Consider the following 53,297-nt stretch of genomic DNA (forward strand, 5'->3'; position numbering starts at 1 on the left):
GGAGCCGCCGCCCACATGTCCCTTCATCTAACCGACAATGTCAAAGAACCACCGACAAGTTTTGGCGGACAACCATCCAACCCCTTCCTTGCGTCTGGGGGAACAGTGTCCGTCTATGTTGGCGACCGTCCAGTCCAGCGCCGCAGTGGCGTCGTCCCGTCCGGTGAAAAGCCCTCTAGATGGGTCCGATGAGTCGGTCAACGCCTTTTTTCAAAAAAATGTCATGAGAACGATCATTTCGACGCCAGAGGGCATAGGAGACGAAAATGCGCGCCCTGCGACGAAAGGAGAAGAGACAAGTCGGCGCGATAGGCTTCCAGCAAGGAGCGGGCTATCGCCAGACCGAGTCCCGTTCCGCCCTGTTCCCGCTTGCTGGTAAAAAAGGGGTCGAAGATCTTTCCCCTGTCTCCTTCCGGAATACCTGGTCCGTCATCGACGAGATCGAGGCAAGCAAAGCCATCCTGTATCGTCAGGCCGATCCTCATCCGGGTCGCACCAGCCTGCCGTGCGTTATCGGCCAGGGTCATCAGCACGGCCTCCAGCGCGTCTGGATCGATGGCCAATATTGGCGCCTGTTCTGGCAAAGCCAGGGCAATGGTGAATTCACGCCCGCCAAGCGCGTCCGCGACGGCCGCCAGAAGTGGGCCGGCCTCCACGCTTGCATCCTGCTCCCCCATCAAGACATCGGCGCGCGCCAACTCCATGAGGCGTCGCACAAGCCGGGACAGCCGTTCCGCATCCGCCGCCATATTGGCGAGAAAGCGTGTCCGGTCGGCAGAGGTCATGTCCATGCCATGGTCCTGCAGCAACTCGATCGCCCCGGAGATCGCGGCGAGCGGCGTCTTGAACTCGTGGCTGACCGACGAGGCGAAGTCCCGCAAATAGCGCGAGCGCTTTTCGATGCTGTCGGCCATCTGCTCGAAATCCTCGAACAGGGTCCGGATTTCCACCACTTGCAGCGAAGGATGGCGCGGTGCGATCCGGCGCCCGGAGGCAAGGCTGCGCGTGGCGCGACTCAACCCCTCGATCGGCCGCACGATCGCGCGCGACAATATGGCTGAAAGGACCAGCAGCAGCAGGAAGATCGACACCACCCCCAGCATGATCTTACCCCTGTCTTCGTAGAGGCCCAGGAACAAGGCGCGCGGCGAGCGGGACAGCAGCAGCGCCGCCACGACCTTGCCATCGACGCGGATCGGCCGCGCATGATGCAGCCTGATGTTGCCGGCGCGGCTCAGCCATGTCAGCGGATAAGGGGCAATATAGCCTTCATTCCGCCGCAACACCGTCACCGCCTTGCCGGCCAGTGCCGCCTTGATCTCCGGCAGATCCGCCAGGCTTCGTCCCCCTTCCCTGCCGTTCAGCACAAGCCCCTGCCGATCGAGTATCAGGATGGAGGACAGGGTCGTGAGTTTCGTTTCCTGAAATGCGGGCATCATCCGGCGCGCGATTCCGACCGCCAGTCCGTCCGGCCGATCACGCGTCTGCGACGCTGGCGGACGCGCTGGCAGGACCGGCGAAGCCCGCAAGTCCACCTCCGTCATCCGATCATGATAGCGGACGGCCTCGCTCGGTCCGGGTTCCGGCGCGACCGGGTCGCTCGCCACCACGGCCGCACTGGCTGCCAGCGCCGCGCCTTGCGCCACGAGTTCAGCTTCGGTCCGACGGACAAGTGCATTTTCATACACCCGCAAAAAAATCGCCCCAAATCCCGGCAAAGCCGCCACGAACAACAATGTGCCGAGCAGGATCGTACGCAGCCGGAGCACCGGCCAGTAGCGGGCAATCCATGCCTTGATCGCCGATGTCATGCGGGCGACGCCGTCCCGCAGCATCCGCCAAGCCGATAACCGATCCCGGCCCGCGTCTCGATCAGGTCGACGCCGCCCACATCGGCAAATTTGCGCCGCAGGTTGCGAACATGACTGTCGACGGTTCGGTCGGTCAGCGCAAAGCCCGGCCCCCGAAACCGGTCGATGATCTGGTCGCGGGAGAATATGCGCGCGGGCATCGCCAACAGGGTGCGCAATATGGTGAATTCCGTCACCGTCAGGCTGACCTCCACACGCTGCCAATGCGCCGACCAGCTCTCCGTATCGAGGCTGAGCAACCCGTGGCGCATGATGCCGACATTCTCGACCGCCGGAGGCTTGGCAGCGGTGCGGCGCAGGATGGCCATGGATCGGGCCACCACTTCCCGGGGCGAAAAGGGTTTCACCACATAATCGTCGCCGCCAAGTTCTATGCCCAGCACCCGGTCGATTTCATCGTCGCGCGAGGAAAGGAAGAAGATCGGGACATCGTCCTGCGCCCGCAGCCGACGGCAGACCTCAAGCCCGTCCATGCGCGGCATATTGATGTCGAGGATGACGAGATCGGGGCGCTGCCTCTCTACCTGCGTCAGGGCTTCCTCGCCATCGGCGGCTTCGATCGTTTCCAATCCCGCCTTGCCGAAGGCGAAGACGAGCAACTGGCGGATATGGGGATCGTCGTCCACGATCAGGATGGTGCTGGGCATGGGGTACATGATCATTTCACGGTCTCCCCTGTCAACGCACGAACCGTCTTGGGATCGACATGTTCGGATTGAACAGGCGATGCCGCGACGGGCGGAGGCGGGATCAGCGCTCCGTCGCACGCACGCGGCCTCAGCATCAGGCGCAGCGGCCCAGTTTGCGCCGCGATCAGGCGAGCTTGTGTCAGTCGCTTTTGCCCGAGCAGCGACCAGCCCCGCCGCTGATCCGCCGCCAGCTCATAGGCGCGACGTGCCCGAACAGCCTCCACCCGTTCACGAAAAGCCGGGGCGATGGTCGATTGCTGCTCCAGTTGCAACAAAGCAAGGAGCGCCGAATCGCCCAGATGATCGAGATAACAAAGATCGAGCGTGACACCCCGTCCACCGACCTCCCGGGCGTGACGCACATTCCATTGCGCGGCGATCGCACCCAGATCCACGAAGCTAACCACGGTAAGGACCAGCGCCACCGCAGCCAGATTGACATTGACGAGCCAGGACGCGCTGTGATCGCGCAGCAGCCGCCAGCAGATGGTAGCCATGCCGAAGCCGACCAGCGCCATCCAGATCAGCGCCGCGATACGCAACCGGGTCAGCGAATAGGCGTCGATATAGTCGGCCACGCGCAACATGGAGGAAGCGACGAGGATGATATTCTGCCCAATCCACAGCGACACCAGCTTGCGGATTGCAGGGATACGTGCGGTATCCGCACCGGGCCGCAGCGTTACCAGAACGAACAGCGCCGCCAGCATCGCGGTCGCGATCAACGGATAGGCACCGCGATGGGCATAATCGGCCATGGACATGTCGGCAGGCATCGGTGCCCACCCCCAAAGCCAGGCGGCGTCCATCAGATTCTGTGCCGCAAAGATCAGGTTGAAGACGATGAGGGACAGAGTAACCGAGGCGACCGACACGCCGGGCAGGCTCGCATCGGCTCGCCCGCCAAAGATCGGCAAAAGGCGGCGGGCCGCTCTGGGCCGCAGCAGGCTCCAGATGGCGATGAAGATCAAGGTCCAGAAAGCCACCCGCGCGAACAGCGAGATGGACAGATCTAGCAGCAGTAAAGACGACAGGAAACGCTCGATCAGGGGATTGGCCGCTGCGAACAGGCTGAGGATTATGGCACTGCCGATCAGCGGCAGGGCTAATGTGGCCATGGCTGCCTGCATGCTCCAGCGCCCCGATCGTCCCGCCGCGCGAACCTTGAGCAGGCGGCGTACATCGATCAGCGGCACGAACGGCGCGCGCAGCCCGTGCAGCAGCAGGCGTTGGAACCAACGCCAGCCATCGTCGAACCGCGCCGTCGCCGGCAACAATGCGGCCATGGCCGCCGCAATCCAGAACAGCATCCACGCCAGCAAGCTCGCATCGTAAAGCAGCGCGCCGCTGAACAGGCCGGCAGCCGCCAGCGCGACCCAAGCGCGCCGATCGCGGCCGATCATGGGCCGACCGATCAGCAACGCGCCCAACACCGCCAGCGTGAACAGGCCGACATAGCCCCCATAAAATTGACGCTGATAGAAAAGCCAGTCGCCCAGTCCGACGACCAGCAAAGCCGGCAACAATTTCCAGCGAAAGCGCGCGGTGAAGCGCAGGGCTGAAGCAGGCATGATCTTGTCTCCCTGAATGTCGGGGCAAGATGGGCCGCTCTCAAGCAGATCATCGGGGCAGTTGATGAATAGTTGGCGCAGCCGTGATGCAGGCGATGTGCAGGGAGAATCGCAAACCACGCAATTCTGCGAAAAAGCCGATCGGGCGCGGCTGATGGTGAGCAACAGGGGCATTCAGGCACTCTACTCGTCGCTTGCTAGCGCCGCTTTGTCGATCTTATTCTCTCTCTACTGCAATAGTGGAGAAACCAGCATGCACAGACGCTCGGTCATCGCTCTCACCCTTCTTCCCGGCCTGATCCTTGCCGGATGCAGCCAGCCGCCCAGCGGCTACGTCTATGAAGAAGCCAATAATGGTCCTGCCAGCGCCGTCAGCGCAGAACGCTATGACGGCCATTCGGTCAGCCCGGTCCTTCAGGTCGCCAACGCCCCCGTTTCGACTTTCGCGGTGGATGTCGACACCGGCGCCTATGCCAATGTCCGCCGCATGCTGCTGGGCGGCCAGGCCGTCCCGGCCGATGCGGTGCGGACCGAGGAAATGGTCAATTATTTTCGCTACGACTATCCCCTGCCCGCCGATCGCGACGCGCCGTTCAGTGTGACGACCGACATGGCGACCACGCCCTGGAATCCGGGCACGCGGCTGCTGCGCATCGGCCTGCGCGGCTATGATGTCACCCGATCCGAGCGGCCGTCGGCCAATCTGGTCTTCATGGTCGATGTGTCGGGATCGATGCAGGATGCCGACAAGCTGCCGCTGGTGAAGCAGGCGCTCTCCACCCTGGCCGATGGGCTGCGACCCGACGATAGCGTGTCGATCATCACCTATGCCGGGTGGGTCGAGACGTTGGTGGAGGGCAGTCATGATCCGGCCGAGATCAAGGCGGCGCTGGATGGGCTGGATGCGCAGGGGGCAACGGCAGGCGGTCCTGCGCTGGCCATGGCCTATGATCTGGCGCGCGCGCACCGCATAGCGGGCGGCATCAACCGTATCATCATGGCGACGGACGGCGACTTCAATGTCGGCCTGTCCGACCAGCAGGGGCTGGAGGATATGGTGAAGCGGAACCGGGAAGATGGCATTACCCTGACCACGCTGGGCTTTGGCCAGGGCAATTATAATGACGCGATGATGGAGGCTGTGGCGGATCTTGGCAATGGCAACCATGCCTATATCGACAGCGCCATGGAAGCGCGCAAAGTGCTTGGTGAAGAGCTGTCCTCCACGCTCTTCACCATCGCCAGGGATGTAAAGATACAAGTGGAGTTCAATCCGGCAGCGGTCAGCCAGTATCGGCTGATCGGCTATGAAAATCGTGCGCTGGCGGAGGAGGATTTCGCCGACGATCGCGTGGACGCCGGAGAGATCGGCGCCGGCCATCAGGTGACGGCGCTCTATGAGATCGTGCCGGTGGGGGAAGCGGGCTGGAGCGGGCTGCGCAAATATGCGGCCAACCGAGCACCGACCGGAACGGGCGACGCCCGCGAGTTGGCCACGGTCCGCCTGCGCTACAAATTACCCGAAAACGAGACGAGCCGCCTGATCGAACACCCCGTCCCCGCCGCCCTGATCGCCACGGCCAGCCGGCCGCAGGGTGATATGGCCTTTGCCGTCGCGGTCGCCGCCTTCGGTCAGAAACTGCGGGGCGATACGCGGCTAGGCACGTTCGACTATCCCGACATCGCCCGTCTGGCCGGCCCGCAGTCTAACTATTGGCGGCAGGAATTCATGCAACTGGCCAGGCTTGCGGCATCCGGGCGCCGCGCCGAACGGATCGGGGACGAGGGAGACTGAACCCGCGCCCCTGAACAGGTCAGGCCGGGAGCGGGATGAACTCGCTCTCGTCCGGCACCTTGGCGAAGCGTTGGGCCTGCCAGTCTGCCTTGGCTTGCTCGATCCGATCGGCGGAAGAGGAGACGAAATTCCAGTAGATGTTACGCTTTTCCGGCAGCGGCTCACCACCCAGCAACATCAGCCGCGCGCCACCTTTCGCCCGCAGCACAATCTCCGCACCGGGCTTGAACACCACCAGTTCGCCGGTTGCGAAACCGCCGGTCTGGCCGAGCACCTCGACCTCGCCCGCCACGACATAGATGGCACGTTCGACGTGCTCGGCCTTCAACTGATAGCGCGCGCCATCTTGCAGGACGATATCGGCATAGACCATGTCAGAGAAGGTCCTGACCGGCGAAACCAGCCCATCGGAACTGCCCGCGATCAGGGTCAGGCGCGTGCCCGCATCCTCGATCGTCGGAATCGCGTCCGCCTTATGGTGGGAAAAGCCCGGATCGACCTCTTCATATTGGGTCGGCAGCGCCACCCAGGTCTGGAGGCCAAACAGCTGGCCGCCGCTGGCGCGATTCTCCTCGGACGTGCGCTCGCTATGGACGATGCCGCTGCCTGCCGTCATCCAGTTGACTTCGCCCGGCCGGATCGACTGGACCGAACCCACGGAGTCGCGATGCAATATCTCGCCCTCCAGCAAATAGGTGACGGTGGCGAGGCCGATATGCGGGTGCGGACGCACGTCCAGCCCTTCGCCGCTGTTGAACACCGCCTCCCCCATCTGATCGAAGAAGATGAAGGGGCCGACCATGCGACGATGCGCCGAAGGCAGCGCCCGGCGGACGGAAAAGCCGTCTCCCAGGTCGCGCACCGGTGGCAGGATGATCGTGTCGACAGCGTCGATCTCGGAAGAGCGGATGGACATGAAATGGTTCCTTTCGGCGGAATGGAGGTCAGGCGCCGAGCAGCGCCAGCGCTTCGATCTGGGCGCGGGAAAAGCCTTGCGCGGCAAGAGACGGCACATGGCGTTCGGCCAATTGGCGGGTGCGGCCGGTTTCGCAGAGAAAGTCACGCACCGGATGGAGATGCGCGAGGAGCGGCGCGGGCGCTGCCCTCTTCGCGCCGATAAGGGCGTCGACCGCATGGCTGATCCGCGACCGCAGCGATCCGGCGGCTTCAGGTTCGCCACAGCCGCAATCGGCCACGGCGGTCAGCGTCGATCGGACATCCTGCCATTCTGCAGGGCTGAGGCGCGGTGTGGCGATGGTGAGCATGGCAAAAACTCCGTTGCGGCTATGCAGCCTTCATAGCGAGGCGAGGCTTTTGCGATCAGACCGATAAATTCATGCCTTCCATTCAATAAAGTTGAAAAGTGTCACGCTCAGCTAGACTGGAGCGCCGTCCACAACGTCGTCACGTCGCGGTTGAGCGCTGCCAGCTGCTCGATCGACATGCCCGATCGGGTCAGCAGCGCTTCGGCCAGGCAGCCGCATTGCTCGCGCATATCCTGACCTTTGGTCGTCAGCCGCACCTGCACCTGCCGCTCGTCTGCCGGATTGCGTGCGCGCATGACGAAGCCGGCCGCTTCCAGCCGCTTCACCAATGGCGTGACCGTGCTCGATTCGAGCGCCAGCCGTTCCGCGATGATGCCGACGGGCCGACCGTCCTCTTCCCACAGGGCATGTAGAACCAGATATTGGGGATAGGTGATCCCCAGTTGGTCCAGCATGGGTTTGTAGGCACGATTGATCGCCATGCTGGTCGCATAGAGCGAAAAGCAGAGCTGATGATCGAGCGGGGCGGCGGCAGGCATGTCTTCACTCCATCCGGGGCGTTCTACAGAATCCATATCGCGATAAACAATTCGCTGGACAAGCCCTCCTTCGACTCCTATTTAATATATATCGCGATATATATTATCGTCATATTAAAGGAGAATACTATGTCCGTTGATGTCAAATATCGCACCCGCGCCACTTCGACCGGCGGTCGCGACGGCGAAGCACGATCGGAAGATGGCCGCTTCGTCGCCGCGCTGTCGACGCCCAAGGAGTTGGGCGGTGTCGGCGGGGACGGCACCAACCCCGAACAATTGTTCGCAGCCGGCTATTCGGCTTGCTTCATCGGTGCGTTGAAGGTTGCGGGCCAACAGCTGAAGCTCAAGGTGCCTTCCGACACCAGCGTGACGGCGACCGTGGGTATCGGACCGCGCGCAGCGGGCGGTTTCGGCATCACCGCTGATCTGGAAATCAATCTGCCGGGTCTGGACCGGGCCGATGCGGAACGGCTGGTCGAGGCGGCCCATCAGATTTGCCCCTATTCCAACGCCACCCGCAACAATATCGAGGTCGGATTGACCATCGCCTGATCGAGAATGGACCGGCCCAGGATCGACACAGGGCACCTCATGACCAAACTGTAATGATGCGCTCATCCTGCCGACGCGTGGACTATCCTATCCAAGGTCGCGGTCATTTTCCTCGACCGTGAAGTGAGAGGCGGCGTTCCCCCTGTTACGCCGCCTCTCCAACCGCACGGATGGACGATGCACAGGCCGATCTTCTACGATGCCAGCGGGCGTCGCCGCCGCTTTACCTTGCCCGCTTTGTTCGTGACCTTGCTCGCGATCATGGTCGCTGCGGTCGCCTTTGCCGTGACCATCGTGGATGTCCCGACCCCTCCGGCTGTGCCGTTGCGCATGGAGCGTCCGCGCGCCGAAGGCATCGGCCAGAAGCTCGGCCATATCGGCGCCAAACTGCGCGCCGACTTTGCGCAATGGCTCCCTCATGGCGGCTCCGCCATTTCCGCACATCCGGTAACGGCCGCCTTCTATGTCCCGTGGGATGACGCCAGCCGCGCGGCCCTGCGCGAACATGTCGATCATATCGACTGGGTTGCCCCGGCCCTCCTGTCCGTCACGGGGTCCGCTCACCGGTTGCAGTTGACGAACGACAGCAATTTCACAGCGATCATCCACGCGGCCCACCGCCGCCCCAAGATATTGCCGGTCGTGCAGAATGTCGGCGATGGGGCATGGGATGGGAAAGGCACCGCCGCCTTGCTGCATGATCGCCACGCGCGCACCACCTTCCTGAACCAGCTCATCCCTACCCTGAAAACACTGCACGCCACCGGCGTCGTCTTCGATTTCGAAGCACTGCCGCCCGGATCGCAGCGCGACTATCTTGCCTTCCTGCATCAGGCTGCGCCGACGCTGCGCGATCGGCATCTGCTGCTGACGCTGACCGTGCCGGTGGATGACGCCAGCTGGGATCTCGCACGGTACGGTCAACTGGCCGACCGCCTGTTCCTGATGGACTATGACCAGCATTATATCGGCGACAAGGCCGGCCCTATCGCCGCCCAGCCCTGGTTCGTGCAGCGGCTGCGCGCCGCGCTCAAGGTCGTGCCGGCCGCCAAGACGATCGTCGCCATCGGCAATTATGCCTATGACTGGACCGATGGCGCGGCCAGCGCCGAAACGCTGTCGATCGAGGATGCATGGCTGTCCGCGCACGACAGCGGCGCCCCGATCCGCTTCGATCCGGCATCGGGCAATGCCAGCTTCGACTATCAACAGGACGGGCGGGTCCATCATGTCTGGATGCTGGACGCGGCCAGCGCCTGGAACCAGATTCGCGCCGCGCGACTGGCCGGCACCGGTGGCGTCGCGCTGTGGCGGTTGGGGTCGGAAGATCCCGGCTTCTGGTCCGCGCTCAAGCAGCGCGACACCGCACCGTCCGCAGCCATGGAGCGGCTGACCAGTTTCAACTCGGTCGATGTGGAGGGCAACGGCGAAATATTGCGGATCGACGACGTGCCCACGATCGGCCACCGCACGATCGCCATGGGTTCGGGCCGCACCGCCGGCCTCATCACCGACGAGCATTTCGCCAGCTTGCCGACCCCTTATGTCATCCGCCGCACCGGCTATCGCCCGCATGAGGTGGCGCTGACATTCGACGATGGTCCCGATCCGGTCTGGACCCCGCCGGTTCTGAACATCCTTCGCAAGGCGCATGTCCCGGCGACCTTCTTCGTCATCGGCGAAAATGCGATGATGCACCCTGGCCTGTTGCGGCAAATCATCGCGCAGGGCAGCGAGATCGGCAATCACAGCTATACCCACCCCAATCTGGCGCAGGTCTGGGACCGGGGCGTGTCGCTGGAGCTCAACAGCACGCAGCGACTGGTGGAGGCCTATACCGGCCACGCCATGCGCCTGTTCCGCGCGCCCTATTTTGGCGATGCGGAACCGACCACGGCAGACGAGATCGGGCCAGCGCTGCAAGCGCAACGGGCGGGCTATCTCAACGTCGGCCTGCATGTCGATCCGGGCGACTGGACCCGGCCGGGCGCCGACGCCATCGTCGCGCGGACCATCGCGCAGGTAGAGGCGGGCAGCGCGGATCGTTCGGCGCAGATCATCCTGCTGCATGACAGCGGCGGCGACCGGGCTCAGACCGTGGCGGCATTGCCCCGCATCATTCAGGCACTCAAGGCGCGCGGCTATCGTTTCGTGCCGGTATCGACGCTGGCCGGCCTGACGCCGGCGCAGGTGATGCCGCAGGTGCGCGGCGCGGACCTCGTCGCCGTGCGGGTCGACGTCGCCATCTTCCTGGTTCTCGCTGGTATCGCCATGACGCTCAAATGGCTTTTCTTCGCCGTCATCCTGTTCGGCATCGGCCGCGCGGTGATGCTGGCCGGGCTGGCGCTCGGCAGCCGCCTGCCGCGCAACCGCATCGCCCCACCCACGACTCAGCCCGACCTGTTCGTGTCCGTCATCATCCCTGCCTTCAACGAAGCCAAGGTCATCGAAACATCCGTGCGCCGCGTCCTGTCCAGCCAGCAAGTCGGGCTGGAGGTCATCGTGGTGGATGACGGATCGACTGACGGCACCAGCCGGATCGTCACCGACGCCTTCGCCGGCGACAGCCGCGTACAATTGTTGACCTTGGCCAATGGCGGCAAGGCGGTGGCGCTCAATCGCGCGCTGGAACTGGCGCGGGCACCGATCATCGTCGCTCTCGATGCCGATACCCAGTTCGAGCCGCTGACGATCGCTCGCCTGGCCCGCTGGTTTACCGATCAGCAGGTCGGGGCGGTCGCCGGCAATGCGATGGTCGGCAACCGCATCAATCTCGTCACCCGCTGGCAGGCGGTGGAATATGTGACGGCGCAAAATCTGGAACGGCGCGCCTTGGCCCGTTTCGGTGCGATCACCGTGGTGCCGGGCGCGGTCGGTGCGTGGCGGCGATCGGCGCTGGATGCTGTGGGCGGCTATCCGGTCGATACGCTGGCCGAGGATCAGGATCTGACCATCGCCGTGCAGCGCGCCGGCTGGCGCATCGCCTATGATACCGACGCAGTCGCCTGGACCGAAGCACCCGAAAGCTTCCGTGCCTTGTCCAAACAGCGTTTCCGCTGGGCCTATGGCACGCTGCAATGTCTGTGGAAGCATCGCGGCATCTGGCGGGAAGGCAAGCCGGCGGGCCTCGCCTGGGTCGGGCTGCCTCAGGCCTGGCTGTTCCAGATCGGCTTTGCGATGGTGTCGCCGATCATCGACCTGGCGCTGGTTGTCAGCGCGCTCGACACCGCCCTGCGCGTTCATCAGCATGGTTGGGCGCAGACGGAAAGCGACGTGCTGCGCATGGCACTTTACTGGATCGCCTTTACCGCCATAGACATCGCCTGCGGCGCGGTCGCCTATCGTCTGGAACCGCGCGAGAAACGCTATCCTGCCCTCCTGCTGGTGGCGCAGCGCTTCATCTACCGGCAGATCATGTACAGCGTCGTCATCCGCGCCGTGGGAACCGCCATCCTTGGCCCCTGGGTCGGCTGGGGCAAGCTGGAGCGCAGCGGTCGGGTACAATCGACAGACGCGCTGCGGGGTACAGGCCCGGCTTGGAGCAACCCGTCATGAGCCGGACGACGATCGGCCTGGCGGGCTTCACCGGCGCACTGCTCCTGGCGCTTTGCTATATCGGCTATATCGGCAATGGCGCGCTGTTCGACACGCTCCCCGCACAGGCGCCCCTACGCCAGCATCAACCGCGCGCGGTCGCGCTCTATTTGTCCGGCGATATGGGCTTCCATGCCGGACTGGGGCCGGACGTCGCCGAACGGCTGACCCGGCAGGGCATCCCGGTCGTGGCCGAAAACAGCCTGCACTTCTTCCGCACCCGTCGCACGCCCGAAGAAGCCGGCGCGATGATCGCCGATGGCCTGCGCCGCGCCATCGCGCTCGATCCAGATGCCCGGCTGCTGCTGCTCGGCCAGTCCTTCGGGGCGGACGTGATCGCACCCTCGCTGCCTTATGTACCGACGGAATTACGCCGCCGGATCGCCTTTATCGGCTTGATCGTGCCCGGCGCGACGCGCCAGTGGCGCGCGTCTCCGTCCGAAATCTTCTCCTTCAACGAACCCGAAGAGGATGCCGTCATCGCCGCCCAGAAGCTCAGCTGGACGCCCCTGCTCTGCATCCATGGCGCGGACGAGGACAGCAGCCTGTGCCCGGCGCTGCGTCAGTCCAACGTCACCCGGCTGGAACTGCCCGGCGGCCATCCACTGCACCATGACGCAGACGCCGTGAGCGCCGCCCTGTTGCAGGGGATCGGGCGCGCGGTCGGCGCGCGCGACGCTGCCCGATGACCAGCCTCACGCTTCCCCGCTCCATCGGCCCGCGTCGGCAACTGCTGGGCGTCGGCCTGCTCCTGCTGGTGGCTACTCTCGCCTTCGCCGCGCTCGACCATCTCTTCACCGAAATAGAATGGCATGATGTCCGGGCGGCCTTCCACGCCATCCCACCGCTCGCGATCGCCGCCTGCGTGCTGCTGACCGTCCTCAGCTATCTTGCCCTTACCCTTTACGATCATCTGGCGCTCCGCATCATCGGCAGCGGGATCGGCTGGCGCACGGCGGCGCTGGCGTCATTCTGCAGCTATACGCTCAGCCATAATCTGGGCCTGGCGATCGTTACCGGCGGGTCGGCACGGCTGCGCATCTATGGCGCGGCGGGTCTGGGGCCGGGGGATGTCGCACGCATCATCGCGTCGGCCAGCTTCGCATTTTGGGGCGGCGTCTTCACCCTTGCCGCACTGGCGATGACCCTGCATCCCGCCGCCATCGCGCTGGGTGGGTTCGCGCTCGATCCGGTCGTGCAGCGCGCCATCGGCATTGCCCTGCTAATCGGTGCGATGCTGCTCCTCGCCGCGCTCGGCCCAGCCGCCCGTTCGATCAACCTCTTCGGCTGGACCCTGACGCTGCCCAGCAGAACACAGGGACTGGCGCAGATCGGCATCGCCTGCATCGACCTGGCCTTTGCCAGCGCCGCGCTGTTCGTCCTCGTCCCCCATCTCTCCCCTGCCCTCTATCCCACTTTCTTCCTGGGTTATGCGCTCGCCATCATCGTAGCGCTGATCAGCCATGTGCCGGGCGGCATCGGCATATTCGAAGGCGTGATCGTCGCCACCCTGCCCAATGTCGACCAGCCGGTGTTGATCGCGGCGCTGATCGCCTATCGCATCCTCTATTATCTGGTCCCCCTGTTCGTGGCCGTCATCCTCATCACCGCGCATGAAAGCCATGCATGGCGACGGCCAGTACGCCAGGTGATGGGTGGCGCGCAGACGCTGGCCCGCGCGATCGCCCCCACCATGTTCGCCGCGCTGGTGGCGGTGGGCGGCACCATCCTGCTTATTTCCGGATCGCTCCCTGCCGTTCCGGGGCGGTTCCGCATCGTGGCGGGCATCATACCCATGCCCTTTGTCGAGGCGTCCCATCTGGCCGCCAGCATGACCGGCGCGATGCTGATCCTGCTGGCATCGGGACTCTATCGACGGCTTGATGGCGCCTTCTTGTTGACGCGGTTGCTGCTGGTCGCCGGCGCGCTCTTCTCGCTCAGCAAGGGCCTGGATTATGAGGAGGCGATCATCCTCCTGTCCATCGCCGCATTGCTGCAATGGAGCCATGCGGCCTTCTATCGCCGCACCAGCCTGACATCGGCCATATTGACGCCAGGATGGATCGCTACGCTGGGCGTCGCGGTCGGCCTGTCCATCTGGATCGGTTTCATCGCCTATCGCCATGTCGATTATCAAAGCGATCTGTGGTGGCAGTTCGGGCGGCATCAGGACGCCTCGCGCTTCCTGCGCGCTGCGCTGGCCACCGGCGTGGTGATGGTCGGCGCCGCAATGATGGGACTGCTGCGCCCGGCTACCGACCGTGGCGACGATGAGCCATGCGGCCCGCCCAGCGAAACCGCACTCGCCCTCGCCCGTCGGACGGACGCCTGCCTCGCGCTTACGGGCGACAAGCGTTTCCTGACATCCCCGTCCGGTCGCGCCTTTCTCATGTATCAGGTACAAGGGCATAGCTGGATCGTCATGGGCGATCCGGTCGGCGATCCGGCTGAATGGGGCGACCTGCTATGGCGCATGCGTGAGCGGGCCGACGCCGCGCAGGGGCGACTATTGCTCTATCAACTAAGCCTGGAATCCCTGCCGCTGGCCATCGACCTTGGCCTGTCCATCGTCAAATATGGGGAGGAGGCACGGATCGACCTGAGCACCTTCACGCTGGAAGGATCGCAGGCCCGCCCCCTGCGCCACGCCGTCCGCCGCACCGCCCGCGATGGCGCCGGCTTCGAAATCGTGGCGGCGGTCGACCTGCCGGCCCTGCTGCCCGAATTACGCGCCGTGTCCGACGACTGGCTGGCCGCCAAGGGCGCCACCGAGAAAAGCTTCAGCGTCGGTCGTTTTGGAGATATCTATATGGCAAGGTTCGACTGCGCGGTCGTGCGCTGCCACGGGCGGATCGTGGCCTTCGCCAATATCTGGTCGACGGCGGACGGTCAGGAATTGTCCGTCGATCTGATGCGTCACAGCGGCGATGCGCCACCCGGTGTCATGGACTTCATCTTCACTAGCCTGCTGCTTTGGGGCCAATCCCATGGCTATCGCTGGTTCACGCTCGGCATTGCGCCCTTGTCGGGGCTGGAGGCGCGGCGCCTGTCCCCGCTTTGGGTCAAGGCGGCGGCCTTCCTCTACCGCCATGGCGATGCCTTCTATGGCTTTGGCGGATTGCGTGCCTATAAGGCGAAGTTCGTGCCGATCTGGGAACCGCGTTTCATCGCGGGGCCGCAGGGGCTTTCGCTGGCACGGGCGATGGTGGACCTCCAGCGGCTGATCGGCGGCGGGAAAGGCAGCATGGCCGCCCGGATGCGGGAGGCCGGGAAATGAGGACGGTCATGAGCTACAAGGTGCTGTTGGTCGAGGATGATGCCACCACCGCAGACTATATCACCAAGGGGCTAGTGGAAGAAGGCTTCACCGTCGACCGGGCCGATAACGGCCGCGACGGGCTGTTCCTGGCGACCGAGGCCGCGCATGACGCAATCATTCTCGACCGAATGCTGCCGGGAATGGACGGCATGGCCGTGCTCGCCGCGCTGCGCGCCGCCGGTATTGAAACCCCGGTCATCATCCTATCCGCGCTGGCCACCGCCGACGAACGGGTCAAGGGCCTGACCGGCGGATCGGACGACTATCTGGCCAAGCCCTTCGCCTTTGCCGAATTGCTCGCCAGACTGCGCATCATCCTGCGGCGTGGCGGCGGACAAGCGGCCGAGACGCGTTTGTCCTGCGGCGGTCTGGAGGTCGACCTTCTCTCGCGCAAGGTCAAGCGCGGTAGCCGCACCATCGACCTGCAACCACGCGAGTTTCGCTTGCTCGATTATCTGCTGCGCCATCAGGGCGAGGTCGTCACCCGCACCATGTTGCTGGAGGGCGTATGGGATTATCATTTCGATCCCGGCACGAATGTCATCGACGTGCATATCAGCCGCCTGCGCCGCAAGGTAGATGAAGAGGGCGAAAGCCCGCTGATCCACACGATTCGCGGCGCCGGCTATCGGCTGAGCGAACAGGGTTGACGATGCGTTGGCGCCAAAGCGTCATCTGGCGGTTCGCTGCGCTCGTCTTCCTGATGCAGATCGCCTGCGTACTGCTTGCCTTATGGGCTGTGCATCAATTCACCAACAATTCGGTGGATGAAGCGAGCCGCGCCGTCGCGGTCAATCTGCGCGACGACATAGCCGCCACTTATGCGGCGGCCGGATTGCAGGCGGCCGGCGCCACGGTCCGCAGCCGCATGACCGCCGATCCGGACGGCAGTTCGGTCATGCTGCTGATCGCACCCAATGGTCAGCGGGTAGCGGGCAATATTCCCAATTGGCCATCAGCGATCGGCCCGGCGGAAAGCTGGCGGCAACTCGACCTGCTGCGCATCGGCCAGAAGGAGCGCGAGCCCCAGAGCATCGGGATCGTCAGCACGCAGTTTCCGGATGGCACGCGACTGCTGACCGGCCATGTCGTGGAAAATGACTTGCGTTTCGGCGGCTATCTGGAGGCCGCGCTGCTGGGCGCGGTAATACTTGCGATCCCGCTGGCGGCAGGCGCGGCCTTCTTTTCCGCTGCGATCATCCGGGGGCGGTTGCGGTCGGTCATCGACACGGCGGCGGCGGTCGGCACCGGCGACATGAAGCGTCGCATCATCCTGTCCGGCAGCGGCGACATGTTCGACGCGCTGGGTGAGGAAATCAACGCCATGCTGGAGCGGATCACCGGCCTGGTGGACGAGATGCGTTTGGTGACGGACGGATTGGCGCATGACCTGCGCTCCCCGCTGACAAGAATGCGCGCCGTACTGGACAATGCGCTGCGCCAGAGCCGGGACGAGGAATCTATTGCGGCGCTGGAAAAGGCGCTGGAGGAAGGCGACACGCTGCTGCGCATGCTGGACGCTGCGCTGCTGATCAGCCGGGCAGAGGCAGGCATCGGCCGCGACAGTTTTGTGGCGGTCGACGTCGCCGCGCTGCTGCTGGATTTTCAGGACATGTATGATGCCTTGGCCGAGGATAAGGGCGTGACGATCAGCGTCGATACGCCGCCGGACCTGCATATCCGATCGCACCGGGAGATATTCGGCCAAGTATTGTCCAACCTGATCGACAATGCGCTGAAATATGGAGGCGACCAAATCCTGCTGTCGGCACGGCGATCGGGCGACAGGATCGAGATTGCCGTGGCCGACAATGGCCCCGGCATTGCCGAAGAGCGGCGGATCGAAGCGCTACGCAGGTTCGCCCGGCTGGATGCCTCCCGCCATATCAGCGGCGCCGGGCTGGGCCTATCGCTGGCATCGGCCGTGGCCCATATGCATAGCGGTACGCTGACGCTGGGTGACGCGGAACCGGGCTTGCGGGTCATGCTGACCCTGCCGGCCATTGATACGGCGCAAGCGGACTCTTCCTTGGCCTGACAAGGCATGTGCCGCCCATCGGTAAAGTGCCGACCGTGACACTTTACCGATGGGCAAAGTGTCACGAGCGACAAAATGCGACTCGGCAGAAAAACGGGATTCACAAGCGGGTCAGACTATGCTTGATTCACGATATGTTTCATGCGCCCGTCTCGTCCCGCATACCCGGTGGCAGCGATTTGTCGCTGCTGCTGGATCAGCTGTCGCATTGCTGCTCGCGGCCGCGTTACGCCTTCATGCTGCTGACGCTGATCGCCGATGTAACCAAGGCGGATGGCAGCGCCGGGCCGGAGGTCCGCGTGGGCAAAGGCCTTATCCCCCTGCGTGACTGGCTTTGCGATGCGTTGACGCCGATGGGGCATCGCGATCCGCGCCGCATGGCACTGGTCGAGCGGGTGCGCGAGGAATTGCGCAAGGAGGAGCGGCTGTCCGGCGAAAGCGCTGCGGACGAAGCGCTGGTGCAGGAGGAAGTCCGGGGCCGCGTCCGCGCGTCGGGCAAGACCAATCTGAGCCGCGCCGTCACCGAATTGGTGAAGGCAGGGCTGCTTAAGCGCCATTATCAGGGCTATCGCGTCGATCATCTCAATCGCGGTGCCCAACGTCAGGCGGTCTATACGCTGATCGGCCGCGCGCGGGTGCTGATCGGTGCGCCAGCGACGCCACGCCGCACGGTCGCCCCGCCACGGCAGGGCGACCTGTTCGCGCATTAAGGGTCAGGCGCGTTCGCGCGCCGATCGCCGGGCCTTGGCATAATTGTCCCGGCGCATGGCCTCAAACCCTACACGCTGGTCGAACCCGGCATCCTGCGGATAATCGCGGAAGTCCGCCAATATCTCACCAAACACCGTCGCCAGCTCGTCACGAAATTCGGGATGGGGGAATATGTGGAAACGGTTCTCCTGAACCGCCTCCAATGTGCGGGCGGCAATGACGTCCGGCTCCATGCCGAACTGGTGCAATTGCTCCAGCCGGTCGACTGCCGCACTGTCCACCGGCTTCGCCCCACCGCTGAGCGCCGCCGGGCGGACCTCATCGCTGGCATAGATATGGCTCTTCACCAGACCGGGGCAAAGAACCGACACGCCGATACCGTGCGGCGCCAGGCTGTAGCGCAGGGATTCACTCATGCCACGCACCGCAAATTTGGTGGTGTTGTAGATGCCGGGCGCGCCGCCGCACAGGAAGCTCGCCATGGATGCTGTGTTGACGATATGCCCGCCCTGCCCCAGCGCCTTCATGCGCGGAGCGAAGGTCATCACACCATTGATGACGCCGTTCAGATTGACCCCCATCACCCAGTCCCAATCATCATAGCTGGACTCGTCGATGGTCTGGAACAGGTTGATGCCCGCATTGTTGAAAAGCAGGCTGACTGGCCCCAACGCCGCCTCCGCTCGGTCGGCCGCATCGGCAAAGCCGGCGCGCGATGCGACATCGAGTTGGACAGGTAAAACGCTCTGATTATCGAGCGTCTTGAGCGCGGCGGCCAGCGCATCCTCGCGAATGTCGGCGATCGCCACCTTGCACCCCTGCGCCAGAAGCGCGCGTACCAGCCCCAAGCCGATCCCGTTAGCGCCGCCGGTCACAAAGGCGGTGCGTCCCGCAAAGTCGAGCATCCCATTCTCCTACGATTATCTTTGCAACGCCAATCTTTATAACAGGCGTGCATTTTTCGCTCGCCATAATCGTATAGTTCACTTACAAATTCGCCAAGCCGAAATTTCATCCCTGTGAACAAAGGGAGAGATGGAGAGGAGAAGGTCAATGGCTTTAGCGCCCGCGCCGATTGCGACCGACACGATATGGGATGGAGATGACGCAGCGTCACCCGATGCTGCCGCGTCCGCCCGCCCGCCTTATTCCACCATGGCGGCCTATTGGGCGCTGTTCGTCATCATCCTGGCGACCTTCGTCACCTTTTTCGAACAGGTGGTGTTCGCGATGCTGGCAGAGCGGATCAAGGCCGATTTCGGTCTGTCCGATTCGCAGCTCGGTTTCCTGGCCGGGCCGGCGAGCATCATATGCTATCTGTTCGTCGGCATCCCGCTGGCGCGATTGGCCGACATATTTCCCCGCAAATATGTGCTGGCGGGCGGCTCCGCAGCGCTGGGTATCATCACGTCGATGGGCGGCCTCGCCCAGAATTTCGGCCAGTTCGTCGGCACCCGCGTTTTCCTCGCGGCAGGTGGATCGGCCCATGCGCCATCCTCCTATTCGCTGCTGGCCGACGCCTTTCCGCCGCGCATCCTGACCCGTGCCTTCGCGCTGCTGCAATTCGGCTTCATCGGCGGCACGACGCTCGGCCCGGCCGTCGGCGGGATGCTGATCGCCATGGCGGCCGGATGGGCGCCGACGCAGCATGGGGGCCTGACCATATTGGGCTGGCAATGGTTGATGATCTGGCTGGGCCTGCCCGCCTTATTCGTGGCCCTGCTGTTCCTGACCGTCAAGGAACCGCCGCGACAGGCTCCTCCGGCCGGCACCATCATGCCCCCCACCAACGCATCGCTGGGCCGCCGCATCCTCACCTTCACGGGCCTCGACGCAGCCAAGGCGATTCATGCCAAGCGCCGCGTCTATTATCCGCTCTTCGCGGGACTGGCATTGAGCGCGATCGAGGTGTTCGGCCTGCAATTTTGGCGCGTGCCTTTCATGATCCGCACCTATGGCTGGAACGAAGCGCAGATCGGCGCGGTGATGGGCACGATGACGTTAGCGGCGTCGCTGACCGGGCTGCTGCTGGGCGGCATCTTCGTCGAATGGCTGGCCAAGCGCCATGCCGACGCCAATGTCCGCGCCGCCGCCATCTTCTTCGGCTGTGTCACCATCTGTGCCATCCTCGCCCCGCTGATGCCCAATGGCTATGCGTCGCTGGGCGTCGCCAGCATCGGCGCGATGTTCGGCATCGCCGGCGCCGTGCCGCAAAATGCAGCGATCCAGCGCGTCGCGCCCAATGCCATGCGGGGGCAGGTGACGGCCATCTATCTGTTCATGTTCACCTTCTTCGGGGCGATGGGCAGTTTCCTGGTCGGGCTGGTGCAGGACTATATCGTCGGCGACCCCAGCCAATTGTGGAAGTCGCTGGTGATGACCGCCGGCGTGCTGTTGCCGATAGCGACGCTCTGCATGATCCGCGCAATCCGTCCCTATCGGGAGGAAGTGGAACGACTGGCTGCCGAAGCGGCAAATTCGTAAGTATTACATACAATGATAGGAGAGAGATTCATGTCCGACACCGATCGCATCGCGCATCTGGAAAAGACCGTCACCGACCTTTCGACCCGGTTGCAACGGCGGGAGGATGAACTGGACGTCCGCAAGCTCCAGCATCTTTACGGCTATCTGATCGACAAATGTCTCTATAACGAAACGGCGGACCTGTTCACCGACGATGGCGAAGTGCGTTTCTTCGGCGGCGTGTGGCGCGGTCAGGCGGGCGTCCGCCGCCTCTATGTCGAGCGGTTCCAGGCGCGCTTCACCCATGGCACCAACGGACCGATCGACGGCTTCCTGCTGGATCATCCGCAATTGCAGGATATCGTCGACGTCGCCCCCGACGGCGTCACCGCCCATGCCCGCGCCCGATCCATGATGCAGGCCGGCCGGCACAAGGATTATACCGACCCGTCCAACCCCATGCTGGGGGCGCGCCAATGGTGGGAAGGCGGCATCTACGAAAATACCTATAAGAAGGTCGACGGCATCTGGCGCATCCAGATCCTGAACTACATGCCGCAATGGCATGCCGATTTCGACAAGGGCTGGGCCAACACGCCGGCCGAATATGTGCCCTTCCCCAAGATCACCTATCCCGAAGACCCGACCGGCCCCGACGCGCTGATCGAGGATCACTGGCTGTGGCCGACCCATAAGCTCGTGCCGTTCCACATGCCACATCCGGTGACGGGCAGGGAAATCGTCGCCGAACGCTGGCAGGGCGATATCGACCGCGAGACGGCGGCGCGCGAAGCGGTGAGCGCCTGAGCGCCATGGCCTATCCCGATCTCTATCTGATGATCGACGGCCAGCGGCTGTCGGGCGGCGGGCGGCGGACTCATGTGGTCGTCAATCCCGCTACCGGCGCAGCGCTGGCCGATTTGCCGCTGGCCGATGCGACAGACCTGGACGCCGCGCTTGCGGCAGCGCAGCGGGGCTTCCACCGCTGGCGCGATAGCACCCCGCAGGAGCGGGCCGCCGTGCTGCAAGGCGCGGCGCGGCTGATGGTCGAACGGCAGGAGGAACTGGCCCGGATCGCCACGCTGGAGCAGGGCAAGACGCTGGCTGAGGCGCGCATCGAAGTAATGATGAACGTCAGCCTGTTCAACTTCTACGCCGGCGAAGTCTTCCGCCTCTATGGCCGGGCACTGGTGCGCCCGGTCGGCCAGCGATCGACGGTGACGAAGGAGCCGGTCGGCCCGGTCGCGGCCTTTGCGCCGTGGAACTTCCCACTCGGCAATCCCGGTCGCAAGCTGGGCGCGCCGATCGCGGCGGGATGTTCGGTCATATTGAAGGCGGCGGAGGAAACGCCGGCGTCCGCGCTCGCCATATTGCAATGCCTGCTCGACGCCGGCCTGCCAGGCGATGTCGCGCAGGCGGTGTTCGGCGTGCCCGATGAGGTGTCGCGTCATCTGCTCGGTTCCCCCATCATCCGCAAGATGAGCTTCACCGGCTCCACGCTCGTCGGCAAGCATCTGGCCAAACTCGCGGCGGAGGATTGCAAGCGCACCACGATGGAACTGGGCGGCCATGGCCCGGTGCTGATCTTTGCCGACGCCGATATCGACAAGGCGCTCGATACCGTGGTGGCCGGCAAATATCGCAATGCAGGACAGGTCTGCGTGTCGCCGACCCGCTTCATCGTCGAAGCCAGCGTACATGACCGCTTCCTTACCGGCTTCGTCGATCGCGCGAAGAAGGTCGTGGTCGGCGATGGCTCCTCCCCCGGTAGCATCATGGGGCCGATGGCCAATGCCCGGCGACTGGACGCGATGGGCCGGTTGATCGGTGATGCGGTGGCGAAAGGTGCCCGTCTGGAAACTGGTGGCGAACGGATCGGTAACGAGGGCTATTTCTACGCGCCCACGGTGCTGTCGGGCACGTCGATCGACGCCACGATCATGAACGAGGAGCCCTTCGGCCCCGTAGCCCTCATCAACGCCTATGCCGATGAATCCGCCATGATCGCGGAGGCCAATCGTCTGCCCTATGGGCTGGCCGCCTATGCCTGGACCAGCGACGCCGCGCGACAGCGCCGGGTCGCGCGAGCGGTGGAGGCTGGGATGGTCGGCATCAACACGGCGATGATCGGCGGATCGGACTCCCCCTTTGGCGGGGTTAAATGGTCGGGCCATGGCGCGGAGGACGGACCGGAAGGGATAGACGCCTGCCTCGTCACCAAAGCCGTGCATGAAGGATAAGCGATGACGCATGAACTCAAAACCGGCGGCGATCGCGGCTATTTGCGCATCGCCACCGAAGAGGCGTTCGCTACGCGCGAGCAGATCGACGCCTATCTGCGCATGGTGCGTGACGGAACGGCGGACCGGGGCATGGCGTCACTCTGGGGCTTTTACGCCCAGTCACCGTCGGAGCGCGCAACCCAGATCATCGACCGATTGCTGGACCTGGGCGACCAGCGGCTGGCGGATATGGATGCGACCGGTATAGACGTGGCGATCCTCTCGCTGACATCGCCAGGGGTGCAGCCCCTGCTGGATATCGCCGAAGCCAAGGCGATGGTGCGCCGCGCCAACGATCATCTGGCCGGTCGTTGCGCCGCCCATCCCAACCGCTTCGTCGGCATGACCTCCATCGCGCCGCTGGACCCGGACTGGTCCGCTGCCGAAATCCGGCGCGGCGCGCACGATCTGGGATTCAAAGGCGTGATGGTGAACAGCCATAGCCAGGGCGAGTATCTGGACGATCCCAAATTCGACCCGATCTTTCGCGCGCTCGCCGATACCGGCCAGCCGCTCTACATCCACCCCTCGACCCCGCCCGACGCGATGATCGGGCCTATGCTGGACGCGGGGCTGGACGGAGCGATCTTCGGCTTTGGCGTAGAGACGGGGATGCACCTGTTGCGGCTCATCACCATCGGCATTTTCGACCGTTATCCCGACTTGCAGATCGTCGTCGGCCATATGGGGGAAGCTTTACCTTACTGGCTCTATCGCTTGGACTATATGCACCAGGCCGGCGTGCGCTCGCAGCGCTATGAGCGGATGAAGCCACTCAATAAATCGATCCATGACTATATGCGATCCAACGTCTGCGTTACCACCAGCGGCATGGCATGGGCGCCCGCGATCACATTCGCGCAATCCGTACTGGGGGAGGATCGGGTCATGTATGCGATGGACTATCCCTATCAATATGTGGCGGACGAGGTCCGGACGCATGACCTGCTGGCCATGTCCGACGCCGCGAAGCGCAAGCTGATGCAAAGCAATGCCGAGCGTGTGTTCCGCCTGTGAACCAGACGATCCCACCCCGCAGCACTGCTTATTATGCGCTGGCTCTGGTCGCCGGCACCAATCTGGTCAGCCTGCTCGACCGCAACATCCTCGCCATATTGGCCCCGGCGATCAAGGCGGACCTGAAGATCGGCGACGCCGAGATGGGGCTGCTCTACGGCACCGTCTTCGCGCTCTTCTACGCGCTTTTTTCCCTGCCATTAGGACGGCTGGCGGACGGGTGGATACGCACGAAGCTGCTCGCCATCACCATCAGCTTCTGGTCGCTGGCGACCGGCGGCGCGGCCTTTGCCACCGGCTTCTTCACGCTGATGCTCTCTCGCCTGTGCGTAGGCATTGGCGAGGCCGCATCCCAGCCGGCCGGGACCAGCCTGACCTATGATTATTTCCCGCGTGAAAAGCGCGGCATGGTGATGGCGGTGATGGCCGCCGCGATCGCCATCGGCCTTGGCGGATCGCTGATCATCGGCGGCGTCGCGGCCCAATGGTGGGATGCGCGCTATGCAGCGGGCACGGCGCCTCTGGGCCTCAAAGGCTGGCAGTTCGCCTTTGCCGTGGCCGCAACACCCGGCTTCCTCATCGCCTTCCTGATGAGCCGCCTTGCCGAGCCGCCGCGCGGCGCGATGGATGGCATCCCGACGCCGCCCGATCCCCATCCCTTCCGCGCCAGCCTGTCCGTCTTGTGCGCGGTGACGCCGGGCTTTCATTGGCTCAGCCTTGCGCATGCCCGCGCCAGCGGGCGCGACTGGCTGCGCAACATCGCGTCGCTGGCGCTGATCGTCATCGTCATGCTTCTGGCGATCCGCTGGGCCGAGGCCTTCTCGCCGCGCCCGCCGCTGATGCTGGGCGGCGTCGCGATCAGCCCGCATGTCGTGCAATGGAGCGTCATCGGTTTCGGCGCCTTCGTCATCATCAACCTGATGCAGAATCTCAAAGGGCGCGATCCGGTCGCCTTCGCGCTCATCACCCGCAACCCCTCACTGCTGCTGTGCATCGCGGCGGGATCGTTGCAGGGCGTCATCAACTATGGCGTGATGGGTTTCACGCCATCCTTCCTCATGAAAAGCTACGGCCTCTCGCCCGCCGACACGGGCATGCAATTCGGCTTGTTGTCCGCCGCTTTGGGCGTGGCCGGGCCACTGCTGGCCGGGCCGCTGTCCGACCGGATCGGCGCGCATCGCCTGTCGCGCCGTGTCTGGGTGGCGCTGTTCGCCATGAGCCTGTCGCCGCTGATCGCGCTGTGGGTCTATCGCGCGGGGGATGCGAGCAGCTTCTACCTGCGCTTCACCCTCTACAGCCTTGTCCTTACCATGTGGATGCCGCCGCTTTACGCCGTGCTGTTCGAACAGGTGCTGCCGCGCATGCGAGGCCTGACAGTCAGCCTCTATATCGTCGTGTCGACCATCTTCGGTCTTGGTATCGGCCCCTATGCGGTGGGGATGATCAGCGATGCGCGCGGCGGCGATCTGGGCGGCGCGATCCTGTCGATCAACTGGGTGGCGCCGCCGCTGGTGCTGCTGTTGCTGATCCTGCTGTGGCGGGTGGAGCGCGACCATGCCGGCCTGATCCCGCGCGCGCGGGCGGCGGGGGAGAGGCTATGATCCGGCGCCGATCCCGGTCAGGCGGCACGGGCAAGATGTGGCGCCTTGTCTTAACCGGCGGGCGGTCCGATTTATTTGAAATCCGATCTAGAAACGCTTGAATATTCGCAGGCTGACGACCCGCCCCAGCGGATCGAGATAGGCCGGTTGCTGACCGATGGGCGTATCGCCCCGCCGGTCCCGAACCTGCGGCCGTGCATTGGCGACATTCCGGATGGTCGCGTCGATCATCAGCTTCTTGGCCCAGCCTGCCTTGGGCCACAACTGCTCCATATTGGCGTATAGGGTAAGCGCAGTCGTGCCCAAACTGGCAAAGCGCAGATCCGCCGTTTCGATCGGGCTTCGCGCACGGCTCCCCGAATGATAGACGGATTGCACGAACATGCCGATCCCATTGCGGTACAGCCCCAGATCGCCCTGCACATCCCAGCGGGGCCGACCGCCGCTCGCGACGATATTATCGCCGTCCAGCAGATCGAGCGGCGTCGCACCGGGGCTGAGCAAGAGCCGATCCTCCAGCCGCAACGCAGGCGTCAACGACGCATGGAGATAGGTCATTTTGGGTGGCTGGCCTTCCGGTGGCTTTGCCGGCTTGGGACCGATCGGCCCGGAAAAGGACAGGCTCGCCTTCACCGTCCTTTGCCGTTCGCGATGCAGATTGAGCGGGCGCAGATCCACGCTGGTCAACTGGCCGGCCGCGTCCCGCACGAAACGATCGGGAAAGGCCGCCGCAATCGCCGGCGTCAGGACCGACAGGGTCGCCGCCTGGTCATAAAGGCGTGCCTCTTCATAGAAGAGGCTGGCGCGAAAGGCGTCGGTTCGCAAAGGCTGGATATTGGCGGTCAGCGTCAACGTCCGTCGCTTTTCGGCAGACAGGCCGGGATTACCGCCGAACACCGATGTGACGAACAGGCTTTCGCCCGACACCAGGTCGACGAAGGGCGTATTGGGCGTGGCGATGCGGGGCGCGCCCAGTTGATCCAGCGTCGGCGCGGTTTCCGCATGTTTGAGCGTCGCGAGCAGTTGAACCCGCCGCACCGGCGTCCAGATCAGGCTGGCATGCGCAGTGTAGAGCGGGCCATAGCGGCTGACCGCGTTGACACCACCCGACACATCGGCCGACAGCCGGCCTAGGAAAGGCAGAATATTATCCGCCGCCGATGCGATGGGAATGGACAGAGCCAGGCTGCTGCCTCCCTGGCTGCGACCAAGCAGGCTATCCGCATCCGGGAAAGCGCGAGACTGGCTGTCGCTGCGGGATCGTTGTGCATTGAACGTCGTCGTCACCGCGACTGGGCCGGCCGGCAGGGTCAGGACTGTGCCGTTGAGAATCAGTTGCGCATCGTTCGTCGTGACGATCGAGCGGGAGCGATCGCGGATGGCCACGCCGATCTGATCGGCCGCAAAAGGCGCGAAGGCATCGCCGCCCTGCATGATCGCGTCCTGAACGCCGGCCATGTCGAACCCGAGTTCGCTATCGTTCTGATTATGTTTGCGATCATGATTGAGCCGGAGCGACCAATTCCATCCACCAAAGGCACCGACGAACCCCAAGCCTGCATGCAGCGTCCATATGCTGCCACTCTGGGTCAGCGGATCCGCCTCGTTGACATAGCGGTTGAGCCATATGTCGTTGGCGAAGGGGGAGGAGATGTTGCCCGCTGGAACCAGCAGCGACGCCGTCCCCAGCCCCTGAAGCGACCAGCTGCGTTGCCGTTCGGCCGACAGGCTGAGCGCGGCGGTGGTCCGCTCGCTGATGGGTTGGCTGAAAAAGCCGGCAATCTTCATCGTGCGCTGACGTGGCTGCAAGCTGCGATAGGCGCCCGGATCGGTGACATTGGGGCGATTGGCGCCGGGCAGATAGGCGTCCAGTTCCCGTCGCGCGGCAGGATCGCGCGGGACCGCGGCGATCGTCACCGGATTGTCCGCCAGCGCGCTTAGTTGCGGGTCAATCTCTCCGCCCCCCAGAGCGGTCACATTGCCGACGCTGTCGAAGGGGAGGCTGGGATCGGGACGGATCGACCGCCGGTCCTGTCGCAATTCGTTCTGCCGCAACCAGGTGGCGGTCAATGTGAAGCGTGTCTTGCCGCGGAGCCGGGTCGCGGCAAAGCGACCGTCCGCCGAGCCGCCACCGCCATCGGTGCTGGTCTGGCCATTGGCCATCGTTTCGAAACCCTGGAATTTCGCCTTGGTGGTGAAATTCAGGACCGGCTGATTGGGCGAATAGCCAAGTCCGGCCGCGGCCTCCTGCGGCAGCAGGTCGAAGGACTGGATCGCATCGAAAGGCAGGCTCTGCACTTCTTCATCGTCCAGCGGACGCCGCCCGTTGATGGCATAGACCGGATTAGCGCCATCCGCGCCCTTCAACTGCGCGCCCAGGCGCTCCATCATGTCCTTGATGCTGGTGATGCCCATGGCCCGCAATTCGTCCGCATCGAAATGACGGAGCGGCTGCGTCTCGCCTAGCTGCTTTCGCCCGTTGACGACGATGGGATCGGCCGACGCCGATTGCCTGTGCTGCGCCATCGCTCCCCCACCCGACAGCAACAGGATGGTGCAGCCGATCAGCCTGCCATGACGCTTTTGTCCAATCATGCCCGCCGCAAATAACCACCTGACTTTATGCGAAGATATGAATTCAAAAAATGTCAGGTACAGGCAAGACAAAAGTGCAAATGCGTCTCAATTGGGCGGATGCATTACCCTACCAGCCCGATCTGGTCCGCATTCGCCCAATTGCCATGCAGGCCGAAGCGCAGCCGGATGGGCACCTGGATTTCCGCGATCGGTCCCTTGGCGATATCCAGCGCATCAAACAGCAGCAGGTCGCTGCGATGTTCTTCCAGCCGGTTGCAGACCTGCACGATCCAGCCATCGCCCTCCGCCGAATCCGGCGTGCGCGGGATGAAGCAGGGTTCCTGCAACGAGGATACAGGCCCGCACCACCAGCGTTGCTTTTCCCCGGTCTGATGATCGATCAGGCCCAGCGTGTTCATGAGCATGCCGGACGGGCTGCCGCCCTTCAATTCCACCGGCTTGGTCGGGTCGATCACCAGCAGCCAGCCATAGCGATAGGGCAGCCCCGTCTGCCGATCGTCGATGCGCGGAAACTCCCCCATCATGTCGGTCAATCGCCGCACGCTCGCGAAATCCTCGCCATTGGAAGCCATGTCCACCGTCCAGCGCGTCAGAAAACTCGCCGATTCCGGCCCATTGAACGGCGCGCCATGAATGTCGGGGAAGAAGGCGAACATGTTATTCTTCGCCTCGGGCGTATCGAAATGGATCTTCGTCCCCTCCTGAAAGGCATTCATGACATGGCTGGCGAAGCAATTGTCGCGTTTGAACCAGCGAATGTCCGCCGCGCTCGCATCGGCCCGGCGCGGCAACACGCCCAGATAGACAGGCAGCGTCGTATCGAAACCGAAATGCGGCAGCCTCTGTTCCAGCCTTTCCCAGTTGGACGTGCTCGGCACGACGTGAAACAGCGCATAATCGGGCGTGATCGCAAAATCGTGCATCATGGCGTAATAGGGCAGTTCGAACCACAATTCCTGTTTCAGCATGCCGTCGGGCGACACGACATAATAGGTCATGTCCCGCGTCAGTACCCCCTTGGCCGCATAGCCAAAGGCGATCATGTCGCCGGTGGCCGGATCGATCTTGGGATGGGCGGTAAAAGTCTGCCCCGTCATCGCGCCGTCGAAGCGCGTATAGCCGTCCGTCTCCAGCGTCGCCGGATCCATCACCAGTGCCGGACTGTCTTCCTTCAGCGCATAGAGCCGCCCGCCATGAATGAAGGCAGTGGTGTTCGCGGTGCCTCGTGTCTTGCCCTTTACCGACTCGTCGTCGGTCAGCGGATTGCGATAGGCCCCGAACAGCGCCCGCCCCGCCTCATGCTCCAGCTTCCATTTGTCGGTCTTTGCCCAGCGCTGCCGCAGGCTCACCTGGCCGTCCTTGAACCGGAACATGGAGATCATGCCATCGCCGTTGAAGGCGATGTCGTCGCCCAGCAACGGCGGAAATTGCGGGTCCGGTTGCACCCGGTAAAAGGCTCCATCCAGTTCGGTCGGCACTGCCCCCTTCACGTCCAGATCGGCAATATCCGCCTCGATCCGTGAAGGCGTGTTGAAACCCGTGAAGGACGGTGTGTCCGGAAAATGCGCCACGGCTGATCCTCTCCCTGTTCTGGTTGAGGATATTGTATGTGACACTCACATTTTTTCAAGCCGCAGGATTGACGGACCAACACTTACTGCACACACTGTTACTATGAATACCATGAAAGACATCGAACCGCTCGACCTCTTCCCCGATCCTGGCCTCAGCGGCATCGATGGGCTGGTCGGTTTCCACATCCGGCTCGCCAGCGCAGCAGTCTACCAGCATTTTACCGAGACGTTCAGCGACCTTGGCCTGACCCAGAAGCAGGTCGCCGTCCTCTGGCTGATCGAGGATCAGCCCGGTATCGCCCAGGCCGATATCGGTCGCCGGTTGAAGATGGACCGGGCCAGCGTCATGGCCATCGTAAACCGCATGCAGGACCGGGGTTTCCTGACCCGCGGCGCCTCCGCACAGGACCGTCGCCGCCAGACATTGAGCCTGACCGACAGCGGCCGCGACTCGCTGGCCGATGCGCGCGCCTGCATCGCGGCGCATGAAAATTGGCTCAAGGCGCGGTTCAGCCCGGCCGAAACCGCCATGCTGGTGGAGCTGTTGCGCCGCGTCTACGTCTGACCCGGCAAAGGACATTATCCGGGATTTTCGTGGCCTTCCCGTCCCCGCCGCCATCATCCTGTTACTGCCGCTACTACCAATAGAGACAACAGCATTATTTGCCCTCTCGCAATATTGGCAAATATTGCGACAATGTTCGTCGTCGGGGCTACCAAGCCCTTGCAACGGGCAAAATTGTATGTCTTACTAACAATCGACACACAGCATGTCACAAGGCGGGTCACGTCCGGTCAGGGCGGATCTAACAAAGCCGGATTAGGAGAGGGGATTACCCATGCAACACGATCTTCGTGCAATGATGTCGCGCGCCCTGTTGGCGTCGGCCTCCATCCTCGCAATCACAACGCCAGCCTCGGCACAGGCCCAGCCGCCCGCCGCCGCGCCACAAGCGGCCGAGCAGGAAGCCGCCTCGCAATCGTCCGTCGCGGACATCGTCGTCACCGCCCAGTTCCGCGCTCAGCGGTTGCAGGATACGCCGATCTCCATCACTGCCGTCGGCGCCGCCGAACTGGAGGCCAAGAGCCAGACCAACCTGGCGCAAATGGCCGATTCCGCGCCGAACGTTTCCCTAAAGCCGCAGGGTGCCTCCTTCGGCCCCTCCATTACCGCCTCGATCCGCGGCGTGGGCCAGAACGACTTCAACCCCGCTTATGAACCGGGCGTCGGCATCTATATCGACGATGTCTATTATCCGCAGCTGACCGGCGCGGTGTTCGAACTGCTCGATCTCGACCGCGTCGAAATCCTGCGCGGCCCGCAAGGTACTCTGGCCGGCCGCAATGCCGAGGGCGGCGCGATCAAGCTCTACTCGAAGCGCCCCAGCGGCGATGGCGGCGGCTTCGTCGAGGTCAATTACGGCATCCGCAACCGCATCGGCATTCGTGCAGCCGCCGATTTCGGCATCACCGACACGCTGGCCGTTCGCATTTCCGGCGTCGCCAAGCAGCAGGACGGTTTCGTCGACCGGGTCGACTATGGCTGCGCCAATCCGGGCAGCGGCATCCCGTCGACCCAGCCGGCCGGCGACTGCACCATCAGCAAGCTGGGCGGCGTTGGTTATCAGGCAATTCGTGCCATCGCCTTCTGGGAGCCCAGCGACAAGCTGGATGTCACCGTCATCGGCGATTACACCCGCGACGAACATACGATCGCCGGCGAAGTGTTGCTGGCGACCAGCACGGTCGCGTCGCCCAACACCAATCCAGCGCCCGGCGTCGTCTATGATAATCGCTTCATCTGCGGCCGCTATTGCAACTATATCGGCACCGGCCAGCCTGCCGGCGTCTGGACCCCGCCCATCCCGGTCGATCCCTATGGCGCAGCCGGCACGCCGCTTGCCGCGACGCAGGGCACGGACCGCAGCCTCTACAAGGGCTGGGGCGTGTCGGGGCAGATCAACTATGCCCTGTCCGACGCCTTCAAACTGTCGTCCATCACCGGGTACCGCACCTTCAACACCCGGTTCGATTCCGATGATGATATCTCACCTGCCAACATCGGCTTCGGCCGCAATTATCTGGAAAATTGGAGCTTCAGCCAGGAAGTCCGGCTGAACGCGGAACTGGGCGACAATCTCAATGCCACGGTCGGCGGCTATTATTTCAAGCAGAGTTCCACTTACGACTCCCTTCAGGACATTCGCTACGTCCCGGTCTATCCTCTGCAATTCCGCCAGCCCGATCCCACCAAGGCAGAAGCGAAGGCGGCCTTCGCCCATATCTCCTGGAAGCCGGTCGATCGCCTGACGCTGAGCGGCGGTTTGCGCTACACGACGGAAACCAAGGACCAGACCTATTATCGCCTGAACTTCGACGGTACGGTCAACCGCTTCCTCGATCCGGTCGGGGCAGCCTATGGCATCGGCTATTCCGGCGCGGATACACTCGACTATAATGGCAATGGCAACAGAACCGAAACCGTCACGGCGCTGTCGGGCCTGACCGCCCATTACAGCGCCAAGCGTTGGGACTATCGCGTTGCGGCCGATTATCGCCTGACCGACAGTCTGATGGTCTATGGATCGGTATCGACCGGCTTCAAGGGCGGCGGCTCCAACCCACGCCCCTTCACCACGCAGCAGGTCATCGCCTTTCGTCCCGAAAAACTGACCGCCTATGAAGTCGGCTTCAAGAGCGACTTCTTCAATCGCCGCGTCCGCCTGAACGCTGCCGCCTTCATCAACGACTATGTCGATATCCAGATTCCGGTGCTGACCTGCCCGACCGCGCCCTGCGCCGCCCGCCTCAATGCCGGCGACGCGCGGGTCAAGGGGTTCGAGGCCGAACTGTCTGCCTATCCGATCGACGGCCTCGCGATCGATGCGTCGATCAGCTATCTCGACTTCAAATATAAGGCGAGCAGCCTCGATCCCGCAGCGGCCTATCCGACCAATCCTGGCGGTGTATCGGCCGACGATCCGCCAGTCTCGCCGCCTTGGAAGTTCAGCCTTGGGGCGCAGTATAAGATCGATCTGGACAAAGCCGGCAGCCTGACCCCGCGCTTCGACGTCACCTATGAAGACAAGAAGTTCGGCGGTTCGGCGGTCATCAACGGCACCCGCATCCTCAACTTCGTGCCGGCCTACACGCTGGCAAACGCACGCCTGACCTGGCAGAATGCGGACGAGGATCTCGACGTCTCGTTCGAAGTCACCAACCTCTTCGACAAATATTATTATCTCTCCGTCTTCGACCTGCGCGGCGCAGGCGCGGGCGTGCGCAAGGCACGCCCCGGCAACCCGCGCGAATGGGCGGTGACGGTGAAAAAGAAATTTTAGGCCTCCCCCCAAGTGGGAAAACTCGCGGTCGGGCTGCGCACGCCCGACCGGCTTCTTTCTGGAGACGCATGCGGCATGACCGACGTCACACTTTATCATTGGGAACCCAACGCCAATTCGGGCAAGCCCATGCTGGCACTGTTCGAAAAGGGCGTCGCGTTCGACAGCCATTATCTCGACCTGCTGAATTTCGATCAGCACAAGCCGGACTATCTGGCGGTCAATCCGCTCGGCACCATTCCCGCCATGACCCATGGCAAGCTGGTGCTGACCGAATCCACCGCCATCATGGAATATGTGGATGAAGCGTTCGACGGCCCGCGCCTGATGCCCGCCGACCCGGTCGATCAATGGCGCACCCGCTGGTGGATGAAATTCCTCGACCAGTGGCTCGCGCCCAGCTTCTCGATGATCGGCTGGAGCGTGTTCGTCGGCCCGTCGGTGCGGCAGAAAGACCCGGCCGAACTGGAAGCGGCGATCGACCGCATCCCCATGCCCGAACGGCGTGTCGCCTGGCGCAAAGCGATCAACGGCGCCTTCTCTGCGGAGGAAATGACGGAATCGCATCGCCGCGTCGGCCTCGGCATCGGTTATCTGGAGCAGGCGCTGGGTGAGCGGGAATGGCTGGCGTCGGACAGCTATGGTCTGGCCGACATTAACGGCTTCAACCTCGCCTATGCCATGCCGCTGTCGCAGCCGCATCTGTGCAACGACAAATTGACCCCCAACATCATGCGCTGGCTGCGCGCCATCTATGCGCGCCCTGCGACCCGCGCCTGCTGGGCCTTGGGCCGCACCGACCTCGCCCGTCGTATTTCCCTGCTCGAAAGCGAACCTGCATGACCGGCACCCTCTATCATGGCCAGCCCAATGGCCCGTCCTTCACCGTCCTGGCCGCCGCCGTCGAGAAAGGCGTCGTTCTGGACCGTCGCCCGATCGATCTTGTCGCTGGGGAGCGGCACTCGACCGCCCTGCCCCATCCCCTAGAAGTGGACCATTCGATCGAAGGCGAAGGGCCGGTGCTGGTGGTCGATGGCGTCGCCATGACCGACAGCGTCTTTATCGCCTGCTATCTGGATGATATCGGCACCGACCCTGCGATCCGCCCGGCCGATCCCTATGCCCGCTGGCAGATGATGGCCTGGTGTCGCTATGTGATCGAGCGCGTCGCCCCCGCCGCCGCCGCGCTGGGCAATGCCGCCACGCCGCCCCCCGCCGTCCCTGCCGGCATCGTCAGCGCGGACCTTGCCGCGCGCTGGACGCAGGCAGTCGAGGGCAAGGTGGACGAAGCCCAACTGGCCGACAGCCGCGCCAAGATCGTGCAGGCGGTCGAGAAGCTGGAAACGCAACTGGCCGATGGCCGCGACTGGCTGATGGGCGATTTCTCCATCGCGGACCTCGAAACCCATGCCTGGCTGGCGGGGATGCGCGCGATCGTGCCGGACGCCTTTACCGCCGCGCCGCTGACCGACGCCTGGGAAGCGCGGCTGCGTGCCCGCCCCGCCGTGGCGCAGGCGCTGGGCCTTGCCACCGTCCCCAAACCCGAAACCATCTGGGCACCCGGCCCGGAGATCAATCGCTGGGGCTGATATTATGCGCGCGATCGACTATTTCGACCGGGGCCATGATCTTGACCCCGAACGGTCCTGCCTGATCGACGTGGAGAGCGGCGAGACGCTGAGCTTCGCGGCGGTCAGGGCGCAGACGATCCGGATCGCCGCCGCGCTTCATGCGGCAGGCTTCCGCAATCAGCAGCCGATCGCTCTCTATGGCCCCAACAGTGCGACGATGATGGTCGCCCTGCTCGCCATCTGGCGCGCCAATGGCCAGTGGGTGCCGGTCAACACCCGCAACGCGATCGACGCCAATGCCGCCTATCTCGACTATGTCCGTTGCGGCTGGCTCTTCTATCACAGCAGCCAGGCAGAGGATGTGGCGGCACTCAAGGCACGCGTGCCCAGCCTCACCCGCTTCGTCTGTCTCGACCGCGCGCATGATGGCGATCCCTCGCTCGACCAGTTCATTGCGAACAGCGAGTTGGACAGCCTTCCCGACTTTTCCGACCCGTTCGGCAAGCCCGACGATGTGGTGGGCCTCTTCCCCACCGGCGGCACCACCGGTCCGTCCAAGGGGGTAGTGGTCACCAATCTGGGCTGGGGCACGATGATCGAAACGCTGGCCGCTTCGGTCGATGGCAGAACGCAATCACCTGTCTCACTCGTTGTCGCACCGATCACCCACGCCGCAGGGCCAGTGGCGCTCGCCACCCTGTCCTTGGGCGCGACGCAGGTGATCCTGCCCGGTTTTGACGCCGCCGTCGTGCTCGACACGATCGCGCGCCACCGCGTCACCCATGTCTATATGCCGCCGACCGCGCTCTACAGCCTTCTCGATGCGCCGGAGCTGGTGGGCAGCGACACGTCCTCGCTCAAAATCTTCCTGCTGGTTGGATCGCCCGTTTCGCCGGAAAAATTGCGGCAGGCGGTGGAGATATTCGGCCCCTGCCTCTGCCAGGCTTACGGCCAGGTGGAATCGCCGATGATCGTCACCTGGCTCGCGCCCGAGGATGTCGCAGAATCGGCAGCCGGCGATCGCCCAGAACGGCTCGCCAGTTGCGGGCGACCGACCCGCTCCGTGCGCGTCGCCATCATGGGCGAAGACGGCGCGCTCCTGCCCGATGGCGAGGCGGGCGAACTGGTGGTGCGCGGCGTGCTCGTCTCGCGAGAATATTATCAGATGCCCGATGCCACTGCCGAGGTGCGCACTCATGGCTGGCATCACACCGGCGACGTCGCCCGGCGCGATGCGGACGGCTATCTCTATATCGTCGACCGCAAGAAGGACATGGTCGTGTCCGGCGGCTTCAACGTCTTCTCCGCCGAGGTGGAGGCCGCCGTCACCGAACTGGCCGCCGTGCGCGAATGTGCGGTCATCGGCATCCCCCATGAAAAATGGGGCGAGGCCGTCCACGCCATTGTCGTCGCCGACAATATCGGGGAAACAGAGATCATCTCCCATGCCAAGGCCCGGCTGGGCGGAGTGAAGGCGCCCAAAAGCGTTGCCTTCGTCCGCGCCATTCCCCGGACTGCTGCGGGAAAGATGGACAAGAAAGCCCTGCGCGCCGCCTATTGGACCGGCGGGCGGATGGTGAACTGAGCGACGGATGCGAACATCCGCGCCACAAATGGAGAGGAAGAGGATGCGGGTCGCGATTGCGCTGCTGTTGGGAACGAGTCTGGCCCTGTCGGCCTGTGGCAAGGGGACGAGCCAGGACGCGGTCACGCCAACCTCCACCAGCGGGGTCGATGCCGCCCGGATCATCGCGGCCAAGCCCGCCGAATGGCTGTCGACCGGCCGCACCTATGATGAACAGCGCTTCAGCCCGCTGTCCGCGATCAATCAGAATACGGTCGGCAAACTCGGCCTCGCCTGGTCCGCCGACATGGATACCAATCGCGGGCAGGAGGCGACCCCGCTCTTCATCGACGGCACCCTCTATGTCTCCACCGCCTGGAGCATGGTGAAGGCCTATGACGCGCGCAGCGGCAAGCTGCTCTGGTCCTATGATCCGCAAGTGCCGCGCGAGACGTTGGTGAAAGCCTGCTGCGACGCGGTCAATCGCGGCGTGGCGGCATGGGGCGACAAGATTTTCGTCGGCACGCTGGACGGTCGCCTGATCGCCATCGACCGCAAGAGCGGCAAGCCGGTCTGGAGCAAGGTCACGCTCGACCAGACGAAGAATTACACCATCACGGGCGCCCCGCGCGTGGTGAACGGCATGGTCGTCATCGGCAATGGCGGCGCGGAATTTGGCGCGCGCGGTTATGTCGCCGCCTATGACGCCGACACCGGCACGGAAAAGTGGAAATTCTACACCGTCCCGGCCCAGCCAGGCACGGAGAAGGAAGCGGATTACCTCAAGAAGGCCGCCGCCACCTGGTATGGGGAGTGGTGGAAACAGGGCGGGGGCGGCACCGTGTGGGACGCCATGGCCTATGACCCGGAGCTGGACCTGCTCTATATCGGCGTCGGCAATGGCTCGCCCTGGAACCAGGCCTATCGGTCGGAGGGCAAGGGCGACAATCTCTATCTCTCTTCCATCGTCGCGGTGCATGCGAAGACGGGCGAATATGCCTGGCATTATCAGACCACGCCCGGCGACAGCTGGGACTTTACCGCCACCCAGCATATCATGCTCGCCGACATGGAGATTGGCGGACAGAAGAAAAAAGTGCTGATGCAGGCGCCCAAGAACGGCTTCTTTTACGTGCTGGACCGCACCAACGGCAAACTGCTGTCGGCGAAGAATTTCGTGCCGGTCAATTGGGCCAGCGGCATCGACATGACGACCGGCCGCCCGATCGAAAATCCGGAGGCGCGCTATTACAAGACCGGCAAGCCGTTCATCGGCTCCCCCGGTGCGACCGGGGCGCATAGCTGGCATCCGATGGCCTTCGATCCCAAAAGCCGGACCGTCTTCATCCCCGCCAATCTGGCCGCCTTCCCCTATATTCCGGAAAAGGGATGGAAGGCGAACAGACTGGGGTTCAATGTCGGCGTCGATATCGCGGCGGCCGCTATGCCGGCCGACAAGGCGGTGCGTGACGCGGCGATGAAGGCGACCACCGGCGCGCTGATCGCCTGGGATCCGGTCACGCAGAAGGAAAAATGGCGCGTCTCCTACAAGGGACCGTGGAATGGCGGTCTGCTCGCCACCGGCGGCGATCTGGTGTTTCAGGGGACGGCGACCGGCGACTTCAACGCTTATGCGACCAAGGACGGCCGCAAACTCTGGTCTTTCCCGGCACAGACCGGCATCGTCGCGGCGCCGATCAGCTATGAACTGGACGGGGCGCAATATGTGGCGGTGATGGCCGGCTGGGGCGGCGTCTGGGCGCTGGCGCCCGGCATCCTGTCCGACAAGAGCGGTCCCAGCCGCAACATCAGCCGCCTGCTCGTCTTCAAGCTGGATGGCAAGGGCACACTGCCCGCGCCCCCGCCCCATAACGCCATGCCGCTCGACCCGCCGCCCTCCACCGCCAGCGCGGCGGACATAGCGGCCGGTGCCAAGCATTTTGGCCGCTATTGCAGCACCTGCCACGGCGATTCCGCGATCGGCGGCAGCATCGTCCCAGATTTGCGCCGCAGCGCTGCCTTGAACGACAAGGGCACTTGGCAGATGATCGTGCATGACGGCGCGCTCAAGGATAATGGCATGGTCAGCTTCGCATCGATCTTCTCCCCCAAGGAGATCGAGGATATTCGCGCCTACGTCATCCACCGCGCCAATGAGGACAAGACACTGGAAAGCAAGCCCAATGCCCGTTGATCCGACGAAGGTTCTCGCCATCGACGTCCATGTCCATGCCGAAGTGTCGTGCCATGATCCCGAAGACCCGGTGATGGCCAAATATTTCGACGCGGCGTCGGCCTATTTTAAGGCGGACCGCAAGCGGCCGACCATCCCTGAAACCATCGCTTATTATCGGGCGCAGAATATCGCCTTCTGCCTGTTCACCGTCGATTGCGAGAGCGGCATCGGGGCCAAGCGGATCAGCAATTATGAAGTGGCGGAACTGGCCGCGAACGATAGCGACATCGTCATCCCCTTCGCCTCAATCGATCCGCGCAAGGGGAAGTTCGGTGCGCGCGAAGCGCGTGATCTTGTGGAGAATTACGGGGTCAAAGGCTTCAAATTCCACGGCATCATGCAGGATTGCCACCCGGCCGACCGGGTCGCCTATCCTATTTATGAAGTGATCGCGGAATATAAGCTGCCCGCCATCTTCCACACCGGCCATTCGGGCATGGGGACGGGGATGCGCGGCGGCGGCGGCGTCCGGCTGAAATATGGTCAGCCCATATTGGTGGACGATGTCGCGGTCGATTTTCCCGACATGAAGATCATCCTGGCCCATCCAAGCTGGCCCTGGACCGACGAGAGCCTGTCGATGGCGCTGCACAAGGATAATGTCTTCATGGACCTGTCCGGCTGGTCGCCCAAATATTTCCCGAAACAGGTGATCCAATACGCCAACACCCAGCTGAAGCATAAGATGCTCTTCGGCTCCGACTGGCCGCTCATCCGCCCGGAAAAATGGATCGACGCCGCCCGCGAAGCCGGCTTCCGCGAGGAAGTGCTGCCGCTGATCATGAAAGATAATGCGGTGAAATTGCTGGGGCTGGGTTAAGCAAACGAGCGATGAACTTTGCGTTCCCGGCGCAGCCCGGGCCCCAGTTCAGACCGTCGAACTGGACCCCGGCCTGCGCCGGGCAACGCTTCCTATGTGTCAACTTCTTGCTATTGCATCTGTCCTACAAGCGGCGATCCTGTCATGATATCGCCCTTGCGAGCGCAGGGAACTGGAGGGTGCGGTTTTGTCGTAAAATTTCCAACTCTTGTTCGGAAACAATAAATTTAGCGGGAAATGTGCGAAGCTAAGGCAGCGCCAGTAGAATAATCCGCTTCAAAAAAGCTGGCCGGGCAGACCCCTTTATCCGTCCCGGCCAGAGGAAACTGCCTGACTTAGCTATCGACCTTTTCCCGCTTCTCCCCGCCTGGCACGCCATGGGCGACCCGCTTTTCATAATCGGGATCATCCTCAGGCTTGGCGAGCGATGTCATGACCCGCTCATGGATGTCCTCCAGCGTCCCGCGAAATTCGGGATAGGGCAGGATATAGAGCTGGTCCGCCTCCACGCCCTTCAGCACATATTGGGCCAGCACTTCGGGTTCCATACCGACGGCGATCACCTGTTTCAGATGCGCCATGACATCGGGGTCCGCGCCATAATAGCCGGTACTCTGCAGATGCGCCGGGCGGGTCAGCACCGCTTCATGGATGTTGCTGTTGACTGCGCCGGGGCAGAGCATCGACACGCCGATGCCGTGGTCGGCCAGATCCAGCGCCAAACATTCGGAGAGGCCCCGGATCGCCATTTTCGACGTGCAGTAAATGCCTGTCCCCTTGAGCGCGACGAAGGCGGACATGGACGCGGTATTGACGATATGCCCGCCCTTGCCCCGCTCTATCATACGCGGCACGAAGGTCTGGATGCCGTTGATGACGCCCTTCAGATTGACGTCCAGCTGCCAATCCCAGTCATCATAAGTGGCGTTCTGGAGCGGGCCGAAGATCGACACGCCCGCCGTGTTGAACAGCAGCTCGACCGGCCCCAGCTTAGCCTCCACCGCGTCGGCGGCGCGCTCATAGGCATCCCGGTCGGTGATATCCAGTTTCACCGCCATCACATCATGGCCACGCCCCTCGAACCAGGCCATCGCCTCGTCCAGATGGTCCTGCCTGATGTCGACGATCGCGACCTTGCAGCCGGCCTGCGCAAACACCTTCGCCTGCCCCAGCGCCACGCCCGATCCGCCGCCGGTGATGAAGGCGGTACGCCCCGCTACCTTGGTCATGCCGCCAGTTCCTTCGCATTGCGGCGGGCCAGTTGGTCGTCGAACACCGAATTGCCGAGCAGGAAGCCGATCTCCTTCGCTCGGTCCTGATTGATCGCCTCATCCGGGACGGACGCCAGGATCGCGTCGAAGCGCGTCTTCATCCCGGCGCCAAATTCGGGATGGGTCAGGATGTAAAGGTCGTTGTTCCGGATGCCGGCCAGCACCCGCTCGCCCACCTCGTCCGCGCTCATCCACAGCGGGGAGACGGGGCGCTGCTCCAGCTCCTCCTCACGCTGGCGATAGCCGCTGTCTTCGCGATATTCGGCCGGGCGCAACTCGCCGCTATGGGCAATATGGCTCTGCACCGGCCCCGGCATGAAGGCCGATACGCCGATATTTTCCGCTGCCAACTCGCCCCGGATCGCTTCGGAGATGCCCAGTACGGCGGCCTTCGCCGCTGTATAAATGGCCGAATAGCTGATCGGGATCAGCGCCGATTGGGAAGAGGTGGTGACGATCTGTCCGCCCTCCCCATGCGCCTTGATCCGCGGCAGGATCGTGACGAGGCCGTTGATGACCCCGCCCAGATTGACGCCCATGCCCCAATCCCAATCGTCGAACCGCGCGTCCAGCACCGGCCCCATCACGCCGACGCCGGCATTGCCGACCAGCATGTGGATCTTGCCGAAGCGGGCCTCCGCCGCATCTGCGGCGCGGGCAAAAGCCGCGCGGTCGGTGACATCCAGCTGCACCGTTTCCACCTGTGCGTCGGCACCAAGGTCGGCCTTCGCCTGCGCCAGCGAATCTTCGCGAATGTCGGCTATCACCACATTGGCGCCCGCCCGCACCAAAGCGCGGGCTATGCCCAGGCCTATGCCGTTCGCGCCCCCGGTGATGAAGGCCGTCCTGCCATGCACGTCGCCCATCGGGCTGGTTGCTATCGTCATCTGATCCTCTCCCTTATTGTTTCAGGCCCAGCATGGCCCGTGTCTCTGCGGCGCTGGCGATATCGCCGCCGATCCGCTCAACCAGTTCCACGCCCCAGCGCACCAGTTCAGCATTGTCCGCCGCTTGCCTGCCGCGCCGCAAATAGATGGTATCTTCAAATCCCACGCGGACATTACCGCCCAGCAGCGCCGACTGCGCTGCCATGGGAAAACTGTGGCGGCTTACGCCAAAGCCGGTGAACCGCGCGCCGCGCGGGATCTGGTTCTTGGCATAGAGCATCGCCTCCGGCGTCGCGGGCAGGCCATATTTGGTGCCCAGGACGAAGGTGAAGGGCACGTTCTTCGGGATCGCCCCCTTGGCCATCAGATCGTCGGCGAAGACGAAATCGCCTGCCTCGAAACATTCGATCTCCGGCAGCACTCCGGCATCCTGAATCATATGCCCCATCTTCGTGATCATGGGGTCGAGGTTGATCGCCACCCCACCCCACAGCTGCATGGTGCAGATGTCGAGCGTACACATATCGGGCTTCAGGTCGAGAATATGCTCCAGCCGCCGCTCTGCAGTGAACATCAACGTGCCGGGCCCGCAGACGGCGGGGTCTTCGTCGCCCTGCATCCAGGTGCAACCCGGCCCGGTGGTGACGTTCAGGATGACCTCATCATTCTTGGCGCGGATCAGGCCGACGACCTCGCGATAATCCTCCAGCGATTGTGATGGAACGCCGGTTTCACGATCCCGCACATGCAGATGAATGATCGACGCACCCGCCGCCGCCGCCGCCAGCGCTTCGGCCGCGACATGGTCCGGGCGAAAGGGGAAATTGGGATGTGACGGCATCGGCGAACTTCCGGTCACCGCGCATGTCACAAATAGCTTGCCAGCCAATATCGCTCTCCTGTCTAGTCTCGGCTATGTTGCCGATCGCAGACCCAAGGGTCTTGCAGAGGAGAAGGCCCGCAAGAAGGCCGGTGGATGTCCCATTATTGCGAGTAACTGGATAAGGCATGGCACAAAGGGAAGAATTGTCGCGGTTCCTGAAAGCGGCGCGTGCCAAGCTGGCGCCGTCGGAAGTGGGGCTGCCGCCGGGCGAACGCCGGCGCACGCGCGGTTTGCGGCGCGAGGAAGTGGCGACGCTCGCGGGGATGAGCGTCACCTGGTACACATGGTTCGAACAGGGCCGCGAGGTGCAGCTGTCCGCGCCGATGCTGGAACGCCTCAGCCGTACCCTGCGCCTCAATCCCAATGAGCGCGAATTTCTCTTCGCTTTGGCCCAGCATCGCCCGCCCCCGCTGGCGCGCCGCCCGGACGAAACGATCCATGCCGGCACACAGCATCTGATGGATGCGCTATCGATTCCCGCATTGGTGATCGTGGAGGACTGGACCGTGATCGGGTGGAACCGGTTAGTTCCCCGCGCCTTTCGCGACTACAGCACATTGCCGCGAGAAGAGCGCAACCTGTTCCGCATCCTGATGCTGAACCCGCGCTATCGCGCCGATCCGGACAAGTTCCAAGATATGTGCCGCCGCCTGATCGCCCGCTTCAAATGGGATTATAGCCGCACCGCCCAGCCGGAGGTGTTCGAAGGCATCATCGCCGACATGATGGAACAGTCCGAATTTTTCCAACGCTACTGGCAGGATTCGGAGATCATGGCTCATTTCGAGGACACGAATATCGCCGACATGCCGGGCGTGGGCGAAATCATGTTCCGCCATACCAGCTATGCGATCGAGGAAGCGCCGGGCCAGCGCTTGCTGCTCTTCGCCCCGCTCGACGATGTCAGCGCAGCCCGCCTTGCCAAGCTGGTGGCGGAAACGGAAGCACCGGCGCTCGCCTGAGCGCCGGTGCCGGCCGATATCAGTTCGTTTCGCGCTTCAGCCGCTCGGCCAGAGCCGCGATCTCCTCCGGGTCCAACAGCCAGGTGCGCGTCTTTCGCCCTTCGCGATGGACCGGCTGAGTCAACAGGACACGCGCCTGCGCCTTGGCATGGTCCTTGTAGAGGCCAAAATGGACGGCGCAGTCGCGAATCGTGCCGATCAGCGGCGGCTTGCCGTCCAGGTCGATCATGGTCGCGGGCTGATCCCAGGGGATGCCGGCGACGCCGGGATATTTCTGTTCCATCACGCGGGGACACCATGGCCCGGCGACGAAATCAAGGTCTAAGAATCAAAAACTAGCGCAGCAGCGCCATCAGAATGGGATCGCGGGTCGCGCCCGGATCGCGGCGAATTTCCGCCTCCTCCCGACCGATCGCGCGGAAGATGGCATCGCCGATCTGGCCCGACACATTGTCGGCCAGCGCCGCATAATCCTTGCCCCCGCTGGCGGAGAGCGCCGCCGACAGCATTTCGAACATATCGGACCGCAGCGCCCGCGACGCGCCGGGCATCAGCGCCTCCACCACCGATCCTCGCGCTTGCCGGGCCAGCAGGTCGGTTGCCGCCGTCGGCCCGCCGCGCAGCACCGACACCGCATCGGCCAGCGTCATGCGCTGCACCGCATCCATGACGATCGGCGTGGCATTATCGGCCAGGTCCACCGCCACATCGTTGAGCGACCGCGCAACCTGATTGCGCACTGCATTGGTGCGCAGCAGGGCGGACAGAACCGCACCGCCCTTGCCGCCGTTCAAATCCGGCGGCACGATTCGGGTCAGTTGATCGTCATAAAATCCGCCCGGCTCCGTCAGCCGGGCAAAGGCGCGCTCGCTCGACAATTGCAGCAGCCGCCGCACCGCATCCTCGACCGTGTAACGGCCCATCGGCGTAGCACAGGCCGCCAGCGGCAGCAGCGCCAGCGTCGCGATCAGGCTGCGCCTGTCGGAAAAGCCGATTGATTGATCCATGACGCATCTCCCTTTTCGTGGAAATCGCTATGGCCGCGTCAGGCTTGCTTGCGCCTGAACATGAATCAGGATGCGAACAGCGTCCGCACCGAGTCCGGCACGCGCTCTGCCCGCAATCCGCCCGGTCGGCTGGCATCCGGCACGGTCCAGACCCGCTTTTCGATACATTCGACGCACAGCTTGCCGTCCAGCGACAGGCGGTGCGCAACGGTAAAACTGCTGTTGCCGAAGATTGGCGCATCGGCCTCCACCAGCACATCGTCGCCATAGGCAGTCGGCACGAAGAAGCGCGCCGAAACATCGACCATCGGGAAACCGGCAAAGGGCATGGTCGCCAGCATCTCCCGCTTCTTGGGCAGGCCCGCCTGTTCGAACAGCAGCATCGTGCTTTCGCCGAAAATGTCGAAATAGCGCGGGGCATGAACGATGCCGGCCGGGTCGCAATGCCCCCATTCGATGCGGACGATCCGCTGCAAGAAAGCGCTCACGCGAGAATGGTCTTTCCCTGCTTGGTGGTTTTTTCAGCCATTTCCTCATCAGACGGCGGAGTGGGAACAAGAAGCCCGCGCTGCACCGCGGGCCGCGCTGAAATCCTTTCGAACCAGCGCTGAAGGTGGGGGAAGCCGCTCATGTCGACGCCGGCCCAGTCATGGCCGCGCACCCAGGGGAAGCAGGCGATGTCGGCGATCGAATAGTCGCCGACCAGATAGTCGCGCGTCGCCAGTTGTGCATCCATGACGCCGAAAAGGCGCTGGCTTTCGCGCACATAACGGTCGATCACCGATGGCAATTTCTCCTCGAAATAGCGGTTGAAGACGGTCGCCTGCCCCATCATCGGGCCAAGGCCGGACATTTGCCACATCACCCACTGGATGACGCGACTGCGGTCCTGCGGGTCAACGGAAAGGAACCGCCCAAATTTTTCCGCCAGATAGAGCAGGATCGCGCCGGATTCGAAAATGGCGAAATCCCCCGCGTCATGATCCACCAAGGTCGGGATGCGGCCATTGGGATTGAGCGCGACATACCAGTCCTGCTTCTGCACCCGGTCGGTGAGCGAGATCGGCGTCACCTTGTACGGCACGCCCAGTTCCTCCAGCAGGATCGACACCTTCCACCCGTTGGGCGTCTCCGACGTCAGCAGTTCCAGCATCATTCTCTCCGGTTTTTATTGTCGCTATCCAAAGCAAAGCCTTGCCCCCGCCGCAAGACGAGTGGCGGCGCTATCATTGAAACTGACAGGTTGAGCGGCCCGCCCTGCCGGGTAGTTTGGCTGATAGTATCGACAGACGACTTGCGGGCCGCCCCAACGCCAGCCAGTTTCATCCCCGAAGGCGCACCAGACGCCATAACCATAAGGTGAGGATGAACAGCGCATGTTGACGCTCTACAGCTTCGGTCCGGCTGCCAACAGCCTGAAGCCCCTGCTGGCTTTATATGAAAAGGGGCTGGAATTCACGCCCCGTTTCGTCGATCCGACCCGGTTCGAACATCATGAAGACTGGTTCAAGGCGATCAATCCGCGCGGTCAGGTGCCTGCGCTCGATCATGACGGCCATATCATTACCGAATCGACCGTCATCTGCGAATATCTGGAGGATGCCTTTCCCGATGCGATACGGCTGCGCCCGGCCGATCCGGTGCAGATCGCCGAAATGCGCGTCTGGACCAAATGGGTGGACGAATACTTTTGCTGGTGCGTATCCACCATCGGCTGGGAACGGATGATCGGACCGCAAGCGCGTAGGCTGAGCGACGCAGAGTTCGAAGAGAAGCTGAAACACATCCCGATCCCCGAGCAGCAGGCCAAATGGCGTAGCGCCCGCGCCGGCTTCCCCCAGGCAGTGCTGGACGAGGAAATGCGCAAGATCCGCGTGTCTGTCGACCGGCTGGAACAACGCCTGTCGCAAGGCCCCTGGCTGGCCGGCGACGACTATACGTTGGCGGATGTCTGCAACTTCGCGATCGCGAACGGCATGCAATTCGGTCACGCCGATATCGTCAATAAGGAAGCGACTCCGCATCTCGTCGCCTGGATCGACCGGATCAATGCCCGGCCCGCCACACAGGCGATGTTCGCCAAATCGAAGAGCGAAATGCCCGCCCGTCCCACCGCTACGGCGGCCTGATCCATGAGCTGGCAAGACGAACCGCCCGCCGGGCAGTTACGCATGTACCACATCCCCGGCTGCCCCTTTTCCGAGCGGATCGAGTTGCTGCTCGACCTGAAGGGGCTGCACGGCATCATGGCCGATCATGAAATCGACATATCGCAGCCCCGTCCCGACTGGCTGCTCGCCAAGACGCGCGGCACCACCGCGCTCCCCGCGCTGGAACTGGAAAATGGCGAGACGCTGAAGGAAAGCATGGTCATCATGCGCTATTTCGAGGATCGCTTTCGCGATCCGCCTGTGGCGCGACAAGACCCCTTTGAACATGCGCTCGAGGCGATGCTGTGCGCGTCCGACGGCCAGTTTACCGGTGCAGGATATCGCATGATTCTGAACCGCGATCCGGCCAAAAGAGAAGAGCATAAGGCAGAGGTCGATGCCCAATATGCGCGGCTGGACGAATTTCTGCGCCATTATGCACCGGACGGCGACTATCTGTTCGACCGTTTCGGCTGGGCGGAAGTGGCCTTCACACCGATGTTCAAGCGGCTCTGGTTCCTAGACTATTATGAAGCCTATCAGATCCCCCAGCATCTGACCCGGTTGCTGCGCTGGCACGATGCCTGCCTGTCACACCCGGTTGCGCAGCGCCATCATGGTCATCGCGAACTGATGACGCTCTATTATGACTATGCCCAGGGTGGCGGCAACGGACGGTTGCCTGAAGGCCGCGCCATTTCCAGCTTCACCCTCGATCCGCCCTGGGACAACCGCCCGCTGCCGCCGCGCGACAAATGGGGCGCCCCCGCCACCGACGCCGATCTCGGCCTTCTTCCCGCATAAGGACATTCATCATGCCCAATACGCTCCAGCACTATATCGACGGCCAGTGGGTCGACAGCCAGGGCGGCCGCACCGTCGCCGTCGTCAATCCAGCGACCGACCAGAGCGCCGCCGACCTGATCCTGGGCACAGCGGCCGATGTCGATGCAGCCGTGGTGGCCGCCCGCCGCGCGTTCGAGACATTTTCGCAGACCAGCCGTGAAGAACGGGTCGCGCTGCTCGAACGGATCGTTGCCGAATATCAAAAGCGCGTGCCCGATATCGCCCGCGCCATCGCCACCGAAATGGGCTGCCCCATCTCCATGGCGCAGACCGCGCAGGCGGGATCGGGCCTCGGCCATCTGGGGCAGGCGCTGAACGCGCTTAAAAATTACGAATTTTCCGAGAAGATCGGCGACAATCGGGTGGTGCGCGAGCCGATCGGCGTGGTTGCGCTCATTACGCCCTGGAACTGGCCAATGAATCAGATTCTGGCCAAGGTCGGCCCGGCGCTGGCTGCGGGCTGCACGATGATCCTGAAACCTTCCGAAGAAGCGCCCAGCTGCGCGGCCATCTTTGCCGAGATACTGGATGCCGCAGGCGTGCCGGCCGGCGTCTTCAATCTGGTGCAGGGCGATGGCGAAGGCGTCGGCACCGCGCTCGCCCAGCATCCCGATATCGACATGGTGAGCTTCACCGGTTCCACGCGCGCCGGCATCATGGTAGCCAAGAACGCCGCCGATACGGTCAAGCGGGTCGCGCAGGAACTGGGTGGCAAATCGCCCAACATCATTTTGGAAGGCACGCCGCTCGACAAGGCACTGCCCGGCGGCGTGGGCGGCGTATTGCTCAACAGCGGGCAGAGCTGTGTGGCACCGACGCGGATGCTGGTCCACAGGTCCCAACATGACGAAGCAGCCGAAAAGGTCGGCGCGCTCTTCGCCGCCAAGAAGGTCGGCGATCCACAGGTCGAGGGCGATCATATCGGCCCTGTCGTCAGCCAGCGACAGTGGGAGCGTATCCAGGGCCTGATCCAGACCGGCATTGATGAAGGCGCGACGCTCGTCACCGGTGGCACCGGGCGCCCTGACGGATTGAGCGAGGGGAGCTATGTCCGTCCCACCGTCTTCGCCAATGTCTCGCCCGACATGACGATCGCCAAGGAAGAGATTTTCGGCCCCGTCCTGGTCCTCATGCCTTATGAAGACGATGAAGATGCCATCCGCATCGCCAACGACACGCCCTATGGCCTGGGCGCTTATGTCGCGGGTGATCCCGCCCATGCGCGCAAGTTCGTCAGCCGCATCCGCGCGGGCGCTGTGTTCGTCAATGCCGGTGGCCTTGCCTTCGACATGCCGTTCGGCGGCTATAAGCAGTCGGGCAATGGCCGCGAATTTGGCAAGTTCGGGCTGGAGGAATTTCTGGAGGTCAAGTCGGTGATCGGCGCGCTGCCCGAAGAGGTAGGCTGATGGCCAGCCTGCCGATCGAAACCGATGTGGAGGACAGCGCGCGGCAGGCGCCCGCGCTGATCCGCTATCTGGACGATGGCGATTTCGTCACGCGGCGCTATGTGTCGCGTGGCGTGGAGATCAACACCGGCCGCTATAGCGACCATCGCATGGTGGTGCGCGACGGCATGCCGATCCGCGACCATTTCCGCTTCGATACCCATGGTTTCATGCTTGGCAGGCATAGCAGCGCCATCCGCGATTTCTTCGACAAGGAAGAGGTCGATCGCCTCTATCTGCGCGAATGTGAGGCGGCGATACAGGCGCTGACCGGCGCATCCTGCGTGTCGGCCGGCGGGTGGATGATCCGCACTTCTGCGGACCTGACCGCCCGCGCGCAGGAGAAAGTGGAAAATTATCGCCATGAAGGCGGCATTCAGCCGCCGGCCGGCGAGGCGCATGTCGATTATAATGAGATTACCGGCCGCCGTGCGGCAGAACGCGCCTATGCCGCCGCTTTTCCCGAAGGCCCGGGCTATAAACGCTATGTCTGCGTCAGTTTCTGGCGCACATTTTCGCCGGGACCGCAGGATTGGCCGCTCGCCATATGCGACGGGCGTACCGTGTCGGATGAAGAGGCGACGTCCAACACCCTGTTCGTGGTGGACGAACTGCCGATCGGCGACGCGCTGACCGCACCGGTGGCCGGCGAGGATCAGATGATCGCGGCGTCCATCTTCCGGCATAGGGCGCGGCATCGCTGGTGGTATTTCTCGAACATGGCGGCAAGCGACGTGCTGCTGTTCAAATTTCAGGATAGCGACCATGATGTGACATGGCGCTGCCCGCATACCGCCTTCCATGACAGCAGCCTGCCAGACAGGAAGGTCCGGTCGAGCATCGAGGTGCGGGCTGTGGCCTTTTTCGAATAGGCATCGGCGCGTTATGTAAAGGCCGAATGACAATCGGCGGTAGCTGGCGCCGCGAAGCGATCATTCGATCAATATTGTTACTGCAAATATCTCGCAATTGCATTCATGTTGCACATGCGTAATAGGGTTCGGATATCATTATCGGAGCTCCTGTGACCAAGCGCGTCTTCTTCCAAATCCACTGGTTCCTGGGCATCACTGCCGGAATCGTGCTGGCTCTGATGGGCGTGACCGGTGCCGCCATGAGCTTCGAGGATGAAATTACCGAAGCCCTGTCCCCAACGTTGTTCGCGCCGGGCGTGCCAGCCGGGGCAGATATGTCACCCGATCGGCTGATCGCCCGGGTCGAGGCCGACCATCCTGGCTATTATGTCGCCCGCCTCGATTGGGAGACGGCACGCGATCGCACCCACGCCATACGCCTGCTCGCCAGCGAAGGACGTGGCCGCATGCAGGGCCAGGTCGATCGTGCCACCGGGCGGTGGCTGGGTGAGCCAGCCGGGGCCGGATTTTTCCACCTGATGGACGAATTGCATCGCTGGCTTGCGCTGCCCGGCGGCGGCAACGGCGTCGGTCGACAGATTACCGCGTTCAGCGCCATTTCCCTCATTTTCTTCGCCCTGTCCGGCCTTTATCTGCGCTGGCCGCGCCAGGCATTGGACTGGCGCGCCTGGATGGTGCTGGATCTGCGCAAGACCGGCCGTAATCTGTGGCGCGCGCTGCATGTCGTGATCGGGACATGGGTGCTGCTCTTCTATCTGCTGAGCGCGCTGACGGGCCTGTGGTGGAGCTATGACTGGTATCGACAGAGCGTGATCTATGCCTTGACCGGCAAGGCAGGCGGCGAGGAGGGACGACGCGAAGGCAAGAAGGACGGCATCGCCCCGCGTCCCGCCATTGATCCGGCATGGACGGCCTTCCGACGCGCGACGGGCGATGATTATGTCTGGGTCCGCATCGCTCGCCCAGCGCCGGCACAGCCGATGAAGACGATCAATTTCGATGCCCGACCGGAAGGCGCGCGCCATCTGCGCCAGACCGATCGCTACAGCTACGATCCCGAAACGATCGCCGTTACGAAGCGCGATCTTTATGATCGGCGGCCGCTGGGCACCATCATCACCCAGAGCATGTTCGAACTGCATCGGGGCGCCTTTTTCGGTCTGCCCGGTCGGATCGCACTGCTGCTGACCAGTCTCACCATGCCTCTGTTCACCGTTACCGGCTATCTGCTCTATCTGTCGCGGCGCCGGCGCAAGCGAGAGGCGAAGGCATTGGAAGCCGGTATCACCGTGGCCGCTGGCGCAGGAACGGGTGACCTGCTGATCGCCTATGCCAGCCAGACCGGTACGGCCGAAATCCGCGCGCGCAATGCGGCGCTGGCCTTGGCGCAAGGCGGCGTGCGAGCGCAGGTTCTGCCGGTCGGAAAGCTGACGCCTGCATTGCTGGCGCAAAACCAACGCCTGCTGTTCGTCGCCAGCACCTATGGCGAAGGCGAGCCGCCGGACATGGCGCGCGGATTTGCTACACGCATGGTGAACGGCGACGCACTGGACCTTGGTCATCTTCGCTATGGCATATTGGCGCTCGGCGATCGGGAATATCCGGATTTCTGCGCGTTCGGTCAAAAGGTGGACCCCTGGTTGCGCGGAGCAGGCGCGACCGCCCTTTTCCCGTTGATCGCGATGGATCATGGCGATCAGGCGGCAGAACAGCAATGGGATGCCGCCCTGCATGATCTGGGCGCAGCAGACGCGCGGCGCGGGCAGACCGTCATCCCCTTCATCGCCTGGACTTTGGTGGCGCGCCATGTGCTCAACCCGCAAAGCGACGCGCTCAAGGCCTTCCACTTGCAGTTCGAGCCGGCCGCCGACATGGACGCCATGTGGGAAGCGGGGGACATCGTCGAGGTTCAACCCTGCAATGCGCCCGAGACAGTGGATGCCCTGCTGGTTGCACAGGCGCAGGACACAGACCTGCTCGACCGATCGACAGCGCTGCGCGATCATCTGATGACGGCGATGTTGCCCGATCACGATCAGCCCATGACCATGGACAGCGCGCGCGCGCTTCGTCCTCTGCCGGTGCGCGAATATTCGGCCGCGTCGATCGCGGCCGATGGCACGTTGGACCTTGTGATCCGGCAGGTGCGTGGCGACGATGGGCGGCTGGGCATAGGATCGGGATGGCTGACGGCGCATATGCCTGTCGGATCGACCACGTTGCTGCGCGTGCGCCCCAATCCAGGTTTCCGCACCGACCCGGCGCAGGGCGGCCAACCGCTGATCCTGATCGGCAACGGCACCGGGATAGCGGGCCTGCGGGCGCATCTGCGGGCTCAGGCCCATGACGGGCACAAGGGGCATTGGCTGCTGTTCGGGGAACGGAGCCGTCGGCATGAGAGCTTCTTCGACGATGAACTGTCGGCATGGATCGAGGATGGTACTCTGACTCGCCTCGATCGCAGTTTTTCGCGAGACAGCGATTGCGCGCGCTATGTGCAGGACATGCTGCCCGATGCGGCTTCTGCCCTGACCGACTGGATCGACCGTGGTGCGACGATCCTGGTCTGTGGCAGTCTGGATGGCATGGCCCAGGGCGTCCATGATGGGCTGGTTGCGATATTGGGCGAAAACAAGCTGGAAACGCTGGCCGAAGAGGGCCGTTATCGACGGGACGTTTACTGATCAGGGCATAGCGGGTGGCAGGTCGTCCGTTTGAGAAGAGCAGCCTGCAACCCGCTATCCAATCTGTCAGTCGACGAAACGCCAGCGCAGGGTTTCGCCCGCATGGAAAGGCACGACGCGAATATCGCCCTGCCCGACCACATCCGGCACGATCGTTTCCTCCCGCTGCAGCGTTACCGTGCCTTCGTTCAACGGCAGACCGTAGAAATTGGGGCCATGTTCGGAGGCGAAGCCTTCCAGTCGGTCGAGAACGCCTTCCTCTTCAAAAACCTGCGCATAGCTTTCCAGCGCGAAGGGGGCGTTGAAGATGCCGGCACAGCCGCAGGCCGATTCCTTGCGATCGACGCCATGCGGGGCGCTGTCGGTACCCAGAAAGAATTTAGGCGAGCCGGACACGGCCGCCTTGCGCACCGCAAGGCGATGACGCTCCCGCTTGGCGACGGGCAGGCAATAGGCATGCGGACGGATACCGCCATCGAAAATGGCGTTGCGGTTGATGATAAGATGCTGGGGCGTGATCGTCGCACCGATTTGAGGCCCGCTATCGGCAACAAATTCAGCCGATTCCGCCGTGGTAATATGTTCGAGCACGATCTTGAGCGCCGGAAAGTCGCGGACGAGAGGCGTCAGGATACGTTCGATGAAAACCGCTTCCCGATCGAAAATGTCGATATCGCGATCCGTCACTTCACCATGGATCAATAGCGGCATGCCGATCCGCTGCATGGTTTCCAGAACGGCGGTCAACTTGCGAATGTCGGTCACACCATGCGCCGAATTGGTCGTGGCATGGGCGGGGTAGAGTTTACAGGCCGCGAACACGCCCTGTTCGAACCCCCTTTCAATTTCCGCCGGATCTGCGCCATCGGTCAGATAACAGGTCATAAGGGGGGTAAAATCCGCACCCTGCGGCAAGGCGGCCAATATGCGATCGCGATAGGCCTCCGCCGCCGCGACGCTGACCACGGGCGGGGTCAGATTGGGCATGACGATGGCCCGCGCAAATTGGCGTGCGGTGTAACCGGCGATCGCTTCCAGCATCGTGCCATCACGAAGATGCACATGCCAGTCATCCGGGCGGCGTATCGTTATCTGTGCTGTCATGCGCTCGCTCTAGCCACCTGTGTGATGGCAGTCGATAGGCTAGGTCGCGTTGACAAAGTGCGGCAGCCATTTGCGAATGGCGGCGAGGTTCAGGAAGCTTGCGAAGGATAAGGCGGTTTTGTCGTAACGGGTTGCGATACGGCGGAACTGCTTGAGTTGCCCGAAC

43 protein-coding genes and 1 pseudogene are annotated in these 53,297 nt (G+C 63.4%); 26 read left to right on the top strand and 18 right to left on the bottom strand.

The genetic code is table 11. The annotated features are described in order from the left end of the window. Positions 1-233: 233 nt before the first annotated feature. The 3 genes from F4U94_RS19935 to F4U94_RS19945 are packed head-to-tail and all read right to left on the bottom strand — an operon-like array spanning position 234 to position 4,131. Positions 234-1,835 (bottom strand): sensor histidine kinase, encoded by a 1,602-nt coding sequence (locus F4U94_RS19935; protein ID WP_120252679.1) that lies wholly within the window; start codon positions 1,833-1,835, stop codon positions 234-236. Continuing rightward, positions 1,808-2,518, bottom strand: a complete 711-nt coding sequence (locus F4U94_RS19940; protein ID WP_120253489.1) for a response regulator transcription factor — start codon at positions 2,516-2,518, stop codon at positions 1,808-1,810. Before F4U94_RS19940 ends, F4U94_RS19935 begins: the two co-directional genes overlap by 28 nt. 11 nt (positions 2,519-2,529) lie before the next feature. Then, positions 2,530-4,131: a DUF4153 domain-containing protein gene (locus tag F4U94_RS19945; protein WP_120252678.1), complete on the bottom strand. Its 1,602-nt coding sequence runs from the start codon at positions 4,129-4,131 to the stop codon at positions 2,530-2,532. A gap of 253 nt (positions 4,132-4,384) precedes the next feature. Here F4U94_RS19945 and F4U94_RS19950 point away from each other — a divergent pair, with 253 nt between their 5' ends. Next, positions 4,385-5,926 (top strand): vWA domain-containing protein, encoded by a 1,542-nt coding sequence (locus F4U94_RS19950; protein WP_232016526.1) that lies wholly within the window; start codon positions 4,385-4,387, stop codon positions 5,924-5,926. A gap of 19 nt (positions 5,927-5,945) precedes the next feature. Here the strand turns inward: F4U94_RS19950 and F4U94_RS19955 are convergent, their stop codons facing one another. The 3 genes from F4U94_RS19955 to F4U94_RS19965 form a co-directional block, all read right to left on the bottom strand. Further along, entirely contained in the window at positions 5,946-6,842 is an 897-nt protein-coding gene (locus F4U94_RS19955; protein WP_120252676.1) for a pirin family protein, read from the bottom strand. A 28-nt stretch (positions 6,843-6,870) separates the two neighbouring features. Beyond that, entirely contained in the window at positions 6,871-7,191 is a 321-nt protein-coding gene (locus F4U94_RS19960) for a hypothetical protein (RefSeq protein ID WP_120252675.1), read from the bottom strand. A gap of 107 nt (positions 7,192-7,298) precedes the next feature. Next, positions 7,299-7,730: a MarR family winged helix-turn-helix transcriptional regulator gene (locus F4U94_RS19965; protein WP_120252674.1), complete on the bottom strand. Its 432-nt coding sequence runs from the start codon at positions 7,728-7,730 to the stop codon at positions 7,299-7,301. Between the two features lie 129 nt (positions 7,731-7,859). On the opposite strand from F4U94_RS19965, the gene F4U94_RS19970 reads away from it, so the two are divergent. The 7 genes from F4U94_RS19970 (at position 7,860) to F4U94_RS20000 (ending at position 17,946) form a co-directional block, all read left to right on the top strand. After that, entirely contained in the window at positions 7,860-8,285 is a 426-nt protein-coding gene (locus F4U94_RS19970; protein WP_120253488.1) for an organic hydroperoxide resistance protein, read from the top strand. Between the two features lie 177 nt (positions 8,286-8,462). Then, on the top strand, positions 8,463-11,840 hold the full coding sequence (locus tag F4U94_RS19975) for a trifunctional glycoside hydrolase family 18/polysaccharide deacetylase/glycosyltransferase family 2 protein (RefSeq protein WP_120252673.1): 3,378 nt from the start codon (positions 8,463-8,465) through the stop codon (positions 11,838-11,840). Continuing rightward, entirely contained in the window at positions 11,837-12,568 is a 732-nt protein-coding gene (locus F4U94_RS19980; protein ID WP_120252672.1) for an AcvB/VirJ family lysyl-phosphatidylglycerol hydrolase, read from the top strand. Before F4U94_RS19975 ends, F4U94_RS19980 begins: the two co-directional genes overlap by 4 nt. Next, complete coding sequence (mprF, locus tag F4U94_RS19985) at positions 12,565-15,156, top strand: bifunctional lysylphosphatidylglycerol flippase/synthetase MprF (protein ID WP_120252671.1); 2,592 nt, start codon at positions 12,565-12,567, stop codon at positions 15,154-15,156. Before F4U94_RS19980 ends, mprF begins: the two co-directional genes overlap by 4 nt. Before the next feature lie 8 nt (positions 15,157-15,164). Further along, entirely contained in the window at positions 15,165-15,848 is a 684-nt protein-coding gene (locus F4U94_RS19990; protein WP_120253487.1) for a winged helix-turn-helix domain-containing protein, read from the top strand. Positions 15,849-15,850: 2 nt separating this feature from the next. Beyond that, the gene (locus F4U94_RS19995) at positions 15,851-17,236 is read left to right on the top strand and encodes a sensor histidine kinase (RefSeq protein WP_120252670.1); all 1,386 of its coding nucleotides are present in this window, start codon (positions 15,851-15,853) and stop codon (positions 17,234-17,236) included. 134 nt (positions 17,237-17,370) lie between these two features. Next, complete coding sequence (locus F4U94_RS20000) at positions 17,371-17,946, top strand: hypothetical protein (RefSeq protein ID WP_120252669.1); 576 nt, start codon at positions 17,371-17,373, stop codon at positions 17,944-17,946. Between the two features lie 3 nt (positions 17,947-17,949). Here the strand turns inward: F4U94_RS20000 and F4U94_RS20005 are convergent, their stop codons facing one another. Continuing rightward, a complete protein-coding gene (locus tag F4U94_RS20005; protein WP_120252668.1) occupies positions 17,950-18,852 on the bottom strand; it encodes an SDR family NAD(P)-dependent oxidoreductase in 903 nt (300 codons plus the stop codon). A gap of 148 nt (positions 18,853-19,000) precedes the next feature. Between F4U94_RS20005 and F4U94_RS20010 the strand changes: the two genes are divergently transcribed. Genes F4U94_RS20010 through F4U94_RS20030 form a run of 5 tightly spaced genes read left to right on the top strand, consistent with a single transcriptional unit; the run spans position 19,001 to position 25,313 of the window. After that, positions 19,001-20,431, top strand: coding sequence for an MFS transporter (locus F4U94_RS20010; RefSeq protein ID WP_120252667.1), 1,431 nt, complete (start codon positions 19,001-19,003; stop codon positions 20,429-20,431). 30 nt (positions 20,432-20,461) lie between these two features. Further along, on the top strand, positions 20,462-21,220 hold the full coding sequence (locus F4U94_RS20015; RefSeq protein WP_120252666.1) for a nuclear transport factor 2 family protein: 759 nt from the start codon (positions 20,462-20,464) through the stop codon (positions 21,218-21,220). A gap of 5 nt (positions 21,221-21,225) precedes the next feature. Further along, positions 21,226-22,653 (top strand): NAD-dependent succinate-semialdehyde dehydrogenase, encoded by a 1,428-nt coding sequence (locus tag F4U94_RS20020; RefSeq protein ID WP_120252665.1) that lies wholly within the window; start codon positions 21,226-21,228, stop codon positions 22,651-22,653. Between the two features lie 3 nt (positions 22,654-22,656). Further along, complete coding sequence (locus F4U94_RS20025) at positions 22,657-23,712, top strand: amidohydrolase family protein (RefSeq protein ID WP_120252664.1); 1,056 nt, start codon at positions 22,657-22,659, stop codon at positions 23,710-23,712. After that, positions 23,709-25,313: an MFS transporter gene (locus F4U94_RS20030; protein ID WP_120252663.1), complete on the top strand. Its 1,605-nt coding sequence runs from the start codon at positions 23,709-23,711 to the stop codon at positions 25,311-25,313. Before F4U94_RS20025 ends, F4U94_RS20030 begins: the two co-directional genes overlap by 4 nt. An 87-nt stretch (positions 25,314-25,400) precedes the next feature. Here F4U94_RS20030 and F4U94_RS20035 read toward each other — a convergent pair whose 3' ends face one another. Further along, positions 25,401-27,908 (bottom strand): porin family protein, encoded by a 2,508-nt coding sequence (locus F4U94_RS20035; protein WP_120252662.1) that lies wholly within the window; start codon positions 27,906-27,908, stop codon positions 25,401-25,403. A gap of 104 nt (positions 27,909-28,012) precedes the next feature. Continuing rightward, positions 28,013-29,482, bottom strand: a complete 1,470-nt coding sequence (locus F4U94_RS20040; protein WP_150412169.1) for a lignostilbene-alpha,beta-dioxygenase — start codon at positions 29,480-29,482, stop codon at positions 28,013-28,015. A gap of 103 nt (positions 29,483-29,585) precedes the next feature. On the opposite strand from F4U94_RS20040, the gene F4U94_RS20045 reads away from it, so the two are divergent. The 7 genes from F4U94_RS20045 to F4U94_RS20075 all read left to right on the top strand — a co-directional run bounded on the left by F4U94_RS20045 (position 29,586) and on the right by F4U94_RS20075 (position 39,017). Continuing rightward, complete coding sequence (locus F4U94_RS20045) at positions 29,586-30,050, top strand: Saro_0803 family transcriptional regulator (protein WP_120252661.1); 465 nt, start codon at positions 29,586-29,588, stop codon at positions 30,048-30,050. 274 nt (positions 30,051-30,324) lie between these two features. Further along, on the top strand, positions 30,325-32,826 hold the full coding sequence (locus F4U94_RS20050) for a TonB-dependent receptor (RefSeq protein ID WP_232016518.1): 2,502 nt from the start codon (positions 30,325-30,327) through the stop codon (positions 32,824-32,826). Positions 32,827-32,901: 75 nt separating this feature from the next. Next, positions 32,902-33,669 carry a glutathione S-transferase family protein gene (locus F4U94_RS20055; protein ID WP_150412171.1) on the top strand — a complete coding sequence of 256 codons (768 nt, stop codon included), beginning with the start codon at positions 32,902-32,904 and terminating at the stop codon, positions 33,667-33,669. Further along, positions 33,666-34,415: a glutathione S-transferase family protein gene (locus tag F4U94_RS20060; RefSeq protein ID WP_120252659.1), complete on the top strand. Its 750-nt coding sequence runs from the start codon at positions 33,666-33,668 to the stop codon at positions 34,413-34,415. The genes F4U94_RS20055 and F4U94_RS20060 overlap by 4 nt, the downstream gene beginning before the upstream one ends. A 4-nt stretch (positions 34,416-34,419) precedes the next feature. After that, positions 34,420-35,982, top strand: a complete 1,563-nt coding sequence (locus F4U94_RS20065; protein WP_120252658.1) for an AMP-binding protein — start codon at positions 34,420-34,422, stop codon at positions 35,980-35,982. Positions 35,983-36,025: 43 nt separating this feature from the next. Next, positions 36,026-38,155: a PQQ-dependent dehydrogenase, methanol/ethanol family gene (locus F4U94_RS20070; RefSeq protein WP_120252657.1), complete on the top strand. Its 2,130-nt coding sequence runs from the start codon at positions 36,026-36,028 to the stop codon at positions 38,153-38,155. Continuing rightward, positions 38,145-39,017: an amidohydrolase family protein gene (locus tag F4U94_RS20075; protein ID WP_120252656.1), complete on the top strand. Its 873-nt coding sequence runs from the start codon at positions 38,145-38,147 to the stop codon at positions 39,015-39,017. Before F4U94_RS20070 ends, F4U94_RS20075 begins: the two co-directional genes overlap by 11 nt. Positions 39,018-39,352: 335 nt before the next feature. Here the strand turns inward: F4U94_RS20075 and F4U94_RS20080 are convergent, their stop codons facing one another. From F4U94_RS20080 to F4U94_RS20090, 3 genes are read right to left on the bottom strand one after another with little or no spacing between them, the layout of a single operon-like run. Continuing rightward, positions 39,353-40,246, bottom strand: coding sequence for an SDR family oxidoreductase (locus F4U94_RS20080; protein WP_120252655.1), 894 nt, complete (start codon positions 40,244-40,246; stop codon positions 39,353-39,355). Next, positions 40,243-41,175 carry an SDR family NAD(P)-dependent oxidoreductase gene (locus F4U94_RS20085; RefSeq protein ID WP_120252654.1) on the bottom strand — a complete coding sequence of 311 codons (933 nt, stop codon included), beginning with the start codon at positions 41,173-41,175 and terminating at the stop codon, positions 40,243-40,245. Before F4U94_RS20085 ends, F4U94_RS20080 begins: the two co-directional genes overlap by 4 nt. A 13-nt stretch (positions 41,176-41,188) precedes the next feature. Continuing rightward, complete coding sequence (locus tag F4U94_RS20090) at positions 41,189-42,046, bottom strand: beta-keto acid cleavage family enzyme (protein WP_269462553.1); 858 nt, start codon at positions 42,044-42,046, stop codon at positions 41,189-41,191. A 137-nt stretch (positions 42,047-42,183) separates the two neighbouring features. On the opposite strand from F4U94_RS20090, the gene F4U94_RS20095 reads away from it, so the two are divergent. Continuing rightward, entirely contained in the window at positions 42,184-43,020 is an 837-nt protein-coding gene (locus F4U94_RS20095) for a helix-turn-helix transcriptional regulator (protein WP_120252652.1), read from the top strand. Between the two features lie 19 nt (positions 43,021-43,039). Here F4U94_RS20095 and F4U94_RS20100 read toward each other — a convergent pair whose 3' ends face one another. From F4U94_RS20100 to F4U94_RS20115, 4 genes are all read right to left on the bottom strand, one after another. Beyond that, a complete protein-coding gene (locus F4U94_RS20100) occupies positions 43,040-43,303 on the bottom strand; it encodes a hypothetical protein (RefSeq protein ID WP_120252651.1) in 264 nt (87 codons plus the stop codon). 52 nt (positions 43,304-43,355) lie between these two features. Beyond that, on the bottom strand, positions 43,356-44,027 hold the full coding sequence (locus tag F4U94_RS20105) for a DUF4197 domain-containing protein (protein WP_120252650.1): 672 nt from the start codon (positions 44,025-44,027) through the stop codon (positions 43,356-43,358). Between the two features lie 65 nt (positions 44,028-44,092). Further along, a complete protein-coding gene (locus F4U94_RS20110; protein ID WP_120252649.1) occupies positions 44,093-44,515 on the bottom strand; it encodes an acyl-CoA thioesterase in 423 nt (140 codons plus the stop codon). Further along, on the bottom strand, positions 44,512-45,183 hold the full coding sequence (locus tag F4U94_RS20115; RefSeq protein WP_232016514.1) for a glutathione S-transferase family protein: 672 nt from the start codon (positions 45,181-45,183) through the stop codon (positions 44,512-44,514). Before F4U94_RS20115 ends, F4U94_RS20110 begins: the two co-directional genes overlap by 4 nt. 220 nt (positions 45,184-45,403) lie before the next feature. Here F4U94_RS20115 and F4U94_RS20120 point away from each other — a divergent pair, with 220 nt between their 5' ends. The 5 genes from F4U94_RS20120 (at position 45,404) to F4U94_RS20140 (ending at position 52,027) form a co-directional block, all read left to right on the top strand. Continuing rightward, positions 45,404-46,156, top strand: coding sequence for a glutathione S-transferase family protein (locus F4U94_RS20120; RefSeq protein ID WP_120252648.1), 753 nt, complete (start codon positions 45,404-45,406; stop codon positions 46,154-46,156). Positions 46,157-46,159: 3 nt separating this feature from the next. Further along, the gene (locus F4U94_RS20125) at positions 46,160-46,981 is read left to right on the top strand and encodes a glutathione S-transferase family protein (RefSeq protein WP_232016512.1); all 822 of its coding nucleotides are present in this window, start codon (positions 46,160-46,162) and stop codon (positions 46,979-46,981) included. Between the two features lie 11 nt (positions 46,982-46,992). Further along, complete coding sequence (locus F4U94_RS20130; RefSeq protein ID WP_120252647.1) at positions 46,993-48,429, top strand: aldehyde dehydrogenase family protein; 1,437 nt, start codon at positions 46,993-46,995, stop codon at positions 48,427-48,429. Next, complete coding sequence (locus F4U94_RS20135) at positions 48,429-49,340, top strand: CmcJ/NvfI family oxidoreductase (protein ID WP_120252646.1); 912 nt, start codon at positions 48,429-48,431, stop codon at positions 49,338-49,340. Before F4U94_RS20130 ends, F4U94_RS20135 begins: the two co-directional genes overlap by 1 nt. Before the next feature lie 152 nt (positions 49,341-49,492). After that, positions 49,493-52,027 (top strand): PepSY domain-containing protein, encoded by a 2,535-nt coding sequence (locus F4U94_RS20140; protein ID WP_120252645.1) that lies wholly within the window; start codon positions 49,493-49,495, stop codon positions 52,025-52,027. A 66-nt stretch (positions 52,028-52,093) separates the two neighbouring features. Here F4U94_RS20140 and pyrC read toward each other — a convergent pair whose 3' ends face one another. Together pyrC and F4U94_RS20150 are read right to left on the bottom strand one after the other, a co-directional pair. Further along, positions 52,094-53,131, bottom strand: a complete 1,038-nt coding sequence (gene pyrC / locus F4U94_RS20145; protein ID WP_120252644.1) for a dihydroorotase — start codon at positions 53,129-53,131, stop codon at positions 52,094-52,096. Positions 53,132-53,170: 39 nt separating this feature from the next. Continuing rightward, a pseudogene (locus tag F4U94_RS20150) lies at positions 53,171-53,297 on the bottom strand (IS5 family transposase); the annotation flags it as partial.

The organism is Sphingobium limneticum (assembly GCF_008710155.1).
Classification (GTDB): Bacteria; Pseudomonadota; Alphaproteobacteria; order Sphingomonadales; family Sphingomonadaceae; genus Sphingobium; species Sphingobium limneticum.

Bases quoted from the DNA above. Each gene is read 5' to 3' on its own strand.
- F4U94_RS19935 (WP_120252679.1), bottom strand. From the start codon at position 1,835: ATGCTGCGGGACGGCGTCGCCCGCATGACATCGGCGATCAAGGCATGG.
- F4U94_RS19940 (WP_120253489.1), bottom strand. From the start codon at position 2,518: ATGCCCAGCACCATCCTGATCGTGGACGACGATCCCCATATCCGCCAG.
- F4U94_RS19945 (WP_120252678.1), bottom strand. From the start codon at position 4,131: ATGCCTGCTTCAGCCCTGCGCTTCACCGCGCGCTTTCGCTGGAAATTG.
- F4U94_RS19950 (WP_232016526.1), top strand. From the start codon at position 4,385: ATGCACAGACGCTCGGTCATCGCTCTCACCCTTCTTCCCGGCCTGATC.
- F4U94_RS19955 (WP_120252676.1), bottom strand. From the start codon at position 6,842: ATGTCCATCCGCTCTTCCGAGATCGACGCTGTCGACACGATCATCCTG.
- F4U94_RS19960 (WP_120252675.1), bottom strand. From the start codon at position 7,191: ATGCTCACCATCGCCACACCGCGCCTCAGCCCTGCAGAATGGCAGGAT.
- F4U94_RS19965 (WP_120252674.1), bottom strand. From the start codon at position 7,730: ATGCCTGCCGCCGCCCCGCTCGATCATCAGCTCTGCTTTTCGCTCTAT.
- F4U94_RS19970 (WP_120253488.1), top strand. From the start codon at position 7,860: ATGTCCGTTGATGTCAAATATCGCACCCGCGCCACTTCGACCGGCGGT.
- F4U94_RS19975 (WP_120252673.1), top strand. From the start codon at position 8,463: ATGCACAGGCCGATCTTCTACGATGCCAGCGGGCGTCGCCGCCGCTTT.
- F4U94_RS19980 (WP_120252672.1), top strand. From the start codon at position 11,837: ATGAGCCGGACGACGATCGGCCTGGCGGGCTTCACCGGCGCACTGCTC.
- mprF (WP_120252671.1), top strand. From the start codon at position 12,565: ATGACCAGCCTCACGCTTCCCCGCTCCATCGGCCCGCGTCGGCAACTG.
- F4U94_RS19990 (WP_120253487.1), top strand. From the start codon at position 15,165: ATGAGCTACAAGGTGCTGTTGGTCGAGGATGATGCCACCACCGCAGAC.
- F4U94_RS19995 (WP_120252670.1), top strand. From the start codon at position 15,851: ATGCGTTGGCGCCAAAGCGTCATCTGGCGGTTCGCTGCGCTCGTCTTC.
- F4U94_RS20000 (WP_120252669.1), top strand. From the start codon at position 17,371: ATGTTTCATGCGCCCGTCTCGTCCCGCATACCCGGTGGCAGCGATTTG.
- F4U94_RS20005 (WP_120252668.1), bottom strand. From the start codon at position 18,852: ATGCTCGACTTTGCGGGACGCACCGCCTTTGTGACCGGCGGCGCTAAC.
- F4U94_RS20010 (WP_120252667.1), top strand. From the start codon at position 19,001: ATGGCTTTAGCGCCCGCGCCGATTGCGACCGACACGATATGGGATGGA.
- F4U94_RS20015 (WP_120252666.1), top strand. From the start codon at position 20,462: ATGTCCGACACCGATCGCATCGCGCATCTGGAAAAGACCGTCACCGAC.
- F4U94_RS20020 (WP_120252665.1), top strand. From the start codon at position 21,226: ATGGCCTATCCCGATCTCTATCTGATGATCGACGGCCAGCGGCTGTCG.
- F4U94_RS20025 (WP_120252664.1), top strand. From the start codon at position 22,657: ATGACGCATGAACTCAAAACCGGCGGCGATCGCGGCTATTTGCGCATC.
- F4U94_RS20035 (WP_120252662.1), bottom strand. From the start codon at position 27,908: ATGATTGGACAAAAGCGTCATGGCAGGCTGATCGGCTGCACCATCCTG.
- F4U94_RS20045 (WP_120252661.1), top strand. From the start codon at position 29,586: ATGAATACCATGAAAGACATCGAACCGCTCGACCTCTTCCCCGATCCT.
- F4U94_RS20050 (WP_232016518.1), top strand. From the start codon at position 30,325: ATGCAACACGATCTTCGTGCAATGATGTCGCGCGCCCTGTTGGCGTCG.
- F4U94_RS20055 (WP_150412171.1), top strand. From the start codon at position 32,902: ATGACCGACGTCACACTTTATCATTGGGAACCCAACGCCAATTCGGGC.
- F4U94_RS20060 (WP_120252659.1), top strand. From the start codon at position 33,666: ATGACCGGCACCCTCTATCATGGCCAGCCCAATGGCCCGTCCTTCACC.
- F4U94_RS20065 (WP_120252658.1), top strand. From the start codon at position 34,420: ATGCGCGCGATCGACTATTTCGACCGGGGCCATGATCTTGACCCCGAA.
- F4U94_RS20070 (WP_120252657.1), top strand. From the start codon at position 36,026: ATGCGGGTCGCGATTGCGCTGCTGTTGGGAACGAGTCTGGCCCTGTCG.
- F4U94_RS20075 (WP_120252656.1), top strand. From the start codon at position 38,145: ATGCCCGTTGATCCGACGAAGGTTCTCGCCATCGACGTCCATGTCCAT.
- F4U94_RS20080 (WP_120252655.1), bottom strand. From the start codon at position 40,246: ATGACCAAGGTAGCGGGGCGTACCGCCTTCATCACCGGCGGCGGATCG.
- F4U94_RS20085 (WP_120252654.1), bottom strand. From the start codon at position 41,175: ATGACGATAGCAACCAGCCCGATGGGCGACGTGCATGGCAGGACGGCC.
- F4U94_RS20095 (WP_120252652.1), top strand. From the start codon at position 42,184: ATGGCACAAAGGGAAGAATTGTCGCGGTTCCTGAAAGCGGCGCGTGCC.
- F4U94_RS20100 (WP_120252651.1), bottom strand. From the start codon at position 43,303: ATGGAACAGAAATATCCCGGCGTCGCCGGCATCCCCTGGGATCAGCCC.
- F4U94_RS20105 (WP_120252650.1), bottom strand. From the start codon at position 44,027: ATGGATCAATCAATCGGCTTTTCCGACAGGCGCAGCCTGATCGCGACG.
- F4U94_RS20115 (WP_232016514.1), bottom strand. From the start codon at position 45,183: ATGATGCTGGAACTGCTGACGTCGGAGACGCCCAACGGGTGGAAGGTG.
- F4U94_RS20120 (WP_120252648.1), top strand. From the start codon at position 45,404: ATGTTGACGCTCTACAGCTTCGGTCCGGCTGCCAACAGCCTGAAGCCC.
- F4U94_RS20125 (WP_232016512.1), top strand. From the start codon at position 46,160: ATGAGCTGGCAAGACGAACCGCCCGCCGGGCAGTTACGCATGTACCAC.
- F4U94_RS20130 (WP_120252647.1), top strand. From the start codon at position 46,993: ATGCCCAATACGCTCCAGCACTATATCGACGGCCAGTGGGTCGACAGC.
- F4U94_RS20135 (WP_120252646.1), top strand. From the start codon at position 48,429: ATGGCCAGCCTGCCGATCGAAACCGATGTGGAGGACAGCGCGCGGCAG.
- pyrC (WP_120252644.1), bottom strand. From the start codon at position 53,131: ATGACAGCACAGATAACGATACGCCGCCCGGATGACTGGCATGTGCAT.